This window comes from Enterococcus bulliens (assembly GCF_053761865.1).
On record NZ_JBSMXK010000003.1, the window covers coordinates 1 to 57,671 of the forward strand.

57 protein-coding genes and 1 pseudogene are annotated in these 57,671 nt (G+C 39.5%); 6 read left to right on the forward strand and 52 right to left on the reverse strand.

What is annotated here, in order from left to right; all coding sequences use genetic code 11:
• The coding region (locus ACWOEC_RS02240) for a transposase (protein WP_455305897.1) at positions 1-146 on the forward strand (146 nt) is incomplete at its 5' end.
• A 148-nt stretch (positions 147-294) separates the two neighbouring features.
• Here ACWOEC_RS02240 and dnaJ read toward each other — a convergent pair.
• The 6 genes from dnaJ to ACWOEC_RS02270 form a co-directional block, all read right to left on the reverse strand.
• Entirely contained in the window at positions 295-1,461 is a 1,167-nt protein-coding gene (dnaJ, locus tag ACWOEC_RS02245) for a molecular chaperone DnaJ (RefSeq protein ID WP_297077267.1), read from the reverse strand.
• 125 nt (positions 1,462-1,586) lie between these two features.
• On the reverse strand, positions 1,587-3,413 hold the full coding sequence (gene dnaK / locus ACWOEC_RS02250; protein WP_455305644.1) for a molecular chaperone DnaK: 1,827 nt from the start codon (positions 3,411-3,413) through the stop codon (positions 1,587-1,589).
• 51 nt (positions 3,414-3,464) lie between these two features.
• Positions 3,465-3,983, reverse strand: coding sequence for a nucleotide exchange factor GrpE (grpE, locus tag ACWOEC_RS02255; protein ID WP_455305898.1), 519 nt, complete (start codon positions 3,981-3,983; stop codon positions 3,465-3,467).
• A 36-nt stretch (positions 3,984-4,019) separates the two neighbouring features.
• A complete protein-coding gene (gene hrcA / locus ACWOEC_RS02260) occupies positions 4,020-5,066 on the reverse strand; it encodes a heat-inducible transcriptional repressor HrcA (RefSeq protein WP_455305646.1) in 1,047 nt (348 codons plus the stop codon).
• 161 nt (positions 5,067-5,227) lie between these two features.
• Positions 5,228-6,385, reverse strand: a complete 1,158-nt coding sequence (gene hemW / locus ACWOEC_RS02265) for a radical SAM family heme chaperone HemW (protein ID WP_455305648.1) — start codon at positions 6,383-6,385, stop codon at positions 5,228-5,230.
• Between the two features lie 239 nt (positions 6,386-6,624).
• Positions 6,625-6,951, reverse strand: a complete 327-nt coding sequence (locus tag ACWOEC_RS02270; protein ID WP_455305650.1) for a hypothetical protein — start codon at positions 6,949-6,951, stop codon at positions 6,625-6,627.
• Positions 6,952-7,384: 433 nt separating this feature from the next.
• Here ACWOEC_RS02270 and ACWOEC_RS02275 point away from each other — a divergent pair, with 433 nt between their 5' ends.
• Entirely contained in the window at positions 7,385-8,113 is a 729-nt protein-coding gene (locus tag ACWOEC_RS02275) for a hypothetical protein (RefSeq protein WP_455305652.1), read from the forward strand.
• Positions 8,110-8,283 carry a hypothetical protein gene (locus ACWOEC_RS02280; RefSeq protein WP_455305654.1) on the forward strand — a complete coding sequence of 58 codons (174 nt, stop codon included), beginning with the start codon at positions 8,110-8,112 and terminating at the stop codon, positions 8,281-8,283. The genes ACWOEC_RS02275 and ACWOEC_RS02280 overlap by 4 nt, the downstream gene beginning before the upstream one ends.
• 117 nt (positions 8,284-8,400) lie before the next feature.
• Here ACWOEC_RS02280 and ACWOEC_RS02285 read toward each other — a convergent pair whose 3' ends face one another.
• The 14 genes and pseudogenes from ACWOEC_RS02285 to ACWOEC_RS02350 form a co-directional block, all read right to left on the reverse strand.
• A complete protein-coding gene (locus ACWOEC_RS02285) occupies positions 8,401-10,131 on the reverse strand; it encodes an ABC transporter permease/substrate binding protein (protein ID WP_455305656.1) in 1,731 nt (576 codons plus the stop codon).
• The gene (locus tag ACWOEC_RS02290) at positions 10,124-11,347 is read right to left on the reverse strand and encodes a quaternary amine ABC transporter ATP-binding protein (RefSeq protein ID WP_455305658.1); all 1,224 of its coding nucleotides are present in this window, start codon (positions 11,345-11,347) and stop codon (positions 10,124-10,126) included. Before ACWOEC_RS02290 ends, ACWOEC_RS02285 begins: the two co-directional genes overlap by 8 nt.
• Positions 11,348-11,489: 142 nt before the next feature.
• A complete protein-coding gene (locus ACWOEC_RS02295; protein ID WP_455305660.1) occupies positions 11,490-12,134 on the reverse strand; it encodes a GntR family transcriptional regulator in 645 nt (214 codons plus the stop codon).
• 12 nt (positions 12,135-12,146) lie between these two features.
• Entirely contained in the window at positions 12,147-13,088 is a 942-nt protein-coding gene (gene ribF, locus ACWOEC_RS02300; RefSeq protein ID WP_455305662.1) for a riboflavin biosynthesis protein RibF, read from the reverse strand.
• 9 nt (positions 13,089-13,097) lie between these two features.
• Entirely contained in the window at positions 13,098-14,018 is a 921-nt protein-coding gene (truB, locus tag ACWOEC_RS02305; RefSeq protein ID WP_297077246.1) for a tRNA pseudouridine(55) synthase TruB, read from the reverse strand.
• Between the two features lie 101 nt (positions 14,019-14,119).
• Positions 14,120-14,467, reverse strand: coding sequence for a 30S ribosome-binding factor RbfA (rbfA, locus tag ACWOEC_RS02310; RefSeq protein WP_297077245.1), 348 nt, complete (start codon positions 14,465-14,467; stop codon positions 14,120-14,122).
• A gap of 13 nt (positions 14,468-14,480) precedes the next feature.
• Positions 14,481-16,625 (reverse strand): annotated as a pseudogene (infB, locus tag ACWOEC_RS02315) (translation initiation factor IF-2); the annotation flags it as partial.
• Positions 16,626-16,789: 164 nt separating this feature from the next.
• The gene (locus tag ACWOEC_RS02320; RefSeq protein ID WP_455305665.1) at positions 16,790-17,098 is read right to left on the reverse strand and encodes a L7Ae/L30e/S12e/Gadd45 family ribosomal protein; all 309 of its coding nucleotides are present in this window, start codon (positions 17,096-17,098) and stop codon (positions 16,790-16,792) included.
• Complete coding sequence (rnpM, locus tag ACWOEC_RS02325) at positions 17,091-17,387, reverse strand: RNase P modulator RnpM (protein ID WP_297077242.1); 297 nt, start codon at positions 17,385-17,387, stop codon at positions 17,091-17,093. The genes ACWOEC_RS02320 and rnpM overlap by 8 nt, the downstream gene beginning before the upstream one ends.
• Positions 17,388-17,405: 18 nt before the next feature.
• Entirely contained in the window at positions 17,406-18,596 is a 1,191-nt protein-coding gene (gene nusA, locus ACWOEC_RS02330; protein WP_455305667.1) for a transcription termination factor NusA, read from the reverse strand.
• 21 nt (positions 18,597-18,617) lie between these two features.
• On the reverse strand, positions 18,618-19,091 hold the full coding sequence (gene rimP / locus ACWOEC_RS02335) for a ribosome maturation factor RimP (protein ID WP_297077239.1): 474 nt from the start codon (positions 19,089-19,091) through the stop codon (positions 18,618-18,620).
• Between the two features lie 154 nt (positions 19,092-19,245).
• A complete protein-coding gene (thrS, locus tag ACWOEC_RS02340; RefSeq protein WP_455305670.1) occupies positions 19,246-21,189 on the reverse strand; it encodes a threonine--tRNA ligase in 1,944 nt (647 codons plus the stop codon).
• 310 nt (positions 21,190-21,499) lie between these two features.
• A complete protein-coding gene (locus tag ACWOEC_RS02345) occupies positions 21,500-21,676 on the reverse strand; it encodes a 2-hydroxymuconate tautomerase (RefSeq protein ID WP_297077235.1) in 177 nt (58 codons plus the stop codon).
• 22 nt (positions 21,677-21,698) lie between these two features.
• On the reverse strand, positions 21,699-22,895 hold the full coding sequence (locus tag ACWOEC_RS02350) for a peptidoglycan bridge formation glycyltransferase FemA/FemB family protein (RefSeq protein WP_455305672.1): 1,197 nt from the start codon (positions 22,893-22,895) through the stop codon (positions 21,699-21,701).
• A 177-nt stretch (positions 22,896-23,072) separates the two neighbouring features.
• Here ACWOEC_RS02350 and helD point away from each other — a divergent pair, with 177 nt between their 5' ends.
• Positions 23,073-25,328, forward strand: a complete 2,256-nt coding sequence (gene helD / locus ACWOEC_RS02355) for an RNA polymerase recycling motor HelD (protein WP_455305674.1) — start codon at positions 23,073-23,075, stop codon at positions 25,326-25,328.
• 81 nt (positions 25,329-25,409) lie between these two features.
• Here helD and ACWOEC_RS02360 read toward each other — a convergent pair whose 3' ends face one another.
• The 14 genes from ACWOEC_RS02360 to ACWOEC_RS02425 all read right to left on the reverse strand — a co-directional run bounded on the left by ACWOEC_RS02360 (position 25,410) and on the right by ACWOEC_RS02425 (position 38,170).
• Complete coding sequence (locus ACWOEC_RS02360; RefSeq protein ID WP_455305676.1) at positions 25,410-25,784, reverse strand: hypothetical protein; 375 nt, start codon at positions 25,782-25,784, stop codon at positions 25,410-25,412.
• A 13-nt stretch (positions 25,785-25,797) separates the two neighbouring features.
• Positions 25,798-28,293 (reverse strand): GBS Bsp-like repeat-containing protein, encoded by a 2,496-nt coding sequence (locus tag ACWOEC_RS02365; protein WP_455305678.1) that lies wholly within the window; start codon positions 28,291-28,293, stop codon positions 25,798-25,800.
• A 177-nt stretch (positions 28,294-28,470) separates the two neighbouring features.
• Positions 28,471-29,172 carry an acetolactate decarboxylase gene (budA, locus tag ACWOEC_RS02370; protein WP_455305680.1) on the reverse strand — a complete coding sequence of 234 codons (702 nt, stop codon included), beginning with the start codon at positions 29,170-29,172 and terminating at the stop codon, positions 28,471-28,473.
• A 12-nt stretch (positions 29,173-29,184) separates the two neighbouring features.
• A complete protein-coding gene (alsS, locus tag ACWOEC_RS02375) occupies positions 29,185-30,849 on the reverse strand; it encodes an acetolactate synthase AlsS (RefSeq protein ID WP_455305682.1) in 1,665 nt (554 codons plus the stop codon).
• Between the two features lie 231 nt (positions 30,850-31,080).
• Positions 31,081-31,749, reverse strand: coding sequence for a hypothetical protein (locus ACWOEC_RS02380; RefSeq protein WP_455305684.1), 669 nt, complete (start codon positions 31,747-31,749; stop codon positions 31,081-31,083).
• A gap of 96 nt (positions 31,750-31,845) precedes the next feature.
• Entirely contained in the window at positions 31,846-32,565 is a 720-nt protein-coding gene (locus ACWOEC_RS02385; protein WP_455305686.1) for a YebC/PmpR family DNA-binding transcriptional regulator, read from the reverse strand.
• A 94-nt stretch (positions 32,566-32,659) separates the two neighbouring features.
• Complete coding sequence (locus ACWOEC_RS02390) at positions 32,660-33,832, reverse strand: nucleotidyltransferase (RefSeq protein ID WP_455305899.1); 1,173 nt, start codon at positions 33,830-33,832, stop codon at positions 32,660-32,662.
• Positions 33,833-33,892: 60 nt separating this feature from the next.
• A complete protein-coding gene (locus ACWOEC_RS02395) occupies positions 33,893-34,621 on the reverse strand; it encodes a class I SAM-dependent DNA methyltransferase (protein ID WP_297079071.1) in 729 nt (242 codons plus the stop codon).
• Entirely contained in the window at positions 34,621-34,980 is a 360-nt protein-coding gene (gene rsfS, locus ACWOEC_RS02400; RefSeq protein ID WP_297079069.1) for a ribosome silencing factor, read from the reverse strand. Before rsfS ends, ACWOEC_RS02395 begins: the two co-directional genes overlap by 1 nt.
• Positions 34,981-34,989: 9 nt before the next feature.
• Positions 34,990-35,550, reverse strand: a complete 561-nt coding sequence (gene yqeK, locus ACWOEC_RS02405; RefSeq protein WP_455305900.1) for a bis(5'-nucleosyl)-tetraphosphatase (symmetrical) YqeK — start codon at positions 35,548-35,550, stop codon at positions 34,990-34,992.
• A gap of 22 nt (positions 35,551-35,572) precedes the next feature.
• Positions 35,573-36,199, reverse strand: coding sequence for a nicotinate-nucleotide adenylyltransferase (locus tag ACWOEC_RS02410; protein ID WP_455305688.1), 627 nt, complete (start codon positions 36,197-36,199; stop codon positions 35,573-35,575).
• 14 nt (positions 36,200-36,213) lie between these two features.
• Positions 36,214-36,525 carry a ribosome assembly RNA-binding protein YhbY gene (gene yhbY / locus ACWOEC_RS02415; protein ID WP_455305690.1) on the reverse strand — a complete coding sequence of 104 codons (312 nt, stop codon included), beginning with the start codon at positions 36,523-36,525 and terminating at the stop codon, positions 36,214-36,216.
• Between the two features lie 11 nt (positions 36,526-36,536).
• Positions 36,537-37,646 (reverse strand): ribosome biogenesis GTPase YqeH, encoded by a 1,110-nt coding sequence (gene yqeH, locus ACWOEC_RS02420; protein WP_455305692.1) that lies wholly within the window; start codon positions 37,644-37,646, stop codon positions 36,537-36,539.
• The gene (locus tag ACWOEC_RS02425; RefSeq protein WP_297079058.1) at positions 37,643-38,170 is read right to left on the reverse strand and encodes a YqeG family HAD IIIA-type phosphatase; all 528 of its coding nucleotides are present in this window, start codon (positions 38,168-38,170) and stop codon (positions 37,643-37,645) included. The genes yqeH and ACWOEC_RS02425 overlap by 4 nt, the downstream gene beginning before the upstream one ends.
• Positions 38,171-38,369: 199 nt before the next feature.
• Here ACWOEC_RS02425 and ACWOEC_RS02430 point away from each other — a divergent pair, with 199 nt between their 5' ends.
• Complete coding sequence (locus tag ACWOEC_RS02430; protein WP_297079056.1) at positions 38,370-38,909, forward strand: hypothetical protein; 540 nt, start codon at positions 38,370-38,372, stop codon at positions 38,907-38,909.
• Between the two features lie 156 nt (positions 38,910-39,065).
• Here ACWOEC_RS02430 and ACWOEC_RS02435 read toward each other — a convergent pair whose 3' ends face one another.
• From ACWOEC_RS02435 to ACWOEC_RS02520, 18 genes are all read right to left on the reverse strand, one after another.
• Positions 39,066-40,520: an amidase gene (locus ACWOEC_RS02435; protein ID WP_455305695.1), complete on the reverse strand. Its 1,455-nt coding sequence runs from the start codon at positions 40,518-40,520 to the stop codon at positions 39,066-39,068.
• 81 nt (positions 40,521-40,601) lie between these two features.
• The gene (locus tag ACWOEC_RS02440) at positions 40,602-41,387 is read right to left on the reverse strand and encodes an acetyl-CoA carboxylase carboxyl transferase subunit alpha (protein WP_455305696.1); all 786 of its coding nucleotides are present in this window, start codon (positions 41,385-41,387) and stop codon (positions 40,602-40,604) included.
• A 3-nt stretch (positions 41,388-41,390) separates the two neighbouring features.
• Positions 41,391-42,251 (reverse strand): acetyl-CoA carboxylase, carboxyltransferase subunit beta, encoded by an 861-nt coding sequence (gene accD, locus ACWOEC_RS02445; protein ID WP_455305698.1) that lies wholly within the window; start codon positions 42,249-42,251, stop codon positions 41,391-41,393.
• A 12-nt stretch (positions 42,252-42,263) separates the two neighbouring features.
• On the reverse strand, positions 42,264-43,628 hold the full coding sequence (locus ACWOEC_RS02450; protein WP_455305700.1) for an acetyl-CoA carboxylase biotin carboxylase subunit: 1,365 nt from the start codon (positions 43,626-43,628) through the stop codon (positions 42,264-42,266).
• A gap of 8 nt (positions 43,629-43,636) precedes the next feature.
• Positions 43,637-44,065: a 3-hydroxyacyl-ACP dehydratase FabZ gene (gene fabZ, locus ACWOEC_RS02455; RefSeq protein WP_297079044.1), complete on the reverse strand. Its 429-nt coding sequence runs from the start codon at positions 44,063-44,065 to the stop codon at positions 43,637-43,639.
• Positions 44,066-44,069: 4 nt separating this feature from the next.
• Positions 44,070-44,567: an acetyl-CoA carboxylase biotin carboxyl carrier protein gene (gene accB, locus ACWOEC_RS02460; protein ID WP_455305702.1), complete on the reverse strand. Its 498-nt coding sequence runs from the start codon at positions 44,565-44,567 to the stop codon at positions 44,070-44,072.
• Positions 44,564-45,805 (reverse strand): beta-ketoacyl-ACP synthase II, encoded by a 1,242-nt coding sequence (fabF, locus tag ACWOEC_RS02465; RefSeq protein WP_455305704.1) that lies wholly within the window; start codon positions 45,803-45,805, stop codon positions 44,564-44,566. Before fabF ends, accB begins: the two co-directional genes overlap by 4 nt.
• A gap of 16 nt (positions 45,806-45,821) precedes the next feature.
• Entirely contained in the window at positions 45,822-46,559 is a 738-nt protein-coding gene (gene fabG / locus ACWOEC_RS02470) for a 3-oxoacyl-[acyl-carrier-protein] reductase (protein ID WP_455305706.1), read from the reverse strand.
• Between the two features lie 9 nt (positions 46,560-46,568).
• Positions 46,569-47,498: an ACP S-malonyltransferase gene (gene fabD, locus ACWOEC_RS02475; RefSeq protein WP_455305708.1), complete on the reverse strand. Its 930-nt coding sequence runs from the start codon at positions 47,496-47,498 to the stop codon at positions 46,569-46,571.
• A gap of 60 nt (positions 47,499-47,558) precedes the next feature.
• On the reverse strand, positions 47,559-47,783 hold the full coding sequence (locus tag ACWOEC_RS02480) for an acyl carrier protein (RefSeq protein WP_016185683.1): 225 nt from the start codon (positions 47,781-47,783) through the stop codon (positions 47,559-47,561).
• A 34-nt stretch (positions 47,784-47,817) separates the two neighbouring features.
• Positions 47,818-48,780 (reverse strand): beta-ketoacyl-ACP synthase III, encoded by a 963-nt coding sequence (locus tag ACWOEC_RS02485; protein WP_455305901.1) that lies wholly within the window; start codon positions 48,778-48,780, stop codon positions 47,818-47,820.
• 9 nt (positions 48,781-48,789) lie between these two features.
• On the reverse strand, positions 48,790-49,230 hold the full coding sequence (fabT, locus tag ACWOEC_RS02490; protein ID WP_455305710.1) for a fatty acid biosynthesis transcriptional regulator FabT: 441 nt from the start codon (positions 49,228-49,230) through the stop codon (positions 48,790-48,792).
• Between the two features lie 186 nt (positions 49,231-49,416).
• On the reverse strand, positions 49,417-49,647 hold the full coding sequence (locus ACWOEC_RS02495) for a YkuJ family protein (protein ID WP_297079029.1): 231 nt from the start codon (positions 49,645-49,647) through the stop codon (positions 49,417-49,419).
• Between the two features lie 89 nt (positions 49,648-49,736).
• Positions 49,737-50,609 (reverse strand): NAD(P)-dependent oxidoreductase, encoded by an 873-nt coding sequence (locus ACWOEC_RS02500; protein WP_455305712.1) that lies wholly within the window; start codon positions 50,607-50,609, stop codon positions 49,737-49,739.
• A 66-nt stretch (positions 50,610-50,675) separates the two neighbouring features.
• The gene (locus ACWOEC_RS02505) at positions 50,676-51,908 is read right to left on the reverse strand and encodes a glycosyltransferase family 4 protein (RefSeq protein WP_455305714.1); all 1,233 of its coding nucleotides are present in this window, start codon (positions 51,906-51,908) and stop codon (positions 50,676-50,678) included.
• Positions 51,909-51,926: 18 nt separating this feature from the next.
• Positions 51,927-52,964 (reverse strand): glycosyltransferase family 4 protein, encoded by a 1,038-nt coding sequence (locus tag ACWOEC_RS02510; RefSeq protein ID WP_455305716.1) that lies wholly within the window; start codon positions 52,962-52,964, stop codon positions 51,927-51,929.
• 165 nt (positions 52,965-53,129) lie between these two features.
• On the reverse strand, positions 53,130-54,857 hold the full coding sequence (gene ptsP, locus ACWOEC_RS02515; protein ID WP_297079021.1) for a phosphoenolpyruvate--protein phosphotransferase: 1,728 nt from the start codon (positions 54,855-54,857) through the stop codon (positions 53,130-53,132).
• A complete protein-coding gene (locus tag ACWOEC_RS02520) occupies positions 54,857-55,123 on the reverse strand; it encodes a phosphocarrier protein HPr (RefSeq protein WP_297079019.1) in 267 nt (88 codons plus the stop codon). Before ACWOEC_RS02520 ends, ptsP begins: the two co-directional genes overlap by 1 nt.
• Before the next feature lie 326 nt (positions 55,124-55,449).
• Here ACWOEC_RS02520 and ACWOEC_RS02525 point away from each other — a divergent pair, with 326 nt between their 5' ends.
• Complete coding sequence (locus tag ACWOEC_RS02525; RefSeq protein WP_455305719.1) at positions 55,450-57,642, forward strand: AAA family ATPase; 2,193 nt, start codon at positions 55,450-55,452, stop codon at positions 57,640-57,642.
• The last annotated feature ends 29 nt before the right edge of the window (positions 57,643-57,671 follow it).

Sequence of the window (57,671 nt, forward strand, 5' to 3'; positions counted from 1 at the left end):
CCATGATCTATCCCTATTCTAACGGAAAAATCGAAGCTAAAAACACGCATATCAAAACACTAAAACGAGTAAGTTACGGATTTAAATCCTTTGACAATATGAGAACGAGAATTTTTATGATGAATCAGTTAATCGTCATAAAATAACAAAAAAATCAGAGGAAGCAGATTTCTCTACTTCCTCTGATTTGTAAAATTTCTCTTCATCAGTCCTTATTGACAAAGAGCCGAAATTATCGGGCGTGATTCGGCTTATTTCTTAAAGCTATCCATTTTGGTCACAGCTTCTTTTTGCTTATTTTTTCTTACCACCAAATGCATCTTTAACTTTATCGAAAAAGCCTTCTGCATGTTGTTCTGTAGTACTTAAACCAGATGCTTTCGCAAATTCACGTAACGCATCTTTTTGCTGTTCATTTAAGTTTTTCGGTGTAATCAATTTCACGGTCACTTGTTGATCACCGTTTCCACCACCACGTAGACGAGGCGCTCCTTTACCACGTAAGCGGAATTTCGCACCTGTTTGGGTACCAGCAGGGATCTTCAATTTCACATCACCATGAACCGTTGGTACTTGGACTTCATCACCTAAAGCTGCTTGAACAAAGTTTAATGGCAATTCATAGTAAATCTCACCGCCATCACGTTCAAAAATATTTGACGATTTAACTCTGAAAATCACGTATAGATCTCCATAAGGACCACCGTTGGTTCCGGCTTCACCTTGAGAAGCTAAACGCATTTGTTGATCGTCTTCTACTCCAGCTGGAACAGTGACTTTTACTTTATGATTCGCTTTTTCATGCCCTGTTCCATGACACGTTTCACATGGATGCGCAATTTCTTTTCCTGTTCCATGACACACGTCACACGTTTGTTGTGTCATCACACGACCAAGCGGTGTTTGACGTTCTACATTGATACGACCTGCTCCGTGACATTTATGACAGGTTTCTGGTTGCGTACCTGGTTTTGCTCCGCTACCCTCACACGTATGACAGGTTTCTTCACGTTTATAGTGGATTTCTTTTTCTACACCAAAAACCGCTTCTTCAAACGTTAAATCGATAATGTATTGTAGATCTGCACCTTGTCTTGGAGCATTAGGATTAGCAGCACGTCCACCTCCGCCGCCAAAAAATGACTCAAAGATATCTTCAAAGCCACCAAAACCACCACCAGAGAATCCACCAGCACCGCCGAAGCCACCAAAGCCTCCGCCGCCACCATAGTTTGGATCTGTCCCGGCATGTCCATATTGATCATAAGCGGCACGTTTTTGTGGATCACTTAAAATTTCATATGCCTCTGAAACTTCTTTAAACTGAGCTTCAGCGCCTTCTTCTTTATTGATATCTGGATGGTATTTTTTGGAAAGCTTACGATACGCTTTTTTTATTTCATCGTCCGAAGCTCCTTTTTGTAAACCTAGGACTTCATAATAATCACGTTTTGTTGCCATGGGCTTCCCTCCGTTTTCTTCATATACCTTAGTATTCTAACATAGATTTTTTCAAGATGTTACTCAAATTTTATCAAAAGAAAAAGCCAAAGCAGTCGACTTTGGCTTTTTCAACGTGAACTAGATTATTTGTTGTCATCCACTTCTTCAAAGTCAGCATCGACTACATCATCAGCGCCACTTTGAGCTGCGTTAGGATCTGCTTGTGCTTGTTGTTGAGCAGCTTGTTCATACAATTTAACGGTTAAGTTTTGTACGATTTCGTTTAACGCATCACGTTTTGTTTTCATTGCTTCGATATCATTTGCTTCCACAGCCGCTTTTAATTCATCGCGCGCTTCTTCCGCTTTTTTCAATTCGTCTTCTTCGACTTTACCTTCAAGTTCTTTTGTTGTTTTATCTACAGTGAACAATAAAGCATCGACTTCATTACGTAGATCGACTTCTTCTTTACGCGCTTTATCTGCTTCAGCATTCGCTTCTGCATCTTTTACCATGCGTTCGATTTCATCATCAGATAAACCTGAAGAAGATTTGATTGTGATCGTTTGTTCTTTTTGTGTACCTAAATCTTTAGCCGATACATTTACGATACCATTTTTATCGATATCAAATGTTACTTCGATTTGAGGGATTCCACGTGGTGCTGCTGGGATATCTGTCAATTGGAAGCGACCTAATGTTTTGTTATCTGCTGCCATTGGACGTTCACCTTGTAATACGTGAATATCTACAGCTGGTTGGTTGTCTGCTGCTGTTGAGAAGACTTGTGATTTACTTGTTGGGATCGTTGTGTTACGATCGATCAATTTCGTAAATACGCCACCCATTGTTTCGATACCTAATGATAATGGAGTTACGTCAAGTAAGACAACGTCTTTTACATCTCCAGTGATTACCCCACCTTGGATCGCAGCTCCCATTGCCACTACTTCATCCGGGTTTACAGATTTGTTTGGTTCTTTACCAGTTTCTTTACGTACTGCTTCTACTACTGCAGGAATACGTGTAGAACCACCAACTAAGATCACTTCATCGATATCTGATTGAGATAAACCAGCATCTTTTAGTGCTTGACGTACAGGACCTTTTGTACGTTCTACTAAGTCAGCTGTGATTTCGTCAAATTTCGCACGTGTTAAGGTCATTTCTAAGTGAAGTGGACCTGCTTCTCCAGCTGTGATAAATGGCAAGCTGATTTGTGTGCTTGATACACCAGAAAGATCTTTTTTCGCTTTTTCAGCAGCATCTTTCAAACGTTGAACTGCCATTTTATCTTTACTTAAATCGATTCCATTTTCTTTTTTGAACGCATCTACCATGTGGTCGATGATTTTGTTATCAAAGTCATCCCCACCTAATAAGTTATCTCCAGCTGTTGACAATACGTCAAACACGCCGTCACCTAATTCAAGTACAGATACGTCAAATGTACCTCCACCAAGGTCAAATACTAAGATTTTTTCATCTTTATCTGTTTTGTCTAAACCATAAGCCAAAGCTGCTGCTGTTGGTTCATTAACGATACGTTCCACTTCTAAACCAGCGATTTTACCAGCGTCTTTTGTTGCTTGACGTTGCGCATCGTTAAAGTAAGCAGGAACAGTGATGACTGCTTTTTCAACTTTTTCACCTAGATAATCTTCTGCAAATCCTTTAATGTATTGTAAGATCATTGCTGAGATTTCTTGAGGTGTGTAGTTTTTACCTTCTACTTCAACTTTGTATCCAGGTTCGCCCATGTAGCGTTTGATTGAAGAAATCGTATTTGGGTTTGTTACAGCTTGGCGTTTTGCTACTTCACCCACTTGGATTTCACCATTTTTAAATGAGACAACAGAAGGAGTTGTACGATTTCCTTCAGGATTTGTAATGATTTTTGCTTCTCCGCCTTCTAATACAGCTACTGCAGAGTTTGTAGTTCCTAAGTCGATTCCGATAATTTTACTCATATCTAATTCTCTCCTTTTTCATTTTACATCAATATTGGTTTGATTTATTTTTTATTGTGCAACGATAACCATACTTGGTCGTAAGACGCGATCATGTAAGCGATAGCCTTTTTGTAAGACTTCCACGATCGTATCTGTTGCTTGATCTTCAGTTGCTGGGATCGTTTGTACTGCTTGATGCAGCATTGGATCAAACGGTTCACCTTTAGCCGGAATTTCTTCGATTCCTTCTTCTTTTAACGCATGTCGTAAGCTTTCTAAGACCATTTCAACGCCTTTTTTCAAGCTTTGACTTTGTTCATCCGTTACTTCAGCAGCCATTGCACGCTCTAAATTGTCGATTGCAGGCAATACTTTTTTCCCTAAATCTTGAGAACGGTATTTTTGCAACAATTCACGTTCGTTACGATTGCGTGAAGTAATATTCGCAATTTCCGCAGAAGCACGTAAGAACTTATCTTCCATTGCTTCAAATTCAGCTTTAACTGTATCTAGTTCAGATACAACCTCTTCTTCCATTGCTTCGGTCACTTGATCTTCTACAAGTTCCTCGACTTGTTCTTCTTGCATATCTTGCTCATGTTTTGTCACTTAATTCCATCCTTTCTATAGATGATAAACATGGTCTAATCCATTATAATAATTGGCTAATGTCGTGGATAGCTCATCTTTGAATAGATCCATTAAGCTATACATTTGCGCATAAGGCATATTCGCCGGGCCTAATAAGGCAATGGTTCCTAAGCCATGGTTTTCAATTTCATAGTTTGCTTGAATGATACTCATATTTTCTAGTAGATCCACACCGATCTCTTTTCCAATTTTGACTTGGATCGAGTCGTTTCTAGAAGCAAACAATTGACCGAGCGCTTCAGAATCTTTCATAAAATCATACAATTGTTTCACTGTCGTGCCACTTTGATTCGTTTCGAAATTCAATACATTCATCCGTCCACTAACGAATACCTTATCTTCAAACGCTTGACTGAGCAGATGATAAAACACATCTAAAATCCCTTCCGTCGATTGAAAATAGCGATTCATAATCATGGGAATCTCGGTTCGTAAACGATGGTATACCGTTAACAATGACTCATTAAGTAGACGCTCATTTACTATTGAAGCAATCATTTCTAAATCTTCAAGCTTCATCGTATCCGGAATTGTAAATACGCTACTTTGTACGTTATTTTTATCCGTTACAATAATCGTCACTACTTGTCTTTGATTTAACGGAATCATCCGAAACCCGGTTAGCTTGCGATCACTCATCTCCGGACCAAGTGCTAGTGCAGTATAATTTGTCATCTGGGATAATAATAGCGCAGATTGACGAATGATCTCATTGATTTCATGAAATTCTTTTGCAAAAGCATGTTTGATCATGACTGTCTCTTCTTTAGAGATCGTTTTTGGAACCAATAAATGGTCCACATAATAACGATACCCTTCTAATGAAGGAACACGTCCTGAAGAAGAATGGGTCTTTAATACTAACCCTTTTGCTTCTAATGTTTTCATCTCGTTTCGAATCGTAGCCGAACTCGCTTCAATTCCAGATTCCATCAATGTTTTCGAACCAACTGGCTGTTCATCGCTAGTATAGTTCTGGATGATAAGACGTAGAATCTCTTCTTGTCTATTGGTCAACATTTTCATCACCCCTTGTTAGCACTCGATATACTTAAGTGCTAATACAAGTATAAATATATCATATTCTAGATAATTGTCAAGAATTTCACTCACATTTTTAGCACTCTTTTATATCAAGTGCTAAAAACCGCTAGAGTCCAATTGCTCTAGCGGTTTCGTAACTATTTATCCAATAAAAAACGTTCAAATACTTCATTTCCTACAAACATTCCTGCTTTCGTTAAAGCGATTGCTTCTTTTGTTTCGATCAACCATCCTTTAGCAATCAGTTCATCTAAAACTGGTCGATATAACGCGTCGATCGTTGTCGAAAATTTCGTTGCAAAGTGTGCTTTTGACACACCCGTTTGTTTCCGCAACCCTAAAAAGAGTTCTTCTTCGATTTGATTGACTCTAGCAATCGGTTCTTGCTCCATAATGGGGAGAGTTTGTTCGCGTAATGGGTTGAGATAATGCTGGATCGGACCAAAATTACGATAGCGGGTCTGATCGGCATACCCGCTAGCACCTGCTCCAAACCCAAAGTATTCCTCATTGTTCCAATACACTAAATTATGCTTGGATTCAAAGCCAGGTTTTGCAAAATTACTGATTTCATATTGGTGATGCCCTGATTTTTCCATTGCTTCAATCGTTTGCTCAAACATCGTCACTTCGACTTCTTGACTAGGTAATTCCATTCGCCCTTGGCGGACCCAATTCATAAACATCGTTTTATTTTCTAAAATTAACGAATACAACGAATAATGCGGCAAGTCAAAGGCTAACGCTTGCGCTAAGGTATCCGAAAATCCTTCAAGCGTTTGACCAGGTAAAGCATAGATCAAATCGATACTGATATTGTGGAATCCTTCTTTATCAAGCAAGACTAACGTATCGTAAACATCTTGCGCGGAATGTTTACGCCCAATCTTTTTCAACAAACGGTCGTCAAATGTTTGTACCCCCATCGACAGACGATCGATGCCATAATTTTTCATGACTTGTAGTTTTCCTTTTGTCAAATCACCGGGATTTGCTTCAATCGTAAATTCTTTAACCGTCTCCATCGGAAAGCGCGACACGACTCCAGAAAGTAAGGCATCGAGCTGCGCTTCATTTAAAGAAGTCGGTGTGCCACCTCCGATATAGATCGTAGGAGATGCGGTGATCGGTTGTTTAGCTAGCGCCAATGAGATCTCATCTAATAAACGTGTCACATATTCGTCGACTGGTTGTCCTTCTAAAAATACTTTATTAAAATCACAATAAAAGCAGATATGTTCACAAAATGGGATGTGAATATAAGCGGATCGTTGCAATTGTGTTGGTTGATTCATGATTATCAAATTCCTCTTCATTCTTTTGGTCTTTGGTTAGTGTACCACAAAACCATTACGATCCACACTGTTTAAAAGTCTGAATGTATTATCTTTCTTTTAGGGTAATGATTTGCTCCACTAGAATATCATCTTGACTGATTTACTTTTTGGCCTTTTCAGGATCTTTTTTTACAGCTTCGATCGTCTGCTCTTGATCAGAAAAAATAAAGACCCCTACGGCACCATTTTTTGATTGATTATATGGGACAAAAGCAGTAGGTCTTGTCAAAAGACCTACTGCTTTTGTAAGCATCCATCTCTCCATATTTAGTGTCGGATACAGACATCTTGACTTCAGATGTTGCCTTTCCTTCTTTTTGCGCTACACTAAATGTGACAGTATAGGTTATAGTGGAAGGTACTTGACTATTTTTTGTCGACATTTCATCTGTACTTGTATTCGCTCGTAGATCCTTGCTTTCAATCTCGATATATTCGTCTTCTTTTTGCGTAATCGTATAGATTGTTTGGTCTTTTTCTTTTGTTACAGTAAATTCTGGTTCTGTTTTTGTACTCGTCTTCACGATAAACAATCCAATCCCGATCAATACAACGAGCCCTACTATACCTAATATACTTCATTTTCATAAAACTCACTCCCTTACCTAAAATTTGAATACAATCATTTTTATTTCATTTTAATTTAAGAGATTCTTCAACATAAAACCGAAATGTCAAAATACTACTTTCACTCGTGTGCTAAATTTAATTTTACTATCAAAATCGTGATTTCATTTCTGAGCGAGTTCAAAAAAAATGCATAACTTTTATAGTACAATCACTTGTCTACTCATTTAACTGCTATGCACTAACCGCTTTACAAAAATCTAAACACAAAAGGTAATTTCACTTTTAACCTCTTATTCTATATACTTGTAAGTAAGAGATCGTTTGGGATGGATAACCTACCATTTTCTTTAAGTGATCTTATTTTTGAATAAGAAAGAAGGGAAAAACATGAAAAAAAGTGTATTGATTGGGTTTTGTGCGACAATTTTACTCACAGTTAGTGCCACAGCATTGACTACCACTATCGTTTATGCAGAAAGTCAACCACCTGTAATGACCGAAAAAAATACAGTTATAAGTACATGGGGTACAGCAAAAGTAACCTTTGATACCAAAACAGGTACTTTACGTGTTGAAAACGGTGTAATCTATGATGCTGCTACACTTTCAGAAGTTGAAAAGAATTCAGAATTTGTGGACGCCTCTCAAAAAATTGCTCGTAAAGAAGTGAAACATCTTTTGTTTGGAGAAAATGTTTCTATTAAAAATAGCGAATCAGCTTGGCAATTAGATGGAACTGCAACATCGCTTGCACAATTTAAAGAAGAATTTACTCATTTTGATCAATTGACGTTCATTTTGGGTGAGCTAGGCAATCCAAATCTGCCATATCCAGCACCGTTCGCCCACGGAGTTATCCAGGATGTTTATCGTGCGTATAACCCAAATTCTGGAGATCATCTTTATACGATGTCTAAAGATGAATTTAATTATGTTGTCGATAAAGGATGGAAAAACGAGGCTGTAGCATACGCAGGATATGACTGGTCAACGGTACCGATTTATCGTATTTATAATCCAAATTCTGGTGAGCATATGTTTACGACGAACCAAGGTGAATATTTTGCACTATATGAAGCGACTTGGATTCCAGAAGGGATTTCATTCAAACAATGAATACACAAGCCGTATACCGTGCCTTCAATCCGAATGCTGATGGACCGGGAAGCCATTTATTTACTAAAAATGCCTCTGAGATCCAACATTTAGTCGATGTTGGTTGGAAAAATGAGGGGACAGCTTATTTTGTTCCTACCGGGGCAGATATGTTGGAAAATGAAAAATAAAACTAGAATGAGTACAACAAATGAATAGCTTATTCTATAACATCTTTTACCATGTAAAGTCACTCTACAAAAAGCAAAACAAAAAAAGAAGCCATATTCAGATGACTTCTTTTTTGTTTATTTAGTCCATTCGTCGACTTTATCTTGATTTTTTTCAATCCAGTTTTGTGCTGCTTTTTCAGGTGACACGCCATTAGAAATTTCAAGCATTACAGATTCAACATCATCTGTTGTCCAGTTAAAGTTGTCTAATACTTCATTGACTTCTGGCATATCATCTTTGAATCCTTCACGTGTCATGGTATGGATGCTTTCTGCTCCACCCATTGTCTCTTTTGGATCTTCAAGATATTTCAAGTCATATTTTGCAAACATCCAATGTGGTGACCAACCTGTGATCACGATCGGTTGTTTGTTTTGGTACGCTTGATCTAACGCAACCATCATCGCACCAGATGAAGAAGTCGAAACTTTCCAATCTGCTAAGTTTGGATAAGACTCTTGGGTTTTTTCAGCTGCAGCTACTGCACCTGAACCAGGTTCGATCCCAACGATTTCTTTGTTAGCTTGGTCTTTTAGGTCTTCGATTGAATTCACGTCCATATAAGATGGCACAACTAATCCAACTTTAGCTCCTTCAAGGTTCGGTCCTAAATCGACCAATTGATCTTTATATTTTTCATATTGTGGTTTATGCGTACTTGGTAACCAAGCAGATAACATCGCATCTGACTGACCAGTTGCCACAGATTGCCACATGATCGCATTATCTAAAGGGGTTAAGTTTACGGTGTAGCCCATTTGTTTCAAAACTTCACCGACAACATTCGTTGATGCAACTTCAGTATCCCACTCCACATAAGCTAAGTTTACCGTACCTTTCGCTCCAGCTTGATTATCTTTACCATTAAAGAAAGCACCACTTACGATTGATACTACGATAGCAGCAAGTGCTACGACTGTCACAATACGAGAAGTTTTCTTGCTAACAGATTTTTCTTTTTGGTGATTTGGTTTATTGATCAATTGTGTGAAACGGTCGATAATAATCGCTAAGATTACTAAGGCTAACCCGTTTACAAAACCATTTCCGACTTGCGCATGTTGTAAGGCAGATAATACTCCACGACCTAGACCAGGAGCTCCGATCATCGACGCGATCACGACCATTGACAATGCAAGCATTGTTGTTTGGTTGATCCCAGCTAAAATCGTACTTTTTGCTAATGGCAATTCTAATTTGAATAGACGTTGACGTCCCGTACTACCAAATGAATCCGATGCTTCAACCAATTCTTTAGGAATTTGACGAATCCCTAAGTTCGTAAAACGAACAGTTGGTGGTAAAGCAAAGATTACAGAGGCAAATACCCCAGGAACCATCCCGATACCAAAGAAGGCAACAGCTGGAATCAAGTAGACGAAACCAGGCATGGTTTGCATGAAGTCAAGAATCGGTTGGATCACTTTTTCTGCACGATCACTTTTGGCCATCCAGATCCCTAGTGGTACCCCAATGATGATCGACACTAAACTGGATACGATCACTAACGTCACGGTATTCATCAAGTCGCCCCACAAGTTTTGATTGTAGATGTATAGCAATCCAATAAAACTAAACGCAGCTAATCCCCATTTACGGCCAGAAATCATAAAGGCTGCGACAGTCATCACGACAATAAACAATAACGGATTAATCAATGTTAATACGTTAGTAATAAAGTTCATTCCGGCAGTTCCGCCGTCTTGAACGACTTGAAATAATCCAGAAAAAGTTGTAGTTATCCAGCTTGATGCACTTTCAACCCAATCTGCAACTGGAATCGATTGTTGTAAAAAATTATCCATTTAACATTTCCTCCTCAATGATTGATTCTTCGATAGGTCCTTCTGTATCAGCCAAAGCTTCAATCACACTACCGCGAATCACAACTCCCATTAATTTTTCATTGTCATCGACAACAGCTAATGGAGTTGGAGAATCATAAATCAAGTTGAAAATGTCCGTGACTAATGTATCTGCATGGACTTTCTTCACATTTTTATCGATTACTTCTTTTAATGGTAAATTATTTTTACGAGCGTCACGAGCAGATTCTGCCGTTAAGCTTCCTTTTAATTTACGCTGTTTGTCGATTGCAAGTAACATACTTACTTCTTCTTTACGCATACGTGTTAACGCAACGTTTGGTCCATCGATTTCGATGTTTGTGGTAATCGCAGGAACCATAATGTTTTGCGCCGTCAAGACTTTCGAGCGATCCACATCTTCTACGAATTCGCGGACAAAGTCATTGGCTGGGTTTGTTAAGATTTCCTCACCCGTACCGATCTGCATGATTTGACCATCTTTCATCAAGGCGATGCGATCACCAATGCGTAAAGCTTCATTTAAGTCATGAGTGATGAAGATGATTGTTTTTTGAACTTTTGTTTGTAGTTCCAATAACTCATCTTGCATTTCACGACGGATCAACGGGTCAAGCGCTGAAAAAGCTTCATCCATCAATAAGATTTCTGGGTCATTTGCTAATGCACGGGCTAGCCCCACACGTTGTTGCATCCCACCAGATAATTGATTTGGATATTGATCTTTAAATGAGATCAAACTAGAATTTTCTAACGCTTGTTCGGCTTTTTGTGTACGTTCTTCTTTTGGTACACCACGAACTTCCAAACCATATTCCGTATTTTCTAAAATCGTACGGTGTGGGAATAGCCCAAAGTTTTGGAATACCATGTTGATTTTGTGACGACGGACCTCGCGTAATTCTTCTTTATTCATTTTTGCGATATCTTCACCATCGATATAGATATCTCCATAAGAAGGATCGATCAAGCGATTGATCAAGCGAACGAGTGTCGATTTCCCACTACCAGATAGACCCATAATTACGAAGATTTCCCCTTCATTCACTTCGAAATTCGCGTCATAAACTCCAACCGTTGCTCCGGTTTGTTCTAAGATTTCATTTTTCGATTTATTTTGTTTTACTAATTCTAACGCCTGTTGTTGACGTTTCCCAAAGATTTTTGTTAAATGTTCCACTCGAACTTTTACCAAAAATATCACTCTCCTATTTCTGATTTAAATATTAAAAAAATATCAAACTGACCATACTATATTAACATCGTGTGGTCAGTTTGTCAAAAAATTGAACCGAAACTTTTCATGAAAAAAAGTTCCGGCTCAATGTAAGCTGATATTAACGGGTTTCATTCGCATAAAAAAAGTTAGATACACGTTGGTAAACGACTTCACTTCCAACAAAAAACACTCGATTGCCAACACTTAGTTTCGCGTACGGCCCTGGAGAAATAATTGTTTCCGTATCTGTTTGAATGGCAATAATCGTTCCACCTGTTTGATGCCAAAAGTTTAAATCTTTGATACTCACTTCTAAGTTACGTGCTTCACTCGTCAAAAAAATCTCATATGGTACAAAAGGCAATTGATCGTGAACTTGCTTCATTTGACGCACCAAGTCATTTAACAACTGATATTGTCGTTCAGCTTCTTCTTTAGATCGCTGGATACTTTCTTTCATATCTTCACGAATCATTTGAATGGTCTGGATCCCCTTATATTGCTCAACAAAATCATGTGCTTTTTCTTTTGATGATACAAATGCACCACTTCCATGTTTGACGTCCATAATTTGTAGATCCACTAACACATTGATCGCTTTGCGTGCCGTTTCTGGTGAAACATTAAAATGCGTCGCAAGTGTCGAGCGTGCATGGATTTTTTCCCCAATACGGTAACGGCCTTCCACAATACGTTCCGCGATTTCAATTGCAACTTGTTGATATTTCGGTAAGCCCGTCGTTGTTTTTGTTTTTTCGCCCAAATAACCCCTCCTTTATTTGTCAGTAAAGTAAGCACGACTATTTTTTTCATCTAATTGTAGTTGCGTGACCAAAGCGTCCACTGAAGGATAGGCTTCTTGATCACGTAGATAAGCCAACCAACGTACTTCAACATGTTCGCCGTAAATATCTTCGTGAAAGTCAAAAATATTTACTTCCACTGTAATAGGTCGATTTTTTTCAAAGGTATCATTTCGACCAATAGACCCCATTGAAGGATACCACGTATCACCGATCAAAATCTCGGTTACATAAACCCCTTCTTTTGGTAAACGCACTGTCGATTTGGTTTGGATATTGGCAGTCGGAAACCCTAATAAACGTCCTCTAGCATCTCCATGAACGACCAACCCTTCTGTTACGTATTCATACCCTAACATTGTATTCACTTCCTCCATTTCTCCTGCAGCTAACGCTTGACGGATGCGCGTTGAGCTGACCTTTTCACCTGTTAGCGTCTTTTTAGGTACCGTAATGACCTCAAAACGTTCCTTGGCATAAAGCGGTAAATGCTCCATCGCCGCGATTTCTTTGGGTCCATACGTATAATCAAACCCCGCAACGACAACTTTCGCTTGCCAATTGACGATATATTGATCGACAAATGCTTGCGGAGATAGACTAGCAAATCCTGAAGTAAAATCGACAACAAATAAGTAATCCACGCCTTGTTGTGCCATCAAGTTTGCTTTTTGTTTCACTGTTGTTAAATACTTCATCGAATGTGGCGCGATTTTCTTAAATACGATCGATGGATGTTGATTAAATGTCATCACAGCTAATTTAATGCCTAATTCGTCTGCCTTTTTACGCCCTGTTTCAATCACTTTTTGATGTCCTTTGTGTACCCCGTCAAAAAAACCCAATACCAAAACCATGGGTTCATTAGGTAGTTGTTCTTGATGATAAGGATGTCTAATCTCAATTACTTGCATACTGTCTCCTTAATCGTTTCGAAATACTTTTAGCGGTTTTAAAACCGTCGTCTTCTCATCATAGCGATAGTATAAACTTACAACGTTTTCTTGATAAAACAAAGCAATCGGCTCACTTGGAACATGTTGAAGGCCAAAAACAGTATAGTCTAAACGCATTCCATTTTTGACTTGTTGGTATAAACGATCACTAATATCGACTCGATCAAATTTTTTCACACCATACTCGATCGGCAAAATAAAGTCTTCTAAGCGATTTTCTTCTTTTGCTTCTTGAACTTGACTTAACGTCAATGCCTGTGCTTTTGTAAATCCACCACTTTGCGTCCGAACAAGATCTGACATATGCGCTGGATAGCCTAATGCTTTGCCTAGATCAACAGCTAAAGTGCGAACATAGGTCCCTTTGCCACACGCTACTTTAAAGTACCATGACTGTGTTTGTGTTTCTTGATCGAACACTGGCTCTGTTGTGCGTTCAAAAGAAGTGATCACAGCTTTTCTGATTGGACGCTCCACTTCTTCGTTATTGCGCGCGTACTCGTAAAGTTTACGACCGTTGACTTTGACAGCTGAATACATAGGAGGAATCTGTGTGATCTCTCCTACCATACTTGCCATTTTTTCATCGATCTCGATCGTTGTAAGTGGCGCAAGTACCGCTTTTTGCTCCACTACTTCCCCTGATTTATCTTCAGTTGTCGTACTAAAACCTAGCGTGATCTCTCCTTCGTAAACTTTACCCGAATCGGTCAAAAATTCGATCACTTTGGTTCCTTTACCGATGCAAATCGGTAAAATGCCTTCTACATCAGGATCAAGTGTTCCGCCGTGTCCAACTTTTTTTGTTTGCAAGATCTTTCTTAATTTAAATACACAATCGTGGCTCGTCATGCCACGCTCTTTCCATAACGGTAAGATACCATCCATGGTTTACACCTCTCTTTTTTTAACTGCTTTATTATAGCATATCCATCTATCAAGTTTGATCATAAAAAAAGAGTATCGACCGCGGTCGATACTCTACTTGTTTACTCTTTGTTTAAATCGCGTAACAACTGATCGATTTTTGTTCCATATTGAACTGATTGATCAATCTCAAAAACAAGTTCTGGTGTTTTATATAACGTGAGTGCGTGTCCGAGTTCACGACGGATCAGACCAGAAGATTTTTCCAATCCTTTTTGCGCCTTTTCACGATCAGAAGCCAAGTCAGATAAAATACTGTAATAAATTGTTGCTTGTTGCAAATCACCTGTAACGTGAACATCTGTAATGGTCACATCTTGTACACGTGGGTCACGCACTTTTTTACGTAAGATTTGATTGACTTCTTTTAAAATTTCTTGTGCCACTCGACGGTCTCTATAGTTTGCCATAGTATCCCTCCTATTAGTCGGCTTTGATTTCTTCCATTACAAAGCCTTCGATGATGTCATCTACTTTAAGGTCATTGAATTTTTCAACCATTGCTCCACATTCATACCCCATGCGGACTTCTTTGGCATCGTCTTTGAAGCGTTTCAAGCTTTCTAATTTACCTTCGTAAATCACGATTCCTTCACGGATCACACGTACGCCACTGTCGCGACGGATAAAGCCTTCTGTAACGTAAGCTCCAGCAATCGTTCCGACTTTCGAAACTTTATACGTTTCACGAACGATCATTTGACCAGTGATTTTTTCTTCGAATTCAGGATCAAGCATTCCTTTCATCGCTGTTTCGATTTCTTCGATCGCTTTATAAATGATACGGTGCAAGCGAATATCGACTTCTTCTGCTTCTGCTTGTTGTCTTGCTTGAGGTGTTGGGCGAACGTTAAATCCGATGATAATCGCATTACTTGCTGCAGCAAGCGTTACGTCACTTTCATTGATTGCGCCAACTGCTGAATGGACGATTTTCACACGTACGCCTTCAACATCGATTTTTTGTAATGAAGCAGCTACCGCTTCTGCTGAACCTTGCACGTCTGCTTTGACGATGACGTTAACATCTTTTAACTCGCCTTCTTTAAGACTAGCAAATAGGTTTTCTAATGTTACACGGCTGCTACTTGCACGTTGTTCTAACAACGCACGTTTGGCACGCTCTTCACCAGCGGCACGAGCTGATTTTTCATCATCAAAGACTACAAAACGATCGCCTGCTTGAGGTACATCATTTAATCCTGTAATCTCAACTGGTGTTGCTGGTCCTGCTGCTTTATCGCGACGACCCAAGTCATTGGTCATCACACGTACACGACCAAAAGTATTTCCAACTACGATTGGGTCTCCCACGCGTAATGTCCCTTGTTGGACAAGTAACGTCGATACTGGACCTTTTCCTTTATCTAAACGAGCTTCGATTACTGTACCGATCGCATTTTGAGTTGGATCTGCTTCTAAATCTTCCACTTCAGCAACTAAAAGGATCATTTCTAGTAATTCTTCAATGTTTTGACCGAATTTCGCTGAGATTTCAACAAAGATCGTATCGCCACCCCAAGCTTCAGGAATCAATTGGTGTTCACTTAATTCTTGCATCACGTGTTGTGGGTTCGCACCTGGTTTATCGATTTTATTTACTGCTACGATGATTGGCACACCGGCAGCTTTCGCATGGTTGATCGCTTCAACTGTTTGTGGCATTACCCCATCATCTGCTGCAACGACTAAAATCGTGATATCTGTGATACTTGCTCCACGCGCACGCATACTTGTAAAGGCCGCATGTCCTGGTGTGTCTAAGAATGTGATTGGCTTGCCGTGGATATCGATTTGATACGCTCCGATATGTTGCGTGATTCCACCAGCTTCACCACTTGTCACACGTGAGTTACGCAATGTGTCTAGTAATGTTGTTTTCCCATGGTCAACGTGTCCCATGATCGTAACAACTGGCGGGCGAGCCACTAGATTTTCTTTTTTCACTTCTTCTGGTTCAAAGAATTTGTCGATATCGGCAATATCCACTTGTACTTTTTCTTGTGGTTCCATACCGTAGTCGGTTGCTAATAATTCGATCGTATCTTTATCTAATGGTTGATTTTGATTGACCATGACACCCATCATAAAGAGTTTTTTAATGATTTCAGCTGGCTCACGGTGAATTTTTTTCGCGATATCCGCAACATTCATTCCTTCTGTATATTCTAATACATCTGGTAATTCACGGAATTTACGTGCTGGTACAGCTGGTTTTTTCTCTTGGTTATGATTTGGACGGCCTTTTTTCCCTTTTTTATTGAAACGATTACGGTTGTTGCCATAGTTGTTGTTGCGTCCACGATTATTGTTATTGCCACCGCCTGATGTATTGCGGTTTTGCGTGTTTCCACCATTGCTGTTACGATTTTGGGTAGTTCCAGTCGTATTCGAACGGTTTTGTGTTGTATTTCCACTCGTTGTATTGCTTCGTTGCGCAGTATTGCCAGTCGTGTTACTACGGTTTTGTGTATTGTTGTTACGGCTTTGCGTATTGTTATTACGATTTGCATTATTTCCTGCTGGACGCGTAGTATTGCTGCGATTTGCTGCAGGCTTCGTATTTTTTTGGTTAGATTGGTTCGTTTGATTAGATTGAGTCATCTAGTTTTAGTACTTCCTTAATGAGTATTCCGATTTTAGAGGTTATTGCCTCTCTTGCCAGATTCGTGGTTTATCTTCGATCGGTACCTTGTTTAAAGGATGAGTCCGTACTTCACCCCGTAGCTAAGCTACATTTCTTCTAAGAGCAATTCTTTAATGCGACGGGCAAAACCTTGGTCTACCACGCCTATGACCATTCGTGGCTTGCCGATTGACTGAACGATTTCTTCAGACGTAAAGGTATCCAGTACTGTCACATGATAGAATGCACCTTTATCTTTGATTTTTTTTTGCGTATTTTGGCTAGCATCTGATGCAACAAAAACTAATGGTACGTTTTGTTGACGAATCTCTCGTAACACGAGTTCTTCACCACTTACGATTTCCCCTGCTCTCATGGCTAAGCCTAACATATTTTTCGCTTTTTGTTTATTCATTTGCAAAAAGTTCCTGACGTGCTTTTTGATGTGCTACATAATCCACTAATTCTTGATAGAATTCGTCAGAAAGTGTCGTTTCAAACACTCGATCTAAGATTTTTTTGTCCCAAGCTAATTGGGCTTCTTTAGGATCAATGGCAATATATGCTCCTCTGCCAGGCATACGACCGGATGGATCGATCGCAACGTCTCCTTCTTTCGACCGTGTGATACGCAAGAGTTCTTTTTTAGGAAACATTTCGTTCGATACGACCGATTTTCTTAATGGAATTTTACGTTTTTTCATGAAAAATCCCTCCCTTGTTTACTCTTCGATTAGTTCATCTGAAACTTCTTCAACCAATGTTTCTTCGACTAATTGTTGGTTTTCTTCTACTGCCGCAGCTAAATCATCGCTGACGATTTCTTCTTCAATAAGCGCTTCTTCTTTACTTGCTTGTTCTTTTTGTTCATAAAGAGCAGCCATATCTGATTCTGATTTGATGTCGATTTTAAATCCAGTCAATTTTGCAGCTAATCGTGCATTTTGACCGCGTTTTCCAATCGCTAGTGATAATTGGTAATCTGGAACGACTACTGTACACGCCTTTGGATTAGTTTGATCAAAAATCACATCAGAAACTTCTGCAGGATTTAAAGCATTGGCAATAAAGACAGCTGGATCTTCATTCCATTCAACAATATCCATATTCTCGCCTTTTAATTCATTGACTAAGGCTTGAACACGTTGGCCTTTTGGTCCTACACATGTTCCAACTGGATCGATATTTTCATCATGTGAACGCACAGCGATTTTCGAGCGATCTCCTGCTTCACGAGCAATGCTTACGATCTCAACGATACCATCATACACTTCTGGCACTTCTTGTTCGAATAAGCGACGTAATAAATCTGGATGGCTACGACTTACAAAAACTTGTGGTCCTTTTGACGTATTTTCAACACGTGACACGTAAACTTTGATTCGATCATGTGGTTGATAAAATTCGTTGGCCATTTGGTCTTGTTTTGATAAAACAGCTTCGATCTTCCCTAAATTCACGTAGATGTAACGGCTATCTTGACGTTCAACGACCCCTTGCATAATATCTTTTTCGTAAGCGCTAAATTCATTATAGATAATTGAACGTTCTGCTTCACGAACACGTTGTAAGATCACTTGTTTTGCCGTTTGGGCTGCAATTCGACCAAAATCTTTAGGAGTAACTTCAAAGCGGATCTTATCCGCAATTTCATAAGCAGGATTGATCAACATCGCATCTTTTAACGAAACTTCTAATTGCGAATCCATTACTTCTTCAGTGACTTCTTTAACTGCAAATACATGGATGTTGCCTTTTTTGCGGTCAAATTCTACCTCAACGTTTTGCGCTTGGCCATAATGACGTTTATATGCAGAAATCAATGCCGCTTCTAAAGCTTCGATTACGACTTCTTTTGATACTCCTTTTTCTGCTTCTAACGCATCTAGTGCGTTTAACATTTCTTTACTCATGATTAATTATATCCTCCGTTATTAAAATTGGATCGCTAAACGCGCTTTCGCGATGTTTTTGCGCTCAAACACGACTGTTTTTTCTCTTGTTTTGATACGATACGTCAATGTCAATGTTTCTGCCGTGACTTCGTTTAAAATACCTTCATATTGTTTTTGTCCATCGATCGCTTGATACAGTGAAATATGGATAAATGATCCCACCGCTTTTTCAAAATCTTTTTCCTTCTTCAACGGACGCTCAGCACCTGGCGAAGAGATTTCTAAAAAATAAGCTTGAGGGATTGGATCAGGATCCATAGCATCTAATTTTTCACTGACTTGTTCACTGACATACGCACATTCTTCAATATCGATGCCGCCTTCTTTGTCAATAAAAATACGTAAGAACCAGCTTTTTCCTTCTTTGACAAATTCTACTTCTACCAACTCGAACTGTTTTTCTTCTAAAATTGGCAGTACTACTTCGGTTACAGTTTCCACAACTGAACTCAACTACGATCGCCTCCTTAAACATGAACCGGAGCTTGTTTCCATTAAAAAGAGTGAGGGATAAAAACCCCTCACTCAGCTCAAGTATCATTATACTTGTAGTATATCACTTTTTCGTTTAAAACTCAACTGTTGCGCGCGTTTCTCTTAAGTCGACTTAATCTAAAACACGACTATAGTTGTTCACGTCTGCTAATAGTGCAGCAACAAATTCATCTACACTCAACACACTTGTTTCTTTGCTACCGTAACGACGGATATTCACACTGTGATCTTGTGATTCTTGATCTCCTACTACCAATTGATATGGGATCTTTTGGGTTTGAGCGCCACGGATCTTATATCCCATTTTTTCATTACGTGAATCGACTTCTACACGAATGCCGACTTCTTGTAATTTTTGTTTCAATTCAAAGGCATATTCGCTATGCGCTTCTACTGAAACTGGGATAATCATCGCTTGAACTGGTGCTAACCATGTTGGGAAAGCCCCTTTATATACTTCAGTCAGATACGCCACAAAACGTTCCATTGTCGATACGATTCCACGGTGGATTACGACTGGACGATGCGTATTCTCGCCATCTTCACCCACGTAAGTTAGATCAAAACGTTCTGGTAGCAAGAAGTCTAATTGAATCGTCGATAATGTTTCTTCCATTCCTAAAGCAGTTTTTACTTGTACATCTAATTTAGGACCGTAAAACGCTGCTTCTCCTTCTGCTTCAAAATAGTCTAAACCAGATTCATCCATAGCAGCTTTTAGCATGGTTTGCGCGTTGATCCACATTTGATCATCATCGAAATATTTTTCAGTATTTTCTGGATCGCGATAGCTTAAACGGAAGCGGTAGTCGGTAATGCCAAAATCTTTATAAACAGCTAACATGATATCTAGTGTCCGTTTAAATTCATCTTTGATTTGATCTGGACGAACAAAAGTATGTCCATCATTTAAGGTCATCTCACGCACCCGTTGTAATCCAGATAGTGCTCCTGATTTTTCGTAGCGGTGCATCATTCCAAGTTCTGCAATTCTTATCGGCAATTCTCGGTAAGAATGGATATCGTTTTTATAAACCATCATGTGATGCGGACAGTTCATCGGACGAAGCACTAGCATTTCGCCATCGCCCATATCCATTGGTGGGAACATATCTTCATGGTAATGATCCCAGTGACCAGAAGTCTTATACAAATTGACATCCGCCATAATCGGTGTATACACATGTTGGTAGCCTAAGCTGATTTCTTTATCTACGATGTAGCGTTCGATTGTACGGCGAATCGTTGCCCCTTTTGGCAGCCAGAACGGTAATCCTGATCCAACTTCTTGTGAGATCATGAAAAGATCTAGTTCTTTTCCTAATTTACGGTGATCACGTTCTTTGGCTTCTTCACGCATCCGAATAAATTCTTTTAATTCTTTTTTATCAAAAAAGGCGGTTCCGTATACCCGTTGCATCATGTGGTTATTCGAATTTCCGCGCCAGTAAGCTCCTGCTACTGAGAGCAGTTTCACTACTTGGATACGTCCAGTTGATGGCACGTGTGGTCCACGGCAAAGGTCGACGAATTCGCCTTGCTCATACGCTGTAATCACTTCATCTTCTGGTAACTCATTGATCAATTCTTCTTTATATGGGTCTCCTGCAAACAAGTCTAGAGCTTCTTGTTTTGTTAAGACACGTCGAGTGATCGGTAGATTTTCTTTGACGATTTTGGCCATTTCGGTTTCGATCGCTGTTAGATCTTCAGCAGTAATCGGATGTTCTCCGTTATCAGTATCATAGTAAAATCCTGAATCGATCGCAGGACCTACGCCAAAATGGATCGATGGGTATAATCGGCGCATTGCTTGTGCCATTAAATGCGCAGAAGAGTGACGGATTAAACCAAGTGCATCTTCGTGATCAGGTGTAACGATTTCGATTTTCCCACCTGTTGTGATTGGTAAATCTAAATCAATCAATTGCCCGTCTAATTTTCCTGCTAAAGCTTTTTTTGCTAAACTTTTTGAAATACTTTCTGCGATTTCTTTTGTTGTAATGCCAGATTCAAACGATTTTACAGCGCCGTCTGGAAAGATAATTTCAATCATGTGAATTCCTCCTTAAGATAGTGATTGATCAGGACACAAAAAAAGTCCTAATAGCTTAGGTCGCTATTAGGACGAAAGTCATCGTGGTTCCACCTAAATTCAAATACAGTACACTGTATTCCTCAATGCGTTAACGGTGCATGCCGCCCTTGTTTCAACAAGGGTTTCGAAAGTGGTCAGCCTTTGGTTTTCTCCTAAGAGTGTTTCAGCCTAGCACTCTCTCTCTAATCGAAGACTCTCAAATTTTGTTGTCTTTCTCATCAATCAATTATGGTATCATTTAACCACTATTTTTTTGAAAATGCAAGTATTATTTCCATTCTCCATTGACCCCATACGTGCCTTTTTTCATTTCATTGATAATAATATGGATATGTTCTTTTGGCGCACCAGTATTTTTGTGAACAGCTTCCGTTACGTCTTTCATCATGTTCTCTAAGGCTTCTGGTGTACGTCCTTCAACTAGTTCAATATGGACAAATGGCATGGTTCATTCCTACTTTCTCAAGTTATTTTTGGGTTCGTTTTTCATAAGCTTTCTTAATGATACCATAAACCAAGCGGTTGGTCGTCGGTAAATCAAACTCACCGCTATATTCATGGATCTCTGGGTGAAAATTCTTTTTGAATCCAATCAAGCCATCATTTAAATGACCATCAATTCCACCTAAATTACAGTAATGATAATCTTTGCTCGCTTCTTGCATCGATTGAAACCACGTCAGATAGGCTGGCATATAATGTTTAAAGTTCTCATCCATCCCGGCATATAACAATTCACTCGTCTGACCATACGGGATACTCAACGTACCGCTGATAAACCGTTCCTCTGAACCATGTTCGGCGATTTCTTCAACTAGCCGTGCAGCCTCTTTTTCTAAACTCATTTGCGTTTCCAATAATTTCGTCCGTTTTTTCGTTTGGTGTTCTGCTAATGTTGCAAGTGCTTCTGTCGTTTCATTTAAGGCTTTTTGCACCTCTAACTGTCGCGCTCCTAGATTGATCATTCCAAGCATCAAAAAACTTTCTGGATACGTCTCTAATAGACGTTTGAAATACGCTTTCTCACGCAAAGAAATCCCTTGACGTTTGGCTGTTTTTTCCATCAAATCTGAGAAAACATCGATTTTTTCCACACCAAAGCGTGCGACCGTAACACCACGCTTTTGCGCAGTCTTTACGCCTTGGCGACCTTTTTTCGTTAATGACGCTAGCGAGAAATCCGTTAGATCGACTACCGCTTGAAAGCGCGGTTGGATCGTATCATGTAAATTTAAAGTCAATGGCCCTTGCTCAAATCCTGCATCGACTAAAGAGTTAGCGATCGTTTCATTTAAAATCGCAGTATCTGGTTTCTCAAGATAGAATTTACGTCGTAAAAGCGGCGGATCCATTTTCACGAATACCGCTTTTTCTGCTTTAGCAATACGCTTTAATTCACGAACAAACGGCTTGATCGTCTCTTGATTGTATTCCATGATCGGTCCTTTAGGGATATAGAGCATCGAACGACCTAAAGGAAGGTTTCGTTTTAAAATCAGTACCGTCCCAGACAACTGGTCATCTAGAAAGATCCCTAGATGAAGGCTTCCCCATCCCGATTTAATCTCACTCCATTGATACGATTGCAAAACGGTAGCCATCGGATTACCTTCATTAAATTGATCATATAAGCGTTGATCTAATGGTTTTAATTCATATTTCACGTGACATATCCCTCATTTTTCTTCATTCTATCGACAATGTTAGAAGTACTTTTTAGGAAAGTCAACCTTTATCTAAATCCAAAAGAAAAAATTTATGGGATTCTTTGAATTGTTTTCATGAACCTTTTCCCAAAACTATGCTATACTTTTAAGGCACCATTTTAAGGAGGTTTCAAAATGACTGAACGTAAATATGAACAACAGCATTTAAGCGAAACGATCAAGACGATCACATTAGAAAATCAAGTCTTGACTAAACAAAAGACCGCATTAGAACAAACGCTACAAAGCGGCGTGAAAGAACTGACTGAAAATAAGATCAATACTGGAAATGAAGAAGCGTTTTACGAATCGGTATTGGTCTATCAAGAATATGAAAAAGACTTGCAATTAAAATACCGTAGCGCAGATATGATCGACAAACGTTTGCACACGTTAGCGACAATGAAAAATAGCCCTTACTTCGCACGCATCGACTTTACTGAAGGCCAAGAAGCTGCCGAGACGTTGTATTTAGGGATCGCCTCATTGCGTGACACTAAAGAAGAACCAGTGATTGTCGACTGGCGCGCTCCGATTGCCAATCTCTACTATGAAGGAGAATTAGGGACGACATTTTACGAAACCGATCAAGATCGTTTTGAAGTTGAATTATTGCTAAAACGTCAATTTAAGATCCAACAAGGCGATTTGGTCTCAATGGTCGATACATCAGAAATCATTAACGATGAATTTTTACTAGACATCTTAGATGAAGCTTCTTCTTCAAAAATGAAAAATATCGTTTCGACGATCCAAAAAAGTCAAAATGAAATTATTCGAGATACCTCGCATAAAAACGTCTTGATCGAAGGGATCGCCGGCAGTGGAAAGACATCGGCTTTACTACAGCGCGTCGCTTTTTTACTGTATCATCATCGAAAATGGTTGCATGATGAGCAAGTGTTATTGTTCTCACCAAACCATTTATTCTCTGATTATATCGCGATGGTTTTACCTTCATTAGGTGAAAGTGAAGTACCTACCCGAACGTTTAAAACATTTTTACACGAACTTTTACCACACTATCAATTACTTGAAGAAGACGATGCAGAACATGCTTTTTTAGAAGGAACCATCAATCCGATCGAACAAATCAAAAATGGATTAAGTGTGATCCAAGAAATCCCGCGTTATATCCGTTCGATCACTGCAGTCGGTCCACTTTTTCGTGATTTAAAAATCAAAGGAAAAACCTATATCACGAAAAAACAATTACGGACATGGTATCAAGAAACCAATGATCTCTTGCCCTTGTATCAACGAACGCAATTGTTGCAAGCAAAAGTGTTAAAAAAACTTGCTGGTCTAGAACGTGATGAGATGAAAGAAAAATGGCTACAAGACGCAGCAGAAGAAAAAATGACGGAGATTTTCGAGTCTGATCCTAATCGCGAATACACTGAAGCCAAAGAACGCGCCTTGCGTAAACAAGTGCGACAAGCGATCGCAAAACGTAAATTCCGTTCCATGCGTCGTGGGATTGAAGCATTCCAATTTATCAATCAACCCAAACAATATGTGCACTTTTTGCAAACGATCGGTACTAAAATTTGTCAACATTATTCATTAGATGAAATGATTTGGTCAGAACATTTGACGACACTTAAACAACAATTCCGTCAAAAAGCTTTGTATTCAGAAGATATTCTGTTGTTATTCTTACTGACAAAACAACTCTATCCAGTTTATGTTGAACAAAAAGCTCGTTTCATTTTTATCGATGAAATGCAAGATTTCCCACCAGCACAAGTGGCTTTGTTAAAACAACTATATCCTGATGCCCATATTACATTATGTGGAGATCTAAACCAAAAGGTATTCGGAAATGATACAATCGTTTCTGAGCTAGATCATTTATTTGTCGACCAAGAAGTTAAACGGTACCAATTAACGACAAGTTATCGTTCGACTGAAGAAATCACAGCGTTTGCCAATGGACTCTTATCGCAAGAAGAAACCGTCCAATTGACAGCACGTAATGGTAAAAAACCGATGATTCTCACTCGGACAGCCACGCAACAAATCGCTGAACTTTCACGTTTACTCAAACAAGATACACCAGCTCATTGGCGCACGGCAATCATTTGCAAAACGACCAAAGAATGCCAAGAGATCTATGCTGCTTTATCACTAGCAGAACAAGAACAAGTTCAATTGATCGATACCGACGAAACGTTCATGAAAAAATCGATTATTTTGATTCCCTGTTTCCTAGCTAAAGGATTAGAGTTTGATCGCGTTATCGGCATGCCGATTTCAACAAATTTCGCAACGGATCAAGATCGTTTCGTATTGTATACATTAGCGACACGTGCGATGCACGAGTTGATTTTATTAACAGATGGTACTTCACCATTACTTTTATCTTTAGACCCTCACACTTATCAATAACAAAAAGGCATCCTAAAGCGATACTGACCGCAAAAAGTTAACGTTTTTGCAGTCGGCATCAAAATAGGATGCTTCTTTTTTTTACTGTACTTTAGTTTGGATATATTTAATTACATCGATTCCTTCTGACTTCGCTTCAGCCGCGTATTGAAGCAACTGGTCATCGGTCAATTCACGCGAATTGATCCCTGCTTCATATAGTGATCGACGGATTTGCGAAACAGGTTGATCTGGCTCTACTTTGCGTACATCTGAAACATCGGTACTAGTAATGACTTGTTCTTCGCTCATAACTAACTCCTCACTCGATTCTGATATTTCGGTAACAGAAGTTTCCACCACAGCTGACGACGTTTTAGATGTATCTGTAACAGTCGAGGATTGATGTTGACGACACGCGCCTAAAAGGAAGACACAGTTACTCATTATCCCGATAAAGACAAACTTGTTTTTCATCGATAGCTCCTTTTTATTTGATAGCAAAAAATGGTCGTCCTGCTGCCCAGTCAATATAATCTTGTGAAGGAACACTCCACAAATGACTCGTCGACACTTGCCCTTTATAGAATTTTTGCCCATAAGGATCATAGATCGTTGTTTTTCCATTTGCATACCCATGCGCGACAATCGCATGTCCAATACCAACATCGACATGCATAATCACGGGGTATCCTTTAGCTAAATGATTATTTAGATCCGCTAAACTATTCATCACGACAGCTTGTCGCCCATATGAACGCATCCCTTGTATTAAATCTGGTCCTGATGCACCAAAATATTTTTGATTGAATCCACCATAGCTATAAATTCGATTCGCAGTATCGACTGGAGTCACATTTATTCCGTAACTTCCTTTCAATACCATCGCCATACTTGATGGAACACATCCTGAAGGACCTAAAGTCGACATCCCATATCGACGATTTTTCCAACGAGGATCTAGTTGTGAGTAATAATAAGGCTTTTGCTTGTTACGAACTGCTACTTCATCTTGTTCAAGTGTATAACTCGTCGTAGCTAATCCAACTAATTTGCCATTGACGACACCATAAACATGGGTAGTATACGCACCTCCATGTCGGTAGTCCAAACTATCGACTACAACTGAATAAGCGCCATTACTTTCTTTTTTTCCTTCGAGCCATTTGATATCGTCTTGACCATTGGCGTTACTCCAAGTTGGGAATTTCACGCTTGAAACGTTCCCACCATTTGGATTAGCAATGGTAATTCTCATTTGCGTTTTACTGATTGGCGTGACAGCCAACGCATTTTTAGTCGGTGCAGTTAGTGTATAAATTGTCGTAGCCAATCCGACTAACTTCCCGTTAACGACGCCATAAATATGCGTATTAAACAGTCCAGAATGACGATATTCCGCACTATTGACGACTACAGAATAAGCTCCATTGCTTTCTTTAGTCCCTTCGAGCCATTTAATATCGTCTTGACCGTTGGTATTGCTCCAAGTTGGGAATTTCACACCTGAAACATTCCCACCGTTTGGATTTGTGATTGTGATTTTCATTTGTGTTTTACTGATTGGTGTTTTGACGATTGTATTGCTAGCTGGTGCCGCTAGTGTATACTGACTAGTACCTAATCCGACTAATTTTCCATTAACGACGCCATAAATATGCGTATTAAACAGTCCAGAATGACGATATTCCGCACTATTGACGACTACAGAATAGGCTCCATTGCTTTCTTTAGTCCCTTCGAGCCATTTGATATCGTCTTGACCGTTGGTATTGCTCCAAGTTGGAAACTTCACACCTGAAACATTCCCACCGTTTGGATTTGTGATTGTGATCTTCATTTGTGTTTTACTGATTGGTGTTTTGACGATTGTATTGCTAGCTGGTGTCGCTAGTGTATACTGACTAGTACCTAATCCGACTAATTTTCCATTAACGACGCCATAAACGTGAGTATTAAACAGTCCAGAATGACGATATTCCGCACTATTGACGACTACAGAATAGGCTCCATTGCTTTCTTTAGTCCCTTCGAGCCATTTGATATCGTCTTGACCGTTGGTATTGCTCCAAGTTGGGAATTTCACACCTGAAACATTCCCACCGTTTGGATTTGTGATTGTGATCTTCATTTGTGTTTTACTGATTTCTTGTGTCGTAACTTGATTGACAAGTGGCGTTAAGCTTCTTGCTTTTTCTTGCGTTGTTTCAGTTTCAGTAGATTCAATCGTACTAGAAAGACTTGAAGAGGATGTAGTTGTTTCATGTTCTGATGTAGAAGTAGTCGTATTCATCTCACTTGAAGTCTCATTTGAAGATTGCGTATCGCTGACTGGCGTCGTAATGATTGGCTTAATCGTCCATTGACGATTTGTCGTTAGTTCATTTGTTAGCACGACTTGATCATCATTGATTTCCAGATATCCACCGATTGTTGAATAGAGTGCATATGTACCATCTGAGGCGAATTGAAACCGCCATTTTTGTGCTTCCCCAACAACATCATGCGTCGTAGTGATCCCATCACCAGACTGTGTTACACTAAGGTAAAGACCTGTAGCTTGGTTCTTCAGCACATATGTTTTATCTCCAATCATTTGTAGCATAAAGGCTTGTGATGAATCTTCAGTGCTTAATTCACCACTTATTCTTTCATTAACGAGCGTTAGCGCAGTTTGTTGTTGCCAAATGAATTGTACAGGTTGATCTTTCTCATTTTCGACTGCAACAAATGCCACTTTGTTTTCGTTATCTAGTTCACTTGAAGCGCTACTTTGTATATCCGTTGTCGTCTGACTTAACGCGCGATCTACAGTCGTACTCGTCGAATCTAAACTAGTTGTTGAATTCACAAATTCAGCTGAAGAACTAGATGTGGTTTGTGTCGTTGCCATTTCTTGTGCATGCACGATGTTGACAAGACTAGTTGTATCGACTCCTAAAACCAATAATGAACTTAAATAAAGTAGTTTATACCTTTTTTTCATTCCAAACTCCCTTTACAGATTATTCCCTATGCTAAATTAAATAATTAATTATATTAAAATAGTAGCGCTTAAAACGAGATATTGCAACTGATATCAAGCATTTTTTCAGAAAATAATTTATAAATTAAATAACGTTAATTTTAATAAAAAAAGATAAGCGCAGCGATGCGCTTATCTTTATTCCGAAATGCTGATTTCTTCTGCGATATTTGAATAATCGAATTCCGCGTCTAAAAAGACATCTTCTTTTGGAAAATCTTGAATCAACTCACTGTAATTTTGAACTTCCACAGTTACATCTTCGACATGATAATCCAAGACATGTCCACCAAACGTGCGATCATCTGAAATAAAATGAACATGAAAGCCTGCTACTGATGTACCATGAAATAAGACTGGCGAGTAGAATCCAACAATGGTTCCTTTGATATTGTGTGCTGTAAATTCTGGTTGCTCCACTTCTGAAAAACGAATATAAGGTGGAGTTTGTTTTGGCATTGCGCGCACGTGCATCGTATCGAATACACCTGAGATTTTTACACCTGCAAATAGATTTTTACTCTTCATCGCTGCGATGACTTGTTCTTCAACTGCTTCAATTGCTAAAGTATCGCTAATCGTAAACGTATGATCGGCATTAAAAAACGCGATCGCACCATAAGGCAATTTGTCTACATCTTGAAGCTCAATCACATCACCTGTCGCACTCGCTTTGTAAGCTTTTTGATCCAATACGATCAATTCACCATCGACACCATCCATCGTTCCGATCCCAAAATCACCATGCGTCAAAAACTCTTTGATTGTACCTGTTCCATCCATCGCTCCTGCCATGAGCGAACCGATTGTTCCATATTGATATAATGAGTGTTTACCCATTTCATTCACCTCTTAATAAAATTGATCTGGTAAGATTTTTTCACCTAATTGTTCATTTGATGAATAATCTACAGGAACATCAATGATTACTGGACCTTCTGTAGCTAATCCTTCTTGTATCGCTGCTTCTAATTCTTGTTGTGACGTTGTACGCAGTCCTTTTGCGCCAAACGCTTGAGCATATTGTACAAAATCAACTGGTCCAAAGTCCACTCCAGAAGCTCGGTCATATTTCATCACTTCTTGAAATTCCACCATATTATAACGACCGTCATTCCAAATAATATGGATAATATTTAAGTTTTTACGGACTGCCGTTTCTAGATCTTGCGCAGAAAATAAAAAGCCACCATCTCCAGATACAGAAAAGATTTGCGTGTTCGGTCTAACCAATGCAGCACCAATCGCCCAAGGTAATGCGACACCTAATGTTTGCATCCCATTACTAAATAGCAATTTACGTGGCTCGTAACTTCTGAAATGACGTGCCATCCAAATATAATGACTACCGATATCTACAGTCACAGTCATATCGTCTGTTACTGCTGCTTGCATCGTTTCGATAATCTCTAAAGGATGCAAACGATTTTCAAGTTGATGTGTCGGTACGATATCACGTTCTGTCATTTTTTCTTGTAATTGCGCCAAATATGCTTGTGAGTCTTCTGGTAATTGATACGCTGAGATTTCTTTTGTCAACAGATCCAGTGTATCTGAGATACTACCGATCAATTCACGTTCTGGTTGCATAAATGGATCGATTTCTGCTGGTACTTTGTCGACCACGATCACACGTGCATCTTTTTCAGCGTTCCAGTTGCGTGCTTCGTATTCAATTGGATCATATCCAATCGCGATCACAAGATCACTTTTTTTCAATAACATATCGCCAAGTTGATTTCTAAAGAGTCCCACACGACCGAAGAAACGATCTTCTAACTGACGTGAGATCACTCCTGCTGCTTGGAAGGTTTCGACAACAGGCAATTTTGCCACTTCAACCAATTCACGTAACGCTTTCGTTTCAGCTTCACTAGAACCACGCATTCCCACTAATAAGACAGGTAGTTTCGCTTCTTTGATACGTGCAACTAGATAATCGATGTCTTCTTTTGATGCAGAACCTAAACGCGGTTTGCTCAGCGGACGGATACTTTCAGTTACAGCCGGTGCATCGACGACATCTTGTGGGATACTCACAAAGCTGGCACCTTTTTTATTCGTACGGGCAATTCGAAATGCATTTGCCATGATTTCTGAGATTGTTTCAGGATCTTGGATCTCCGCACTATATTTTGTAATCGGTTTGAACAGTGCTACATTATCCATACTTTGGTGTGTCAACTTCGATAGATCACTACGTTTTACTTGTCCTGCGATAGCTAAAACTGGGTCACCTTCGGAAGTAGCTGTGACTAATCCTGTAGCTAAATTACTTGCTCCTGGACCACTTGTAGCGATCACTACTCCTGGTTTCCCTGTAATACGACCGACTGCCTGTGCCATAAAAGCAGCATTTTGTTCATGGCGTGTCACGATCAATTCAGGTCCTTTATCTTCTAACGTATCAAATACGCGGTCAATTTTCGCTCCTGGAATTCCAAATACATAGTCCACATCATGATTGATCAAGCTTTCTACAACCATATCGGCTCCGTGTTTTACAACATCTGTCATCTGTAGCACTTCTTTCTTTTATTGTTATAGTATAAAGTAAAAAAAATCATAAAAACATTGATTTATCAACATATTACTGTTTCACTTAAATGAGTATAACACAAAGAAAGAAATTTGTTTACTATTTCTTTTCAGAAAATATATTTAATTACAAAACACAAAAAAGAGCAGAATCGCTCATCTCAACTAGATAAACGAGTCTACTCTCCTTCTCTTATTTATAAAAAAACATTATAATACGATTTGTTCACATAAAGATTCTGGATATAAGCGCAGAACAATACCAATAATCATATCCAATTCTGAGAATTGAAGATCGTCTTTAGGATCGAAAATTTGACTATGACGACCTTTAACGCCATTGTCGATCAGTCTTACCGTACGATTCCACTCCATAAACTCAGCAATATCCGTCATATGACGAATCGCCAACGCACCCACTTCGATAATTTCTGCTAAACGAAACAAGATATAATTGGTATCGATAACATAAAATGTTTCTTCAGCGTAAGGATACGCATTTTCTTGTGCTTCAATGATCACTTGCTTTGGTCGCGCTTCAACTTCAAAGTCTAATACATCTAAAAAAGAGGCGAAACGATTTGGATCGGTAAATAAATTGATCATCGTAAAATTTTTACGAAACACCAATGGGATCAAATACTTTGAACGATAGATCAACATGGGCACTTGATAAAAGGAACAAGGAACGTAACGATGAATAAACGCCCGTCCTTTGAAATCACCTACACGATAGCCTGTAATTCCAAAATCTTGATACTTTGTACTTAAATAAGAGCAATCTAAAATTGAAAATGCGACTTCTGTTACTTTATCAAATCCACTTAAGATTCGATCAAACGGTTGCAACGTTACTTCTTCACCAAACAAAACATTCACCTTCCATCTACAAATCTCTGTTCTTATAGAATACCATATTTCCTGTTATTTGCCTTCTATTTCCTTACAAAAAAAAGACTCGAAAATTCGAGTCTTTTAATCTTCTAACGCTACGTTATGGAAAATATTTTGCACATCTTCTAATTCATCGATGGCATCGATCATTTTCTCAAACATTGCAAGGTCATCTTCACCTAAAGCCACTTCATTTTGTGGGATCATTTGCATTTCTGCAATAGAAAACTCTTCGATCCCTTTTGCTTTTAACGCTTCTTGAATCGCATGGAAGTCTTCTGGTTCACCATAAACAAAGACTTGATCGTCTTCTGCTGTAACGTCACGCACATCGATATCTTGTTCCATCAAATACTCTAAGATCTCATCAGCATCTTGATTGGCAAATCCGAATAAGGCAGTGTTATCAAACATATAGGCTACCGCTCCAGAAACACCCATATTCCCACCATTTTTACCAAACGCTGCACGAACGTCAGCTGCAGTACGATTGACATTATTAGTTAGCGTATCCACGATCACCATTGATCCATTTGGTCCAAAACCTTCATAACGCAACTCTGAAAACTGCTCATCACCAGAACCTTTTGCTTTTTCAATAGCACGGTCGATAATATGTTTTGGAACATTATACGTTTTCGCACGGTCGATAACAAATTTTAATTTTTGGTTAGTATGTGGATCTGGCTCACCTGATTTTGCTGCTGCATAAATCTCGATTCCAAATTTTGCATAAACTTTACTATTGCTAGCATCTTTTGCTGTCTTCTTTGCCACAATATTTGCCCATTTACGACCCATAATTTCACTTCGCTTTCTGTTTTTTCGCTCCTAATTAGCCTTAGGAAACATTCTTACTTATTATACTTGTCTAATAGCCGATTGTGAAGTATTTTTACACGCTTTTTCCATTCGACTCGACAAGTGCTGCAAAACGCCCGAAATTTTGCTGTTCTGGATCCTTTAAAAGCAATTGATAGAGCTGGTCGGCCCGTAAAGTTAACGGATACCGTTTTGCTTCTTTTTTACCAAAATGCGCTAAAATCGGTAACGCTTTAGTCAATGATTTTAAATACAGCTGCCCTTCTTTCGTATACGCTAGCGGACGGAAAAAAGAGGTAGCGACGGCTTGCTCATAATCTGCCGTCGTCATCGCAAGCAAGATATACACACACATTCGTTGGATCTTAGTAATGGGATAGCTTTTTGAGGTCACTTGATGTAGAAATTGATCAAATGACAACGCACGCACAGCCGCTTGTACAAAAAGATGTGCGACTCCTTGATTGATTTGATAATACTTCGTTAAATCTAAGATCGGCGTACTCATCAAGCGATAACGTAAAAAAGGATAGGCTCGCTCCCAACTAATCAACTCTTCTTGTAAGACCGTATCCATCTCAGGTGGTACTGTTTGACCGATCGTTTGCTCTTCAAACAATGCTTGACGAATCGCAGTAGCACTAGCAATTTCACTTTCGATCGTTTGGTCATGGTATTGCGCTTGTTTTCGTGCGATCGGATACAATGCCATCGGTGCTTTTAGTGCAGCATTGGCTTTTGCATAGCTGAGCGCTAAGATATGATTTGGCTTGGCTTCATCAAAACACAAGTCAGGATTTAGCTGTTGTAAGACATGCATCATTTTTTTCGCATACGTCCAATCAGCAAACGTGATTTCGCGTACCATCGCTTCGATTTTTTCCCGGTTGGTTTCATAAAAATGCCCGTACGCTTCATAATCAAAATCATCCACTTCATCTGTCCCAAAACAAATCGCGTCACACCCTAATTGTGCAAGCATCGTAACTGCACCTTGAGCAAAATAATCTGCTGGCTGGACAGCATGTACAACGGGTAACTCGATCACAAGATCGACGCCATATCGAGCAGCCACGCTTGCACGTTTCCATTTATCGACGACCGCCGGTTCTCCGCGCTGTAAAAAATTTCCTGACATCACTGCGATTACGAGATCCGCTTGCGTTTTTTCACGCGCCATTTGCGCATGATACACATGGCCATTATGAAATGGGTTGTATTCTACGATCAATCCACAAATTTTCATCTTCACGCTTTGCTCCTTTCAAAAAAAGAGCACTCAGGATTTCCTGAACACTCTTTTGGTTTATTTATGACAAACAAAAAACCAACGACGACTTTTTTCATTTGGCGCACTATCGATAAAATCAGCAAATACTTCAACAGATGAAAAACCTGCATTTTCTAACATCAACTGATACGCATCCAGTGAATAGGTCCGCTCTTGATGCAATTCATCTTCTCTGACGAATTTTCCATCTTCTTCTTGAACAAAAAACGTCAAGAAGTGTTCGATACTGTGCGGGTGTTCACCTTGATAACTTTCCCATAAAAAAGCAAACTCATCCGTTTGATAGTGGTAGTTGTAATTAGGAAAAACTTCATCGATTTGATACGTCGAATGAACATCAAAAATAAACGTTCCTTCTTCTTCCAAAATCCCATAAACACCGTCAAATACTTGTTGAACATCCATTTCATTGGGCATGTAACAAAGGGAATCCGAAAAACAAGTCACCGCTTGATAAGTGCCGACATCAGTTAAATCCAACATATCCCCTGCGACGAGTTGAATCGTGGTTTCTTCTTCTTGCGCACGCTGAGAGGCGATCATCAACATGTCTTCAGACAGATCTAAGGCCGTCACATCAAACCCTTTTTTGGCAAACTCTACAGCCAACGCTCCCGTTCCACAAGCCAATTCTAAAATTTTGTTCTTCTCACCTAAATGACGCATCGAAAAATCTAACCAACGTTGATACAAACTTGTATCCATCACCTCATCATAGACAAAGGCAAAGGTTTCATATGCCACTATGCATCAATCCAATCATTGATTGACACGTAAGGTGCATCAGACCATAATTTTTCTAAATTGTAGAAGTCGCGCTCTGTTTGGCTGAAAACATGCACGATGACATCATTTAAATCGATCAGAATCCATTTTGCTGAATCTTTTCCTTCGATTCGTTTCACTTCGATTTGTGCTTGTTCAGCTTGATCCACGATTTCATTGACGATGGCTTGGATCTGACGCTCATTTGTTCCAGAACAAATCATAAAGTAATCGGCAAGTAACGATACGTTTTGAACATCTAAAGCTACGATTTCTTCAGCACGTTTTGCGTCTGCTGCTTTTACTACTAATTCTAAAATTTCTTTACTATCTTTCATAGGTCCTCCTTAGGTGCGCTTGGCAACCCAACTGTTATAAGTTTCAATCGTTTTTGGATAAATCGGTACTTCTTTTTGAATCAAAAATGCTAATGTATGTTTGGTTTCATACGCCACGGCTGCAGCTAGATCTTCCTTAGCAAGCTCTCTTGCTTCATCTACACCTGGAAACTGGCGGTTTGGCTCGATATAGTCGGCTACGTATAAGACTTGTGCAAGAGGCGACATCTCTTTAGCTCCAGTAGTATGCACTCTAACAGCCTCTAAGATCATTTCATCGTCGATCCCTAGCTGTTGACGGATCAATTCCGCGCCTACGATACCATGCCAGATTTCATTTCCCCAATGTTTAAGATCAGGATCCAAATCATATTGGGTGATTGCAGCTAAAAAAACTTGATCAGAACATTCTTTGGCATAATCATGGACCAAAGCAGCTGTACTCGCTTGAATCACGTCAACGTGGTAACGTTTCGCCAATGCAATCGCACTTTTTTCAACACCTAAAATATGTTGCCAGCGTTTTGGATTGACGTTTGCTTGTACCTGTTCGACTAGATACGCACGCATCGTTTGTTCATACTGTTGCCATTCATTCAAGGTACAACCCTTCTTTCTCAATGTATTTCTTCACTGCGTCAGGCAAGAGATAATTTGTAGAACACCCTTCTTTGATTTTCTTGCGCAACATACTTGAACTAATCTCAAGTAAAGGCACATCGATCCAAATAATCGGATAGGCAGAGGTCGTTTGATAGCCTGGTCGTTTGATTCCAACAAAATGGACCAATTGGAGTAAACGATCGATCTCTTTCCATTTTGGTAAATATTCCACCATATCGCCACCGATAATGAAATAATAATCGGTATTTGGATGAAGTTCGATCAATCGTTGCATGGTTTCATACGTATAATTGACACCACCACGCGTAATTTCAAATGGTTCGATTTCTAACAAATCATTATCTGCAATCGCAAGTTCTAGCATCGCCAAACGGTGCTTTGCATCAATCGTTGTCTTTTGATCCACATGAGGTGGAATCGCTTCTGGCATCAAGTAGACTTTATCTAATCCTAAAGCATGGCCTACCTGATCGGCTGCAGTGAGATGAGCAAGATGGACAGGGTTAAAATTCCCCCCTAAAATGCCGACTTGCCGTCTAGTTGCCGTCTGTGGTTTAAGCTGAACTTGCGAATGACTTGTGACATTCGCATGCATACACAATTCTCCTTTTATAACCCTTTGATTTCAGATGAAATCTTTTGATATTTTTCATTACGAGAAGGTTTAAATACGACTAACACACGGCCAATAATTTGTACCACGTTACAGTCTAATGCTTCTTCTAATGTCTGCGCGACTTCTTCGGGTAATTCATCTGTATTTTGTAAAAGAGAGATTTTAAACAATTCTCTTTTTTCTAATGCTTCACCGATCTGAATGATCATCGCTTCGTTGACGCCACCTTTTCCAACTTGAAAAATCGGATTCATATGGTGCGCTTTACTTCTTAATAATCGTTTTTGCTTTCCTTTTAATTCCATGCTTGATCTCCTTAAATTAACGCTTTTCGTTTGATGACATCGACACCCTTTGGCGCCCAACCGGCAACTACTCCGGGATTTGTTACGGTGATCCAACCTAATCCAGCAAATACGATATCCGTCCGTTCTTTGATCGAAAACTCGAAACGAACCAATTCGGGAAATGTTGTGACTTCATCTGGACGTGGTGGCTGCAACAAGCCACCAACATGTTTTTCATAAAATGCTGTCGCTTTTTCTAGCTTCGTCCGGTGTAGATCTAACTCATTGGCCACATAGACTGTAAATGAACTGCGTTCGCCTTGAACGTAATCAAAACGAGCAAGACCACCTAAAAATAGCGTTTGTTCCGCATTCAATTGATAGGTTTTAGGTTTGATTTCTTTTTGAGGGGCGATGATTTTTAAATCTTTTTTCCCTAGATAATGTGCCATTTGGTGGCGATGGATAATTCCGGGGGTATCGATCAAAAAGTGACCATCTTCCAAAGGAATCTCGATCTTATCTAAAGTCGTACCCGGGAAACGTGACGTTGTGATCACTTCTTTCACACCTGCTGTTTGGCGAATGATCTGATTGATCAATGTCGATTTTCCAACATTGGTTACGCCGACCACATACACGTCGCGGCCTTCTCGATATTGCTCGATCGTCGCCAATAGAGATTCGATATCTGCGGCTTTTTTTGCACTTGTCAGTTTTACATCGATTGGACGTAATCCTTCTTCATGTGCACGTTCGCGCATCCATTGGATCATTTTTGACGGTTTTAAAGATTTTGGTAAGATATCTAATTTGTTTCCTACCATCAATACCGGATTATCTCCGACAAAACGGTGCAGTCCTGGAATCAACGATCCATTAAAATCAAAAATATCTACAACATTCACAATCAACGCATCTTGTGTGCCGATCTCATTTAATAGACGTAAAAAATCATCGTCTGTCAATGAAACATCTTGGATATCATTGTAGTGTCGTAAACGAAAACAACGTTGACAGTATACTTCTCCAGATTCGATACCGCGTTCAAACGCAACTTTTGGCGTGTACCCTAATTGATCTGGTTCACTTGTTTGAATATGGACCCCACAGCCAATACATTGCCACTCTTCACTCATTTTATTTCTCCTTGCCATACCATTTCTGGATTTTTCTTTTGTAAGTAGTGCATGATCTTTCGCTCGCATACTCGATTAAATTGTGTTTTCCAACTATCTGTATCGATAATCGGTTTAACTAAAATACTTCTAACGCCTACACGATTAGCCGCTCGAACATCTGTCATGATCTGATCGCCAACCATAACTACTTCATCTTTTGATAAACCTAAACGACGTACACCTTCTCGAATTCCTTTACCTAGAGGTTTCAATGCTCGCGCTACAAAATCGATATCAAATCGTTCTACCGCGTAGCGTACGCGTTCTTCGTTATTATTGGAAACGACGATGACCGGAATGCCCGCTTGTTTCAAAGTTAATAGCCACTGTTGTAGCTCGATTGTTCCTTCAGGATTGTTCCATGCAATCAAGGTATTGTCTAGATCAGTCAATACTGCTTTGATTCCATGCGTTTGCAATTGTTCAGGAGTGATTTTATAAATCGCATCTACCATCCATGTTGGTTTAAAATTTGAAAACATATATTCTCCTTTATTCAAAAAATGAAGGAGCCCTGATCGGTACTCCTCAACCTTCGATTATACATGAAAAAGCGCGAAAATAAAAGATATGTGACCAATTCTCATCAAGACAACATCTTCTGATGCGATATCTTTTTCTTTATTTTACGCTTTGCCTTATAATAAGGATATACAAATATGTTTATTGGAGGTTGGTCAAATGTTTCAACAAAAAAAGATTTATAAAAGTTTAGAAAATCGGAATTTCACACCAGAAAGTTTGCTTGCCGAACTAGAAAGCCTTAAACATTTTGAATTTGAAGAAGTCTCGTATACCGGTATTGCATTAAATACGGAAATGTTGATCACACAATATCTACGTGATCACAACTTTGAATTGATCGAAGTACAAGGTGGACTAGCTAAAAAGACTTATGAATCGTGGCATAAAGATCTCGTTTTGGCGATTTCGATTTTTAATCATTTCGTTGCCTACACAAATCACCACTTTAATACCTATTTGACCGAAGCAAAAGCTTATCAAGAAAAAACTGGACATGCGAATACTTCACCTGAATATAAAGCATATTTTGAACAGGGAAATTCGATGTATTTCCACGATGTATTGCACAGCGTCTTTGATCTTTCACGAAAATTAGATCTAAGTATCGCCGATTTCAAGGAAGCCTTACTTGCTGATGGAAAATCACTGAGCGACTATCCTTTACCAGAAAAACAAGTGTTTACTGGCGAATATTAAAAAAGGCTGTGACAAAAGTTTACAGCTCTAAGCAATAAGCCGCATCATTTCCGATAATAGATTGATCTATTTCGGTCATGATGCGGCTTATTTTTTCAAAAGGGTTACTTCTGAAACAAAGTTCATTCGATTTTTAGAAAATGTGATCGACTTTTGTCACATTCTTTCATTTACTGACTCAAACAGTTGCGCAGCTTCTAAAGCTTCTCCTATTTGGAACAACAGATCTTCACGTCCACGACTGGCCATAAACTGGACACCGATCGGCAATCCATTTTCAGCGCGATGGACAGGCAAACTAATCGCCGGTTGCCCACTTAGATTTGCCAATTGTGTATAAGGTGTAATTGCTAAGCTTTTGGCAAACATATCAAATACAATCGTTTCGGATTCTGAAAATGAAACATGCTCGATCTCTCGCAATTGCTCGCGAATTATTGGACTTTGCAAATCTTGGTCTAGACGTGGCGCCGTTGTTATCGCACTTGGGGACAAGAATAGATCGTATGTGGTAAATAACGTTTCCATCGCTAGAAATGCTTGATCCCAGACCTCTAAAGACAAAACATAATCAGCAGCTGTCATCTTCTTACCGGATTGATACATTCCCCACGTCATTAATTCCATGTCTTCTATCGTAAATTTCCGTCCAAATTGAGCTTCCATCGTGTGAAACATCGCTGCAGTGTCTGCACCATTCATACGATAATACGCTTTTATTAGTTTAAGTCCATCGATTGGATAGTGTACTTTTGTAACATGATGACCTAACGCTTCTAATTGAGCGACTGTTTTTTTCACGGCTTGTTTTGCTTCCTCGCTCACATGATGACCCAATGGTGAATCCACGCATACAGCAATCGACAATGGCGTTTTTTTGCTGGCATCGTGATGGCTCCACTCGATCGTTGGAGCTTGATAAGGTGAGGGTTGATTTGGATCACGTAAAAGATAAAACAGTTGCTTGGTATCTCTCATCGAACGGGTCAATGCAAACCCAATGGAAGCACCTTGCCATCCTCTTAATTCAGTCGGCCCCATCGGCATCGTGCCTCGAGTTGGTTTCAGGCCAATCAAGCCTGTAAACGAAGCGGGAATACGAATGGATCCTCCCCCATCACTAGCACTAGCGATGGGAACTAAATTCCCAGCAACAGCAGCAGCGGCTCCTCCACTTGAACCACCTGCAGAGTATGCTAGATTCCATGGATTTTTTGTATCGCCATAAAGGGTGGAATCTGTTACGTTTTTAAATCCAAATTCTGGCGCATTGGTTTGTCCAAATGGTACAAATCCGATTCTTTCTAGACGTTTGACAAATGCACTCGTTTCAACAGCTCGATTGTCAACCAATAAACGCGAAGCCGCAGTGTTCGACCACCCTTTTTTACTGTGCCCTAGAATTTTTAACGGAATCGGCAACCCAGCATAAGGCAATGCCAAACAGTTTTTTGTTTGTTCAATCTGCGCGAGCGTTTGTTCCGGATCTAAAGAAACAAATGCATTTAATTCTTGATACTGTTCGATTCGTTTTGTCCAATCAGCAATCAATTCTTGATGACTGATTTGTTTTTGTTTTAATTGTTCTACCCAATACGCTACATCTTGCATATTCTAACCGACCTTCTTCACTCTTTTTTGTGATTTTAACAAAAAAACAGAGAAAATCAAGAAATGATTTTCTCTGTTTTTTTAAAACTTACGAAAACGCGCGTAACGTTGTGCGATTCTGTGTTCTACCGTCTGATGCATCAATTCTTTTAATTTGAACTGTAAATCAGCTTTCAAACGCTTCATGATCTCTTGATTGCTTAACGCTTCTTCGCGGAATGTCTCTGGAATGATCCATTCGATCACATCCATCTCTTTTAACTCATGAGCAGTGATTTTCATCAATCCTGCCGCTTCGTTAGCGCGTTTACCGTCTTTCCATAAGATCGAGGCAAAGCCTTCAGGAGATAAGATCGCATAAATCGAGTGTTCCAACATCCAAACTTCATCACCAAGTGCTAAAGCTAAAGCACCACCACTACCGCCTTCACCGATAATAATCGAAACGATCGGTACTTTTAAATCTGACATTTCTAATAGGTTTTTGGCGATTGCTTCACCCTCACCACGTTCTTCGGCACCAATCCCACAAAATGCTCCTGCAGTATTGATAAAGGTAACGACGGGACGGTTGAATTTTTCAGCTTGTTTCATTAAGCGCAATGCTTTACGGTATCCTTCTGGATGTGGTGAACCAAAATTACGACGTAGATTTTCAGTCAAGTTCCGACCTTTTTGAATCCCAATCACCGTTACGGGTTTTCCATCAAGAAACGCTACACCACCAACGACTGCTTCATCGTCAGCGTATAAACGATCCCCATGAAATTCTTGAAATCCATCAAACATCGTTTCAAAATAATCTAACGCAGTCAAGCGGTCTTTACTGCGGGCTAACGTTACGATTTCATGTGCTTGTTTGGCCATCGCTTACCACTCTCCTTTGACATGTAAAGCTAATAATTCGCTCAAACGTTTTCTTAGCAACGTTCTAGGAACGATTTGATCGACAAATCCATGCGTTAATAAAAATTCGGCTTTTTGGAAATCCTCTGGTAATTCTTGTTTGATCGTCTGTTCGATCACACGACGCCCCGCAAATCCGATCAAGGCTTGCGGTTCTGCTAAGATAATATCGCCTTCCATCCCAAAACTTGCGGTTACTCCACCAGTTGTTGGATCGGTCAATACTGTGATATACAACAAACCAGCATTACTGTGTTGTTTCACCGCAGCCGAGATTTTCGCCATTTGCATCAAAGATAAAATTCCTTCTTGCATTCTGGCACCACCAGAAGCTGTAAAAATCACAACAGGTAGCTGTTCTTTCGTCGCTCGTTCAAACAACCGTGTGATTTTTTCACCAACAATCGTTCCCATGCTCCCCATAATAAAATGTGAATCCATGATCGCAATCGCGATTTCTTGTTGATCGATCGTTGCTTTTCCAGTCAATACCGCTTCATCTAAATGCGTTGCGGCCTTCATTTTGCGTACTTTTTCTAAATAATTTGGAAATGATAAAGGGTCTTTAGTTTCTAAACCATTGTCCCACTCTTCAAAACTACGTTCGTCGATTGTGATCGACAACCGTTCCCAAGCACGGATTCGGAAATTATAGCCACAATTTGGACAAATTCGTTCCGCACCCATTTCTTTAGTATACAGCGTGTGCTTACAATTTGGACATTTTGCCCACATGTCATCTGGAACAGAAGGTTGTTGATTGCTCGGCTGATCGCGATTCGGATTAATACGAATATAATCTTTCTTCTTTTTGAATAAAGCCATGCGTCATTCCTCCTATTCTTCAGGTTTCCAGTTTGGTAAAAAGTCTTCTTGTAAAAATGCTGTCGTGTAATCCCCAGCGATCACATTCGGATGACTGATTAGATCCATTTGAAATTCAGCATTCGTCACTACACCATCTGTTACAAGTTCTGTCAATGCACGTTGCATTTTCATCAATGCTTCCAAACGAGAATTGCCATGAACAATCACTTTGGCGATCATTGAATCATAAAATGGAGGGATTGAGTATCCTGAATACATCGCACTATCGACACGTAATCCCATCCCACCTGCAGGCAATAACAAGTTTTTGATTTTACCTGGTGATGGTGCGAAATTAAATGCTGGATTTTCTGCATTGATTCGGCATTCGATCGCATGACCAGTAAATGTGACTTCCTCTTGCGTGATGCCTAAAGGTTCGCCGTTTGCGACTTCGATTTGTTTTTTGACGATATCGATTCCTGTCACCATCTCTGTTACTGGATGCTCCACTTGGATACGCGTATTCATTTCCATAAAGTAGAAGTTTCCTTCTTCATCGCGTAAAAATTCAATTGTACCCGCATTTTGATAATTCACTGCTTTGGCTGCACGTACTCCGATTTCACCTAAGTGTGCACGTTCTTTTGCTGTAATGACAACAGAAGGAGATTCTTCAAGCACTTTTTGGTTATTACGTTGTAAAGAACAATCACGTTCACCTAAATGGATGACATTTCCAAAGTTATCTGCTAAGATCTGCACTTCGATATGACGTGCTGGATAGACGATTTTTTCCATATACATCTCATCATTCCCAAAAGCGGCTTTTGCTTCTTGTTGAGCTGAATCAAAATGTTTTGGCAACTCTTCAGCTGTCATCACTTTCCGAATTCCTTTTCCGCCTCCACCAGCTGATGCTTTTAGCATTACTGGAAAGCCGATTTCTTCAGCAAGTGTCATCGCCTCTTCAATACTGCTCAATGAACCATGACTTCCTGGAATAACCGGAACATTTGCATCCATCATCAATTGACGCGCATGGATTTTATTTCCCATCTCATCGATTGTTTTGCTTTTTGGTCCAATAAACGTAATGTTGCATTCTTCACACATCTCAGCAAACTGACTATTTTCAGATAAAAAACCAAAACCTGGATGAATCGCTTCAGCTTTCGTTAAAATAGCCGCACTTAGAATTTGTTTGACATTCAAATAAGAGTCTACTGCTTTAGCAGGTCCAATACAAATCGCCTCATCTGCAAGTTCTGCATGAAGCGCATCACGATCTGCTTCAGAATAAACAGCAACCGTGCGAATCCCTAATTCGCGACAAGCACGAATAATACGAACTGCAATTTCACCACGGTTGGCAATTAAAATTTTCGAAAACATGTTTTCACCTATCCAATCATAAAGGTTAATTCAGCCTCGGCTACTTTTTTACCGTCGACTTTCGCTACACCTTTTCCGATGCCGGCGTTTGATTTTACTTTTAAAATCTCAACTTCTAACATCAAGGTATCGCCTGGTGTCACTTTTTTACGGAATTTTGCTTTATCGATGCCGCCAAAGTACGCTGTTTTTCCTTTGAATTCTTCAATCGATAATAATGCTACCGCCCCTGCTTGTGCCATTGCTTCTACAATTAACACACCTGGCATTACTGGTTCATGAGGGAAATGGCCTTGGAAAAATGGCTCATTGATCGTCACGTTTTTCTTTGCGATAACTTTTTCTCCTGCCACGATCTCTTCAACACGATCGATCAGTAGCATCGGATAACGATGTGGAATGATTTCTTTGATTTCTTGAATGTTTAGACTTGTCATAACTTTACCCTTCTCTCACGCGGAATAATGGTTGACCGTATTCAACAACTGCTTCATTTTCAATTAAGATCGCTGAAATTGTCCCATCGACGTCACTGACGATTTCATTCATCACTTTCATCGCTTCTAAGATACACAATACGTCACCTTTTTTCACTGTATCGCCGACTTGTTTGAAGTTGGCTTTATCTGGACTTGGTTTAAGGTAAGCTACACCAACTAATGGAGAAGTAATTTCTTTACCTGTAGTATCTTCTACTTCTGTTGCTGCTTCTACTTCTGTTGCTGCTTCTACTTCTGGAGCTACTTCAGGTGTTGTTGCTTGAACTACTACTGGTGCTGGTGCTTGAACTGGTGCACTTACAGGCGCTTCGCTCATTGTTTTTTGTGCTTGTGCATTTTTATTTAAATACAATTCAAATTGTTGGTCCTTCACATGGAATTCCGTTAAGTTGGATTGATTGATTAAGGCTACGATTTCTTTAATTTCTGAGAAGTTCACGCTTCTTCCTCCCATTTCTTCATTAGAATTACAGCATTATGACCACCAAAACCTAGTGAATCACTTAATGCATAGTCAAATGTTGCATCGATACTTTGATTTTTTACCACATTCAATTCAATGCTTGGATCTTGTTCGGTAACATTGATATTTGGTGGGATAAATTGGTGTTGTAAAGCTAATAGTGTCGCTACCGCTTCTACACCACCTGCAGCCCCTAATAAGTGGCCTGTCATTGATTTTGTACTACTTACATAAGTATTCATATAGCCTTCACCTAAACCATATTTGATAGCAGTTGCTTCTGCTCCATCATTGGTTGGTGTACTTGTGCCATGCGCATTGATATAGCCTACTTGATCTGGAGTGATCGCTGCTTCTTCTAATGCTAATTTGATTGCTTTACCGGCACCTGAACCATCAGGATTTGGCGCTGTCATATGGTAAGCATCACTAGTTGAGCCATATCCTACAACTTCACCTAAAATGTTTGCGCCACGTGCTTTAGCGTGTTCTAGAGATTCTAAAACTAAAACTCCAGCACCTTCACCCATAACAAAACCATTACGGTCTTTATCAAATGGTACCGAAGCTTTGTTTGGATCTTCTTCTTTGCTCAAAGCCGTTAATGAGGCAAATCCAGCAATTCCGATTTCACAAATCGTGGCTTCCGATCCACCGGCTAAAATCACGTCAGAATAGCCATGTTTGATATTACGATACGCTTCACCAATTGCATTTGTACCAGTTGCACATGCGGTAACAGGTGAATAGCTAATACCTTTTGCACCCACACGCATCGAAATGTTTCCTGATACCATGTTGACGATAGATAATGGCACGAACATCGGTGACACGCGTTGTGGGCCTTTGTCGTTCATACGTGTTACTTGATCTTGGATCGTTGGTAATCCACCGATACCAGAACCTACGATAATACCAAAACGATCGGCATTAATATTTTCTGCTTTTAAAGCAGCCATTTCCATTGCATCTAGTGACGCATGGATGCCGTAAATCGAAAACATTTCCATACGTTTTGTATCTTTTTTCGTAAAGTATTTTTCTAATGGAAAATCTTTGACTTCACCGGCAACATGTACACCTGTATCTTCAGCGTCAAATTTTGTGATTGGACCAATTCCATTTTTACCTTCTTTTAAACTTGATAAAAAGGCTTCCGGGTCGTTCCCGATTGGAGAGACAACACCATAACCTGTAATGACTACTCGATTCATTTTGAATGCTCCTTTTCTATCCGTTCATGACTAGGCCGCCATCGACATTGATAACTTGGCCTGTGATATATGAATTTTTTGCTAAAAAGACAGCAGTATCTGCAACAGCTTCTACTGAACCAAATGCTTGTAACGGAATCGTTTGTAACATTTGCTCTTTGACTTTATCAGATAATACATCAGTCATATCTGTTTTAATAAAGCCTGGTGCGATCGCGTTACATGTAATGCCACGAGGTGCCGCTTCACGCGCTATTGTTTTGGTAAATCCAATGACACCTGCTTTACTCGCTGCATAGTTCGCTTGTCCGACATTTCCCATCAAACCAGAAACACTTGATAAGTTGATGATGGCCCCTTCACGTTGTTTCATAAATTTTTTCAAAACATGTTGGGTCATATTAAACGTGCCTGTCAGATTGACTTTGATTACTTGTTCAAAGTCTTCACTTGACATACGTAACATCAATTTATCATTGGTAATTCCTGCATTATTGACCAAAATAGCTAGTTTGCCTAATTTTTCTTCGGCTTCATTGATCATACGACCAGCTGATTCAAAATCTGAGATATCGCCTGAAACGGCTACACAGTTTACGCCATGAGCGATAATTTCTGCGATTAGTTCTTCAGAAACTGCTCCACGTCCATTTAATACGATATTCATTCCTTCTTTAGCAAACGCTTTGGCGATTTCTAAACCAATACCGCGTGTACTCCCTGTAATGAATGCATTCTTTCCTTGTAATTCCATGGAAACCTCCTATTGAAATACTTCTAATGTTTGTTTCAATGTTTCTTGATCTTCGATTCGCTCACTGACTAGTGTTTTATCGATTTTTTTCAAGAAGCCACTTAAGACTTTTCCTGGACCAACTTCGATATAATTGGTAACACCTAAATCTTGTAACGTCGCAATACTTTCGTAAAAACGAACAGGTGACATCACTTGGCGTTCTAACAATTCTTTGATTTGATCTTGTTTCATCACTTTAGCCGTTGTATTGGCGATAACTGGAAGCTTCATTTCTGAAAATTCGATTTGCGCGAGTTCTTGTGCCAGTTGTGTTGCCGCTGGCGCTAAGATTGGTGTATGGAATGGTCCGCTAACGTTTAGGGGGATCATGCGGCGAACACCTTTTTCTTGTAACAATACTACTGCTTGATCGACAGCTTCGACTTCGCCACCAATAACGATCTGTTGTGGTGTATTGTAATTCGCAGGCACGACGATTTTTCCGGTCATTTCGCTAGCTTCTTGACACGATTTTTCGATCTCTTCGACTGCTACATTCATCACAGCGACCATTTTACCCGATCCAAATGGTGCGGCTTGTGTCATAAATCGTCCACGTTTTTTCACAAGATCTACTGCAGTGGCAAATGGTAATGCCCCACTTGCGACAAGTGCCGTATATTCACCTAAACTTAGTCCCAACACAGCATCTGGATGTAACCCTTCTTGGTTGGCTGCCCTTAAAAAGGCTGTACTCACGGTCAAAATAGCAGGTTGTGTATATTCAGTTAAATTCAAACGATCATTTGGTTCAAAACATAACGCGGCAACGTCATAGCCTAACGTATCACTTGCTTCATCAAATGTCTCGCGAACAACTGGATATGCTTCGTAGAGTTCTTTTCCCATTCCCTCATATTGTGCGCCTTGACCGCTGAATAAAAAGGCAGTTGACATGAATATTCCCCTTTCTCTTTCCAATAAGAAAAGCCAGGCTTTCGCCCAGCCTCTCATGTATTATGCTTGTTGTGCTTCTACGTATTTCACTAAATCTTCAACTGTTTTGATTCCATCTTCAGTTTCGATTTTCACGTCAAATTCATCTTCGATTTCGTTGATGATTTGGAACAAATCTAAGCTATCTGCTTCTAGATCTTCTTGAATGTTTGTTGTTAATTGGATCTCGTCTTTTTCTTTACCTAACTCTTCTGCTACGATTGCTTGAATTTTTTCGAATACCATGAATAATTCCTCCAAATATTGTTTGTTTTATTTTTTATACTTCGAGTAATAAGTTACCCCAAGTTAATCCACCGCCAAAACCAGTCATCACTATTTTTTGTTGACTACCAAGCGTGATGGTGCCCACTTTGATTGCCTCATCCAATAATAATGGAATAGTCGCTGCCGATGTATTTCCATAATTTTGCATGTTTTGTAAAAAACGTTCTCTTGGTACTTTTAATTTACGTGCGAAAATATCTAAGATACGTGAATTGGCTTGATGCAATAAAAAGTAATCGACAGAAGCCAGTTGGTCACCTAGCATCGCCTTCGTCGAAGCCATTACTTCACGAGTTGCAAAATCAAAGATCGCACGGCCATTCATTTGTAACGGAGACAATTGTTTGGCTTGTTTTAATTGATTATCTGTTGTGACACAGCCAGAAGTCAACGCATCAAAACGTGTCCCATCTGAATGTAGGTCATCGATTAAAATCATTTTTTGCGTACTTGCTTTTAACACGATCCCACCAGCTCCATCACCAAACAACACTGCAGTTGAGCGATCTTGCCAGTCGATCATTTTTGATAATACTTCCCCACCGATAACTAATCCGCAGGTTGCTCCGCCTTGAATCAATTTGTCGGCAATCGACAAACCATAGACAAAACCAGAACACGCAACACTCATATCAAAAGCAAATGCTTTTGTTGCTCCTACCGCTCCTTGCACCATACTCGCCACAGAGGGAGTCTGAAAATCAGGTGACATGGTCGCTACAATAATAAAATCGAGAGCATCGGGTGTTAGATTTGCTTCATCAAGTAGTTTTTCGGCCACTTTTATACACAAATCAGAAGTATTTTCTGTTGTAGCAATATGGCGTTGCTTGATCCCAGTTCGAGAATAGATCCACTCGTCACTAGTATCCATTTTTTGCGCTAGATCATCATTTGTGACAATCTGTTCTGGTGTATAACTAGCACTCGCCACGATTCGTCCATATTTCGTCATTTCGTCCACTCACTTGTATTCTTGCAAAAATTTATGCAAGCTATCTAGCGCTTGTAATAACGCTGAAACTTCATCTTTATCCATTCCCTTTACGACAGAGCGAATCATTTCGCGGTGAAAATGTTGATGAACACGGTAAAGCAATTTTCCTTTTTTCGTCAAACCTAATTTAACCACACGTCGATCGTCTTCACTACGAATTCGTTCGACATATCCTTTTTTGACTAAACGATTGACGGCAATCGTAAGCGTACCTACTGTAACCGATAGTTCACGCGCAACTTCTGTGGTCGTTTTCTTTTTATACATGCCCACAGCTTCAATCGTATGCATTTCAGTGATCGACAAGTCATTAAATTGTGATTTTTTTAATTCTGACTCTTCAATGACCAAGATATCATTGAATACTTCAACTAGAAGATCATTAATTTGTTCAAAGTTTTCACTCATGACTTCGCCACCCGGATAGTTTGATTATCAAATGATTTGATAATCAAACTATAAATTACAGAAAGAGAAAATGCAAGTAGTTTTTTTATTTTTTCAGAAAGCAGCACAAAAAAACAGCTATTCTTTATTTTTTGATAAAAAAAAAGAAAACGAGTTCGCTTAGCTTGCTCATTTTCTTTTTTTCTTTTATTGAATTAAATCATAAATTTCCATTGCTACGATATCTACATTATCAAATTGATATGGTTGATTCGATGCAGCTTCTGTTAATTCAAATGTTTCAGTTGTGCGGTCATACGTTACCGTACACTTTTCAACGCCTTCTTTTTCAAAACGGCGTACTTGTACTTCATTATCTTGCGCTTCAATCATCGCTTCGAGACGTCTAATAATCGCGACTAATTGCGAACTTTTCATTCAGCAATCCTCCCTTTCCTCGTTTCTGTTACATTGTAACAGAATCAACGCTATCTTGCATTGATTTTGACAAAAAAATCAGCCATTTCTTATTTTTTTCCGTCTGGCCAATAGAGTTTAATGAGCGCTTGTGTCCCATCATTTTCAAAACCTTTGTCCACAAGCTGTTCGTAGAGGCTAGTTGCTAGAGCGGTAGCCGGTAATTCAAGTTTCATACGTTTGGCTTCATCTAGTGCAATTTTTAAATCTTTAATAAAATGCTTCACGAAAAATCCTGGTGTGTAATCTTCTTTTAAAATACGCGGACCGTAATTTAACATCGACCAGTTACTGGCACTCCCACCGCCTAATGTTTCAACGACTTTCTCCAAATCTAGATTTGCACGATTGGCATAGACTAACATTTCCGTCATTCCTGTCATCGTGCCCGCGATCATGATTTGATTGGCCATTTTTGTATGCTGACCTTTTCCTGCTGTTCCGTGGAGTTGATAAGTTTTTCCGATTTGTTTAAACAAAGGCAGCGCGCGTTCAAATGCCGATTGTTCGCCACCGACCATGATCGTCAAGGTCGCATTTTTCGCACCTAGATCACCACCAGACACAGGTGCATCCAAGCTTTGGGCACCAACTTTTTTGGCATTTTGCGCGATTTTTTCAGCTAGTTTGGGCGTACTCGTTGTAAAATCGATCAATAACTTTTCTGTAAGATCACTAGCAAAAATACCTTGTTCACCATAATAAATCTCTTCGACATCTTGTGGATATCCCACCATCGTACAAATAATCTCTGCTACTTGGCTGATTTTTTGCGGCGTTTCACACCAAATCGCACCGTTCGTAACGAGTTGATCTGTCTTTTCTTTTGTACGGTTGAAGACAAATAATTCGTGTCCTGCATCGAGTAAATGTTGTGCCATCGCTTGTCCCATAACGCCTGTTCCAATAAATCCAATCTTCATTTTCATCCCTCCAAAAATAAACACTACGCTATCAGTATACCACTGGTCACGTAGTGTTTCACATTATTATTCTCCGGATCGTTTCGAACTACTTAATTTAAACTTGATCTTTTTCATCGCGATTTCTTTAGTCTCTACAGTTCGTTCTTTTTGTTTTAACGCAATCATATCTTGATAAAAATGGATCATCGCTTGTCCGAATTGTTCTGCTGAAATTTCGTGTAATTTTCGTTGGCAAATTTCTGGCTGAGCTGGAAGTTTTCGTTTGATATAATCTAGCACCGTTTGGGAAAAATCCGCATCAGTAGCAAACGTCGTCCCTAAGCTTTCATCATCGATCAAATGATTTAAATAATCATTTCCTTCTACTATTAGTGGCAACCCAGCCGCCATCGCTTCGGTATACGTCAACCCTTGTGTTTCCGAGGTCGACGTGCTCACAAAATAATCTGCTGCATGATAATAAAGCGCAACTTCTTTGTTTGGAACCTCACCTACAAAAATAATCGAATCTTCAATACCATAAGTCGCAATGATCTCTTCTAAGTGGCTTTTATAAGGTCCATCACCAACGATCACGAGACGAATAAGCGGATTAGCGGCTAATATTTCGGGCATACCATGTAAGATTGCTTGAATATTTTTTTCATACGATAAGCGGCTTAACGACAACAACATAATATGCTGACTTGTCAGACCTAACGTTGTTCGAAGTTGTGTTTTCATAGATAGCGTAATATCTGGACGCTTAAACCGCTCAATCTCGATCCCTGTCGGAATGATCCGCATTGGAATGGAAACCCCATATTCACGCAATGTCTTGATCACACGTTCACTCGGGCAGACAACGCCAGTCGAATGATTGACAAATAGACGTGAAAAATATTTGACATGCGCTGGCCGTAAGACTTTTCCCTTTGCTACGTAATGTAAGTAATCTTCATACATCGTGTGATACGTATGGACTACCGGTATTTTCAATTTTTTCCCCACCATTTTCCCTAAAATACCAGTACCAAACTCAGTATGTGTATGAATCAGATCAAGTTGCAATTCTTTGGCGATCAAATACGCATACCACATCCCTCTAACTACGATTCGACGATCTTTAAATGAAACAAAAGGTACACTTGGCATGCGAATCACGCCTTCTTCAAACTTTGGTGCATGCGGATCAGTAGTCGTAAAAATATACACTTGGTGACCATTTGCTTCGAGCTGGTCTTTTAATGTTTTGATCGAAGTGGCCACACCACTAACTTGTGGAAAATAGGTGTCTGTAAAAAATCCAACCTTCAACTCTTCTCCCTCCGACTCTTAATTCGATTTACGGTATGTTTCCATCATTTTCGTATAGTACTCATACCAAATTTGCGCAACGTGTTCTTTGGAATAATAACGTGCGGCTTGTCGTGATTTTTCTTCAAAAGCATCCAATAATGCAGGCTCATCTTTGAAACGACGTAACGCTTCTTGCATATCTGATCGATCTTGGCATCCAATATAATAGTCTTTGATGACCGACTGATACAATTCTAATTCTCTAACCATCACCGGTGTTCCACAATTGAACGCTTCTAAAATGCTCATCGGAAACAATTCATTATAAGAAGGCAGTAGAAATACGTCACATAAATTATAATAGTCCACCAATTCCTCACGCTCGATGATCCCTGGAAAAATCAGGTTCTGAGGTGGGTGTTTATAGACTTTTTCATACTCTTCATAACCGTCTGTCATTTTACCAAAAGAAAAGCCACCGGCCCAGACAAAGATTATATCTGGATTATCTTTGGCCAGTTGAATAAAATCATCTAACCCTTTTCGTTTTTGGATTTGGCCTACACCTAAAACAATAAACTGCGTATCTGAAAAACCGTATTTTTGGCGCAATGCTTCTTTTTCGCTGGCTGTCTTTTCATAAAATACCGTATTGGATACAAAATTAGGGATATACGTGATTTTTTCTTCAGGACAGCCTGCTTTGACTAATTCTGGAATAAAACTAGGATTTACGACCACTAATTCATCCATTCGTCGATAAAAATCTAACACGTACCACTCAAATATCTTTTGAAAAGGTGCAAATAGTTCGATACTGCCTTTTAACGTCTCTGGCAAGAAATGAACATAGCCAATTCTTACGCCACGTTGCTTTTTAAAAAACGTAGATAAATAAAAAGGAAAATTTACGGTATGATAATGCGAAATATCGGCTTTATTCCAAGTATTGATGTTGATCAAAAATTCATTTTTAAAGCGTTCATTCAGCATATTGATCAATTCAATATATGCACTTCCTACTCCTTGTCCTTTTACTTTATCTGCTTTTGAAAACATTGTGATCTTAAGCATATGATTTCCTTCCTAATTTCAGGTTGATTCTCACACAAGGAGAATGCTCACTGTTCATTATAGCATAGCTCACTTGATTGTACGTAGGACTTATGAAGGATTCTTCGTGTTTTATGTAAAAAAAGAACGACTTTCTGTAAAGAAAGCCGCTCTTTTAACTTTGAATTAAGCCAAGTATTCCGCAACTAATGCTTCTACTTCTTCCATCGTATCACAATCGTTCAACGCACGATCTGCTAATTCTTTCATTTTGGTCGTATCTAAACGTTTCATTAAGCTACGCGTTTTCAAAATAGACGTTGCGCTCATTGAAAATTCGTCTAAACCAATTCCCATAAGTAGTGGAACTGCTGTTTGATCTCCAGCCATTTCTCCACACATACCAGCCCATTTACCTTCTTTATGCGCTGATTCCACAACGTGTTTGATCAGACGTAAGATTGAAGGATTGTATGGTTGATATAGGTAAGAAACGCGTTCGTTCATACGGTCCGCTGCCATAGTATATTGGATCAAATCATTTGTTCCAATACTAAAGAAGTCAACTTCTTTAGCAAATTTGTCTGCAATTACAGCTGCTGCTGGAATTTCGATCATGATCCCTACTTCGATGTGGTCTGCTACTGCAACACCTTCATCGATTAATTTTTGGCGCTCTTCGTTATAAAGAGCTTTCGCAGAACGAAACTCGCCCATTGTTGCGACCATTGGGAACATAATACGTAAATTACCGTGTACAGAAGCACGTAGCAGCGCACGTAATTGCGTACGGAACATGTCTTCACCTAAGCTAGACAAGCTGATACGTAGTGCGCGATATCCTAAGAAAGGATTCATCTCGTGTGGTAATGTCAAGTATGGTAACTCTTTATCCCCACCGATATCCATTGTACGTACCACAACCGGTTTACCGTCCATACCTTCTAATACCGCTTTGTAAGCTACATATTGATCTTCTTCAGTAGGAAAATCTGGAGAATCCATGTATAAGAATTCTGTACGATACAATCCCACTGCTTCAGCACCATTATTGTTTACACCTGTTAAATCTTTAGGTGTTCCAATATTTGCTGCAAGTTCAAAATGTTTGCCATCAGCTGTAACTGTTTTGGCATGTTTTAGTTTTTCCCACTCTGCTTTTTGCGCAGCGTAAGCGTCACCAGCAGCGATAAACTCTGCTTTTTGCTCTTCAGTAGGATCTAAGATCACATCACCTGTGATTCCGTTTACTGCAAGCATTTGATTTGCCGCAACTTTATCAGTGATCTCCATTGTTCCAACGATTGCCGGAATTTCTAAAGAACGAGCCATGATCGCAGAATGCGATGTACGGCCACCGATATCAGTTACAAACGCTTTAACAAAATTGCGATCTAGCTGAGCTGTATCACTAGGTGTTAAATCGTGTGCGACAACGATTACTTCTTCATTGATCATTGAAGGGTTTGGTAATGTTACTTGCAATAAGTGTGCTAACACGCGTTTTGTTACGTCGCGAATATCTGCAGCACGTTCTTGCATGTAAGCATTATCTTCCATTGCTTCGAACATCCCAATATACATATTCGTCACTTCAGTTAATGCTGATTCAGCATTGACTTTGTTATCTGAAATGTTTTGTTTGATTTGTCCAACCATCTCAGGATCGCTCAATACCATTAAGTGAGCATCAAACACTTGTGCTTCCGCTTCACCTAAAGTTTGTGCCGCTTTATCACGGATAAATTGTAATTCTTCAGTTGACTTTGATAAGGCATCATCCAAACGTTTTGCTTCAGCATCTGTATCGTCTACAGTTACTTTAGAAAACGATAAATCAGGTTGAACTAATAGGTACGCCTTTGCAACGGCAACGCCATCACTAGCTGCAATTCCTTTTAGCATATCAACCATTATTCAGATAAACCTTCCTTTTGCATAGTTTCAGCGATTGCAGCAATTGCGTCTGCTTCGTCTGCGCCTTCTGCAGTGATTGTAACGTCAGAACCTTGACCAACACCTAAAGACATAACGCCCATGATTGATTTCAAGTTTACAGATTTACCTTTGTATTCTAAGTTTACATCTGAGCTAAATTTGCTAGCTGTTTGTACTAATAATGTAGCTGGACGTGCGTGGATCCCTGTTTCAGCAACTACGTGAAATTCTTTCTTTTCCATAATTAATCAATCTCCTTTATTCAACGAATAATATTTTTGTTAGGGTTTTCGTAATTAAAAAAACGTTAACCCTTTCAATTGTTTAGATTACCATCTTTTGACTTATTAGACAACCGTTTTACTAAGATATTTATGATTTTTCCGCCCAAATTAAGAAAAAAGACAGAATATTTTTACATAATTTTTCAAATAAAAATTCGAAAAATGAGACAAATCCAAATACTTGCGTCTGTTCAAAAAATCAGTATAATAATTCTAAAGGTCAATATTGGTCAATCGTTTCTTTGACATTTATTGCGCCATTATTCATGAAAGGTTGTGAATCTATGCTTTGTCAAAACTGTGGTAAAAATGAAGCAACAATTCATTTATATGCAACGGTCAACGGGCAACGTACACAAATCGACTATTGTCAAAGTTGCTATCAAAAAATCAAACAACAACAAGGAGCACGTATGGCCCAACAAGATCCTTTTGGCTTTGGAAATTTAGATGATTTCTTTAAACAAATGTCACAACGAATGGAACAAGAAAACACTCAACAAACCCCACCTACACAATCAGGGTTCAATGGACAACCACCACGAAAAAATGGTCCTAAAGGATTATTAGAAGAATATGGAAGCAACATCACACAACTTGCACGTGATGGCCAGATCGATCCAGTCATTGGTCGTGATCGTGAAATCGCGCGTGTGATCGAGATCTTAAACCGTCGCAACAAAAATAATCCTGTTTTGATCGGTGAACCCGGTGTCGGGAAAACTGCTGTCGTTGAAGGATTGGCACAAAAAATCGTAAACAACGAAGTACCCCAAAAACTTTTAGATAAAGAAGTGATTCGACTTGACGTTGCTTCACTTGTTCAAGGAACTGGTATTCGTGGTCAATTTGAAGAACGTATGCAAAAACTGATGGATGAGATCAAGCAAAATGGTCAAGTGATCTTATTTATCGATGAAATCCATGAGATCGTTGGTGCTGGTGCAACAGGTGATGGCAATCTAGATGCAGGAAATATTTTAAAACCTGCTTTAGCGCGTGGTGAAATCCAATTAGTTGGTGCGACAACGCTAAATGAGTATCGGATCATCGAAAAAGATGCGGCTTTAGAACGCCGGATGCAACCTGTACGTGTCGATGAACCTTCTATAGAAGAAACGATCACGATATTAAAAGGGATTCAATCAAAATACGAAGATTACCATCATGTCAAATATACCGAAGAAGCGATTCGTGCTGCGGCAGAACTATCCAGTCGCTATATCCAAGATCGTTTTTTACCAGATAAGGCAATCGACTTACTTGATGAAACAGGTTCAAAAGAAAATCTAACGATCCAATTTGCTGATCCGAAAACGATCGAGAAAAAATTAGCGGATGCAGAAGAACAAAAACAAAAAGCTTCTAAAGAAGAAGACTTTGAAAAAGCTGCTTATTATCGTGATCAAATCAATCGATTGACAACATTAAAAGACCGTCAATTAGCGGATGAAGAAATTCCTGTCATTACTGAAAAAACGATGGAACAGTTGATCGAGTTACAGACCGGTATTCCAGTCGGCGAATTAAAAGAAAAAGAGCAAACACAATTGAAAAATCTAGCGGATGATTTGAAAAAACAAGTGATCGGCCAAGATGATGCTGTCGATAAGGTGGCAAAAGCGATCCGACGAAATCGCATCGGATTAGGCAAAAAAAATCGACCAATCGGTTCGTTTTTATTTGTCGGCCCAACTGGTGTTGGAAAAACCGAACTGGCGAAACAATTAGCTGATGAACTATTTGGTTCAACAGATGCAATGATCCGTTTTGACATGTCTGAATATATGGAAAAACATAGCATCTCAAAATTGATCGGTTCTCCTCCAGGATATGTTGGATATGAAGAAGCAGGACAATTAACGGAAAAAGTTCGTCGAAATCCCTACAGCTTGATCCTTTTAGATGAAATCGAAAAAGCGCATCCTGACGTGATGCATATGTTTTTACAAATTCTAGATGATGGTCGTTTGACAGATGCCAAAGGGCGTACGGTCAGCTTTAAAGATACGATCATTATTATGACAAGTAATGCAGGCACAGGTAACGTTGAAGCAAGTGTTGGTTTTGGTGCTAGTTTAGCTGGGACACAACGTTCGATTTTAAATCAGCTTCCAAACTACTTTACTCCAGAATTTTTAAATCGCTTTGACGGAATCATCGAGTTCAACGCCTTAACCAAAGAGATGCTCGTAACGATCGTTGATTTGATGTTGGACGAAGTCAATGACTTGCTACAAGCGCAACATTTGCATGTAGAGGTTCCATTGGAAGTCAAAGAAAAATTAGTCGATCTGGGCTATGATCCTAATATGGGTGCTAGACCCTTGCGTCGCACCATCCAAGATACGATCGAAGACAGTATCGCTGAGTTTTACCTAGATCATCCAAGTGTTACGCAACTTACGGCATATGTAACCGAAGATGGCGAGATCAAGATTGCGCAAAAAGATACTTCTTTAGACACTGAAGCATGATCTGCTTAAAAAGGCTAGAAAATCTAGCC

Bases quoted from the DNA above. Each gene is read 5' to 3' on its own strand.
- dnaK (WP_455305644.1), bottom strand. From the start codon at position 3,413: ATGAGTAAAATTATCGGAATCGACTTAGGAACTACAAACTCTGCAGTA.
- ACWOEC_RS02365 (WP_455305678.1), bottom strand. From the start codon at position 28,293: ATGAAAAAAAGGTATAAACTACTTTATTTAAGTTCATTATTGGTTTTA.
- ACWOEC_RS02525 (WP_455305719.1), top strand. From the start codon at position 55,450: ATGCTTTGTCAAAACTGTGGTAAAAATGAAGCAACAATTCATTTATAT.
- ACWOEC_RS02435 (WP_455305695.1), bottom strand. From the start codon at position 40,520: ATGCAAGATGTAGCGTATTGGGTAGAACAATTAAAACAAAAACAAATC.
- yhbY (WP_455305690.1), bottom strand. From the start codon at position 36,525: ATGGAATTAAAAGGAAAGCAAAAACGATTATTAAGAAGTAAAGCGCAC.
- fabF (WP_455305704.1), bottom strand. From the start codon at position 45,805: ATGAATCGAGTAGTCATTACAGGTTATGGTGTTGTCTCTCCAATCGGG.
- nusA (WP_455305667.1), bottom strand. From the start codon at position 18,596: ATGAGTAAAGAAATGTTAAACGCACTAGATGCGTTAGAAGCAGAAAAA.
- ptsP (WP_297079021.1), bottom strand. From the start codon at position 54,857: ATGGTTGATATGCTAAAAGGAATTGCAGCTAGTGATGGCGTTGCCGTT.
- ACWOEC_RS02345 (WP_297077235.1), bottom strand. From the start codon at position 21,676: ATGCCATTTGTCCATATTGAACTAGTTGAAGGACGTACACCAGAAGCC.
- ACWOEC_RS02500 (WP_455305712.1), bottom strand. From the start codon at position 50,609: ATGAAGATTGGATTTATTGGAACAGGCGTTATGGGACAAGCGATGGCA.
- accD (WP_455305698.1), bottom strand. From the start codon at position 42,251: ATGGCTTTATTCAAAAAGAAGAAAGATTATATTCGTATTAATCCGAAT.
- ribF (WP_455305662.1), bottom strand. From the start codon at position 13,088: ATGCAAGTAATTGAGATTAGACATCCTTATCATCAAGAACAACTACCT.
- ACWOEC_RS02410 (WP_455305688.1), bottom strand. From the start codon at position 36,199: ATGCATGCGAATGTCACAAGTCATTCGCAAGTTCAGCTTAAACCACAG.
- rnpM (WP_297077242.1), bottom strand. From the start codon at position 17,387: ATGAAAAAACGTAAAATTCCATTAAGAAAATCGGTCGTATCGAACGAA.
- hemW (WP_455305648.1), bottom strand. From the start codon at position 6,385: ATGAATCAACCAACACAATTGCAACGATCCGCTTATATTCACATCCCA.
- fabG (WP_455305706.1), bottom strand. From the start codon at position 46,559: ATGGAATTACAAGGAAAGAATGCATTCATTACAGGGAGTACACGCGGT.
- alsS (WP_455305682.1), bottom strand. From the start codon at position 30,849: ATGACAGATGTTGTAAAACACGGAGCCGATATGGTTGTAGAAAGCTTG.
- ACWOEC_RS02320 (WP_455305665.1), bottom strand. From the start codon at position 17,098: ATGAATAAACAAAAAGCGAAAAATATGTTAGGCTTAGCCATGAGAGCA.
- fabT (WP_455305710.1), bottom strand. From the start codon at position 49,230: ATGAGTGAAAACTTTGAACAAATTAATGATCTTCTAGTTGAAGTATTC.
- grpE (WP_455305898.1), bottom strand. From the start codon at position 3,983: ATGCAAGAAGAACAAGTCGAGGAACTTGTAGAAGATCAAGTGACCGAA.
- ACWOEC_RS02480 (WP_016185683.1), bottom strand. From the start codon at position 47,783: ATGGTATTCGAAAAAATTCAAGCAATCGTAGCAGAAGAGTTAGGTAAA.
- yqeK (WP_455305900.1), bottom strand. From the start codon at position 35,550: ATGCGTGCGTATCTAGTCGAACAGGTACAAGCAAACGTCAATCCAAAA.
- rsfS (WP_297079069.1), bottom strand. From the start codon at position 34,980: ATGAAAGATAGTAAAGAAATTTTAGAATTAGTAGTAAAAGCAGCAGAC.
- ACWOEC_RS02275 (WP_455305652.1), top strand. From the start codon at position 7,385: ATGAAAAAAAGTGTATTGATTGGGTTTTGTGCGACAATTTTACTCACA.
- ACWOEC_RS02285 (WP_455305656.1), bottom strand. From the start codon at position 10,131: ATGGATAATTTTTTACAACAATCGATTCCAGTTGCAGATTGGGTTGAA.
- yqeH (WP_455305692.1), bottom strand. From the start codon at position 37,646: ATGAGTGAAGAGTGGCAATGTATTGGCTGTGGGGTCCATATTCAAACA.
- truB (WP_297077246.1), bottom strand. From the start codon at position 14,018: ATGGATGGTATCTTACCGTTATGGAAAGAGCGTGGCATGACGAGCCAC.
- helD (WP_455305674.1), top strand. From the start codon at position 23,073: ATGACTGAACGTAAATATGAACAACAGCATTTAAGCGAAACGATCAAG.
- ACWOEC_RS02485 (WP_455305901.1), bottom strand. From the start codon at position 48,780: ATGACGAAATATGGACGAATCGTGGCGAGTGCTAGTTATACACCAGAA.
- fabZ (WP_297079044.1), bottom strand. From the start codon at position 44,065: ATGACAAGTCTAAACATTCAAGAAATCAAAGAAATCATTCCACATCGT.
- ACWOEC_RS02360 (WP_455305676.1), bottom strand. From the start codon at position 25,784: ATGAAAAACAAGTTTGTCTTTATCGGGATAATGAGTAACTGTGTCTTC.
- ACWOEC_RS02385 (WP_455305686.1), bottom strand. From the start codon at position 32,565: ATGGGTCGTAAATGGGCAAATATTGTGGCAAAGAAGACAGCAAAAGAT.
- ACWOEC_RS02430 (WP_297079056.1), top strand. From the start codon at position 38,370: ATGTTTCAACAAAAAAAGATTTATAAAAGTTTAGAAAATCGGAATTTC.
- ACWOEC_RS02425 (WP_297079058.1), bottom strand. From the start codon at position 38,170: ATGTTTTCAAATTTTAAACCAACATGGATGGTAGATGCGATTTATAAA.
- ACWOEC_RS02495 (WP_297079029.1), bottom strand. From the start codon at position 49,647: ATGAAAAGTTCGCAATTAGTCGCGATTATTAGACGTCTCGAAGCGATG.
- dnaJ (WP_297077267.1), bottom strand. From the start codon at position 1,461: ATGGCAACAAAACGTGATTATTATGAAGTCCTAGGTTTACAAAAAGGA.
- ACWOEC_RS02390 (WP_455305899.1), bottom strand. From the start codon at position 33,832: ATGAAAATTTGTGGATTGATCGTAGAATACAACCCATTTCATAATGGC.
- thrS (WP_455305670.1), bottom strand. From the start codon at position 21,189: ATGATTGAAATTATCTTTCCAGACGGCGCTGTAAAATCGTTTGAATCT.
- ACWOEC_RS02440 (WP_455305696.1), bottom strand. From the start codon at position 41,387: ATGGCCAAACAAGCACATGAAATCGTAACGTTAGCCCGCAGTAAAGAC.
- budA (WP_455305680.1), bottom strand. From the start codon at position 29,172: ATGGGTAAACACTCATTATATCAATATGGAACAATCGGTTCGCTCATG.
- ACWOEC_RS02450 (WP_455305700.1), bottom strand. From the start codon at position 43,628: ATGTTTTCGAAAATTTTAATTGCCAACCGTGGTGAAATTGCAGTTCGT.
- rbfA (WP_297077245.1), bottom strand. From the start codon at position 14,467: ATGGCAAACTATAGAGACCGTCGAGTGGCACAAGAAATTTTAAAAGAA.
- hrcA (WP_455305646.1), bottom strand. From the start codon at position 5,066: ATGTTGACCAATAGACAAGAAGAGATTCTACGTCTTATCATCCAGAAC.
- ACWOEC_RS02280 (WP_455305654.1), top strand. From the start codon at position 8,110: ATGAATACACAAGCCGTATACCGTGCCTTCAATCCGAATGCTGATGGA.
- ACWOEC_RS02510 (WP_455305716.1), bottom strand. From the start codon at position 52,964: ATGCTTAAGATCACAATGTTTTCAAAAGCAGATAAAGTAAAAGGACAA.
- ACWOEC_RS02520 (WP_297079019.1), bottom strand. From the start codon at position 55,123: ATGGAAAAGAAAGAATTTCACGTAGTTGCTGAAACAGGGATCCACGCA.
- fabD (WP_455305708.1), bottom strand. From the start codon at position 47,498: ATGTCAACTGCCTTTTTATTCAGCGGTCAAGGCGCACAATATGAGGGA.